This window comes from Rugamonas aquatica, assembly GCF_009380215.1.
Lineage (GTDB): Bacteria > Pseudomonadota > Gammaproteobacteria > Burkholderiales > Burkholderiaceae_D > Rugamonas > Rugamonas aquatica_B.
Window position 1 is genome coordinate 336,822 of sequence record NZ_WHUG01000003.1, and the last position, 56,054, is coordinate 392,875.

Annotated in this window: 54 protein-coding genes and 1 tRNA gene (1 of these 55 only partly in view); 25 read left to right on the top strand and 30 right to left on the bottom strand. The window is 63.3% G+C overall.

The window, feature by feature from the left end; all coding sequences use genetic code 11:
- On the top strand, positions 1–356 hold the final stretch of the coding sequence (locus GEV02_RS09630) for a TraB/GumN family protein (protein WP_235922724.1). It extends 532 nt beyond the left edge of the window; only the last 356 of its 888 coding nucleotides appear in the window; the start codon falls outside the window, past its left edge; it ends in the stop codon at positions 354–356.
- Positions 357–381: 25 nt separating this feature from the next.
- Here the strand turns inward: GEV02_RS09630 and GEV02_RS09635 are convergent.
- Together GEV02_RS09635 and argB are read right to left on the bottom strand one after the other, a co-directional pair.
- Positions 382–456, bottom strand: a tRNA-Thr gene (locus GEV02_RS09635).
- Between the two features lie 54 nt (positions 457–510).
- On the bottom strand, positions 511–1,404 hold the full coding sequence (gene argB / locus GEV02_RS09640; protein ID WP_085946284.1) for an acetylglutamate kinase: 894 nt from the start codon (positions 1,402–1,404) through the stop codon (positions 511–513).
- A gap of 143 nt (positions 1,405–1,547) precedes the next feature.
- On the opposite strand from argB, the gene GEV02_RS09645 reads away from it, so the two are divergent.
- The 5 genes from GEV02_RS09645 to GEV02_RS09665 are packed head-to-tail and all read left to right on the top strand — an operon-like array spanning position 1,548 to position 6,840.
- Positions 1,548–2,123 carry a sigma-70 family RNA polymerase sigma factor gene (locus GEV02_RS09645; RefSeq protein WP_070268155.1) on the top strand — a complete coding sequence of 192 codons (576 nt, stop codon included), beginning with the start codon at positions 1,548–1,550 and terminating at the stop codon, positions 2,121–2,123.
- Between the two features lie 36 nt (positions 2,124–2,159).
- On the top strand, positions 2,160–2,411 hold the full coding sequence (locus tag GEV02_RS09650) for a zf-HC2 domain-containing protein (protein WP_008443492.1): 252 nt from the start codon (positions 2,160–2,162) through the stop codon (positions 2,409–2,411).
- A 5-nt stretch (positions 2,412–2,416) separates the two neighbouring features.
- Positions 2,417–2,623, top strand: coding sequence for a cysteine-rich CWC family protein (locus GEV02_RS09655; protein ID WP_070359514.1), 207 nt, complete (start codon positions 2,417–2,419; stop codon positions 2,621–2,623).
- A 16-nt stretch (positions 2,624–2,639) separates the two neighbouring features.
- Positions 2,640–5,693, top strand: coding sequence for a hybrid sensor histidine kinase/response regulator (locus GEV02_RS09660; protein WP_152837792.1), 3,054 nt, complete (start codon positions 2,640–2,642; stop codon positions 5,691–5,693).
- A gap of 13 nt (positions 5,694–5,706) precedes the next feature.
- A complete protein-coding gene (locus tag GEV02_RS09665) occupies positions 5,707–6,840 on the top strand; it encodes a response regulator (RefSeq protein ID WP_152837793.1) in 1,134 nt (377 codons plus the stop codon).
- An 8-nt stretch (positions 6,841–6,848) separates the two neighbouring features.
- Here GEV02_RS09665 and GEV02_RS09670 read toward each other — a convergent pair whose 3' ends face one another.
- Both GEV02_RS09670 and GEV02_RS09675 read right to left on the bottom strand, forming a co-directional pair.
- Positions 6,849–8,048, bottom strand: coding sequence for an extracellular catalytic domain type 1 short-chain-length polyhydroxyalkanoate depolymerase (locus tag GEV02_RS09670; protein WP_152838065.1), 1,200 nt, complete (start codon positions 8,046–8,048; stop codon positions 6,849–6,851).
- Positions 8,049–8,081: 33 nt separating this feature from the next.
- A complete protein-coding gene (locus GEV02_RS09675; RefSeq protein ID WP_152837794.1) occupies positions 8,082–8,495 on the bottom strand; it encodes a CopG family transcriptional regulator in 414 nt (137 codons plus the stop codon).
- A gap of 86 nt (positions 8,496–8,581) precedes the next feature.
- Here GEV02_RS09675 and GEV02_RS09680 point away from each other — a divergent pair, with 86 nt between their 5' ends.
- From GEV02_RS09680 to GEV02_RS09690, 3 genes are all read left to right on the top strand, one after another.
- The gene (locus GEV02_RS09680; protein WP_152837795.1) at positions 8,582–8,812 is read left to right on the top strand and encodes a DUF1289 domain-containing protein; all 231 of its coding nucleotides are present in this window, start codon (positions 8,582–8,584) and stop codon (positions 8,810–8,812) included.
- Complete coding sequence (locus GEV02_RS09685) at positions 8,809–9,717, top strand: MBL fold metallo-hydrolase (protein ID WP_152837796.1); 909 nt, start codon at positions 8,809–8,811, stop codon at positions 9,715–9,717. Before GEV02_RS09680 ends, GEV02_RS09685 begins: the two co-directional genes overlap by 4 nt.
- Before the next feature lie 98 nt (positions 9,718–9,815).
- Positions 9,816–10,769, top strand: coding sequence for an NAD(P)H-dependent flavin oxidoreductase (locus GEV02_RS09690; RefSeq protein ID WP_152837797.1), 954 nt, complete (start codon positions 9,816–9,818; stop codon positions 10,767–10,769).
- On the opposite strand, the gene GEV02_RS09695 is transcribed toward GEV02_RS09690, so the two are convergent.
- From GEV02_RS09695 to GEV02_RS09745, 11 genes are all read right to left on the bottom strand, one after another.
- Complete coding sequence (locus GEV02_RS09695) at positions 10,770–12,239, bottom strand: amidohydrolase family protein (RefSeq protein ID WP_152837798.1); 1,470 nt, start codon at positions 12,237–12,239, stop codon at positions 10,770–10,772.
- 79 nt (positions 12,240–12,318) lie between these two features.
- On the bottom strand, positions 12,319–13,419 hold the full coding sequence (locus GEV02_RS09700) for a helix-turn-helix transcriptional regulator (protein WP_328595770.1): 1,101 nt from the start codon (positions 13,417–13,419) through the stop codon (positions 12,319–12,321).
- A gap of 21 nt (positions 13,420–13,440) precedes the next feature.
- Positions 13,441–14,010: a hypoxanthine-guanine phosphoribosyltransferase gene (locus tag GEV02_RS09705; RefSeq protein ID WP_152837799.1), complete on the bottom strand. Its 570-nt coding sequence runs from the start codon at positions 14,008–14,010 to the stop codon at positions 13,441–13,443.
- A 100-nt stretch (positions 14,011–14,110) separates the two neighbouring features.
- A complete protein-coding gene (locus GEV02_RS09710) occupies positions 14,111–15,367 on the bottom strand; it encodes a phenylacetate--CoA ligase family protein (RefSeq protein ID WP_152807632.1) in 1,257 nt (418 codons plus the stop codon).
- Between the two features lie 6 nt (positions 15,368–15,373).
- The gene (locus tag GEV02_RS09715) at positions 15,374–15,721 is read right to left on the bottom strand and encodes an MmcQ/YjbR family DNA-binding protein (protein WP_152837800.1); all 348 of its coding nucleotides are present in this window, start codon (positions 15,719–15,721) and stop codon (positions 15,374–15,376) included.
- Between the two features lie 20 nt (positions 15,722–15,741).
- Positions 15,742–16,581: an ABC transporter ATP-binding protein gene (locus GEV02_RS09720; protein ID WP_152837801.1), complete on the bottom strand. Its 840-nt coding sequence runs from the start codon at positions 16,579–16,581 to the stop codon at positions 15,742–15,744.
- Complete coding sequence (locus tag GEV02_RS09725; RefSeq protein ID WP_152837802.1) at positions 16,578–17,888, bottom strand: ABC transporter substrate-binding protein; 1,311 nt, start codon at positions 17,886–17,888, stop codon at positions 16,578–16,580. Before GEV02_RS09725 ends, GEV02_RS09720 begins: the two co-directional genes overlap by 4 nt.
- Positions 17,889–17,920: 32 nt before the next feature.
- Positions 17,921–18,979, bottom strand: a complete 1,059-nt coding sequence (locus tag GEV02_RS09730) for a branched-chain amino acid ABC transporter permease (protein WP_152837803.1) — start codon at positions 18,977–18,979, stop codon at positions 17,921–17,923.
- 19 nt (positions 18,980–18,998) lie between these two features.
- The gene (locus tag GEV02_RS09735) at positions 18,999–19,895 is read right to left on the bottom strand and encodes a branched-chain amino acid ABC transporter permease (RefSeq protein WP_328595783.1); all 897 of its coding nucleotides are present in this window, start codon (positions 19,893–19,895) and stop codon (positions 18,999–19,001) included.
- Between the two features lie 2 nt (positions 19,896–19,897).
- Positions 19,898–20,731, bottom strand: coding sequence for an ABC transporter ATP-binding protein (locus GEV02_RS09740; RefSeq protein WP_051077218.1), 834 nt, complete (start codon positions 20,729–20,731; stop codon positions 19,898–19,900).
- A gap of 14 nt (positions 20,732–20,745) precedes the next feature.
- Positions 20,746–22,692, bottom strand: a complete 1,947-nt coding sequence (locus GEV02_RS09745) for an AMP-binding protein (protein WP_152837805.1) — start codon at positions 22,690–22,692, stop codon at positions 20,746–20,748.
- Positions 22,693–22,831: 139 nt separating this feature from the next.
- Here GEV02_RS09745 and GEV02_RS09750 point away from each other — a divergent pair, with 139 nt between their 5' ends.
- Positions 22,832–23,521 (top strand): Crp/Fnr family transcriptional regulator, encoded by a 690-nt coding sequence (locus GEV02_RS09750; RefSeq protein ID WP_152837806.1) that lies wholly within the window; start codon positions 22,832–22,834, stop codon positions 23,519–23,521.
- A 169-nt stretch (positions 23,522–23,690) separates the two neighbouring features.
- On the opposite strand, the gene GEV02_RS09755 is transcribed toward GEV02_RS09750, so the two are convergent.
- On the bottom strand, positions 23,691–23,951 hold the full coding sequence (locus GEV02_RS09755) for a HigA family addiction module antitoxin (RefSeq protein WP_152837807.1): 261 nt from the start codon (positions 23,949–23,951) through the stop codon (positions 23,691–23,693).
- Positions 23,951–24,229, bottom strand: a complete 279-nt coding sequence (locus tag GEV02_RS09760) for a type II toxin-antitoxin system RelE/ParE family toxin (RefSeq protein WP_152838067.1) — start codon at positions 24,227–24,229, stop codon at positions 23,951–23,953. Before GEV02_RS09760 ends, GEV02_RS09755 begins: the two co-directional genes overlap by 1 nt.
- 168 nt (positions 24,230–24,397) lie before the next feature.
- On the opposite strand from GEV02_RS09760, the gene GEV02_RS09765 reads away from it, so the two are divergent.
- The 6 genes from GEV02_RS09765 (at position 24,398) to GEV02_RS09790 (ending at position 29,288) form a co-directional block, all read left to right on the top strand.
- The gene (locus GEV02_RS09765) at positions 24,398–26,215 is read left to right on the top strand and encodes an aminopeptidase P family protein (RefSeq protein ID WP_152837808.1); all 1,818 of its coding nucleotides are present in this window, start codon (positions 24,398–24,400) and stop codon (positions 26,213–26,215) included.
- On the top strand, positions 26,212–26,469 hold the full coding sequence (locus tag GEV02_RS09770) for a hypothetical protein (RefSeq protein WP_152837809.1): 258 nt from the start codon (positions 26,212–26,214) through the stop codon (positions 26,467–26,469). Before GEV02_RS09765 ends, GEV02_RS09770 begins: the two co-directional genes overlap by 4 nt.
- A 52-nt stretch (positions 26,470–26,521) precedes the next feature.
- Positions 26,522–27,268 carry an MgtC/SapB family protein gene (locus GEV02_RS09775; RefSeq protein ID WP_152837810.1) on the top strand — a complete coding sequence of 249 codons (747 nt, stop codon included), beginning with the start codon at positions 26,522–26,524 and terminating at the stop codon, positions 27,266–27,268.
- 2 nt (positions 27,269–27,270) lie between these two features.
- A complete protein-coding gene (locus GEV02_RS09780) occupies positions 27,271–27,855 on the top strand; it encodes a DUF924 family protein (RefSeq protein ID WP_152837811.1) in 585 nt (194 codons plus the stop codon).
- Positions 27,855–28,679 (top strand): Rossmann-like and DUF2520 domain-containing protein, encoded by an 825-nt coding sequence (locus GEV02_RS09785; RefSeq protein WP_152837812.1) that lies wholly within the window; start codon positions 27,855–27,857, stop codon positions 28,677–28,679. The genes GEV02_RS09780 and GEV02_RS09785 overlap by 1 nt, the downstream gene beginning before the upstream one ends.
- A 342-nt stretch (positions 28,680–29,021) precedes the next feature.
- Positions 29,022–29,288, top strand: a complete 267-nt coding sequence (locus GEV02_RS09790; protein WP_235922725.1) for a hypothetical protein — start codon at positions 29,022–29,024, stop codon at positions 29,286–29,288.
- Positions 29,289–29,294: 6 nt separating this feature from the next.
- Here GEV02_RS09790 and GEV02_RS09795 read toward each other — a convergent pair whose 3' ends face one another.
- On the bottom strand, positions 29,295–29,885 hold the full coding sequence (locus GEV02_RS09795) for a molybdopterin-dependent oxidoreductase (protein WP_152837813.1): 591 nt from the start codon (positions 29,883–29,885) through the stop codon (positions 29,295–29,297).
- 43 nt (positions 29,886–29,928) lie between these two features.
- Between GEV02_RS09795 and GEV02_RS09800 the strand changes: the two genes are divergently transcribed.
- Entirely contained in the window at positions 29,929–30,534 is a 606-nt protein-coding gene (locus GEV02_RS09800) for an alpha-ketoglutarate-dependent dioxygenase AlkB family protein (protein ID WP_152837814.1), read from the top strand.
- 184 nt (positions 30,535–30,718) lie between these two features.
- Positions 30,719–31,315 (top strand): outer membrane beta-barrel protein, encoded by a 597-nt coding sequence (locus GEV02_RS09805; RefSeq protein ID WP_152837815.1) that lies wholly within the window; start codon positions 30,719–30,721, stop codon positions 31,313–31,315.
- 50 nt (positions 31,316–31,365) lie between these two features.
- On the opposite strand, the gene ettA is transcribed toward GEV02_RS09805, so the two are convergent.
- Together ettA and rarD are read right to left on the bottom strand one after the other, a co-directional pair.
- Entirely contained in the window at positions 31,366–33,033 is a 1,668-nt protein-coding gene (gene ettA / locus GEV02_RS09810) for an energy-dependent translational throttle protein EttA (protein ID WP_152837816.1), read from the bottom strand.
- An 82-nt stretch (positions 33,034–33,115) separates the two neighbouring features.
- The gene (gene rarD, locus GEV02_RS09815; RefSeq protein ID WP_152837817.1) at positions 33,116–33,991 is read right to left on the bottom strand and encodes an EamA family transporter RarD; all 876 of its coding nucleotides are present in this window, start codon (positions 33,989–33,991) and stop codon (positions 33,116–33,118) included.
- 203 nt (positions 33,992–34,194) lie between these two features.
- Between rarD and GEV02_RS09820 the strand changes: the two genes are divergently transcribed.
- Together GEV02_RS09820 and GEV02_RS09825 are read left to right on the top strand one after the other, a co-directional pair.
- A complete protein-coding gene (locus GEV02_RS09820) occupies positions 34,195–36,075 on the top strand; it encodes a potassium transporter Kup (protein ID WP_152837818.1) in 1,881 nt (626 codons plus the stop codon).
- 128 nt (positions 36,076–36,203) lie between these two features.
- Positions 36,204–37,067 (top strand): FKBP-type peptidyl-prolyl cis-trans isomerase, encoded by an 864-nt coding sequence (locus GEV02_RS09825; protein WP_152837819.1) that lies wholly within the window; start codon positions 36,204–36,206, stop codon positions 37,065–37,067.
- 58 nt (positions 37,068–37,125) lie between these two features.
- Here the strand turns inward: GEV02_RS09825 and GEV02_RS09830 are convergent, their stop codons facing one another.
- From GEV02_RS09830 to GEV02_RS09845, 4 genes are read right to left on the bottom strand one after another with little or no spacing between them, the layout of a single operon-like run.
- Entirely contained in the window at positions 37,126–39,564 is a 2,439-nt protein-coding gene (locus GEV02_RS09830; protein ID WP_152837820.1) for an ABC transporter permease, read from the bottom strand.
- Positions 39,565–39,577: 13 nt separating this feature from the next.
- Positions 39,578–41,968 (bottom strand): ABC transporter permease, encoded by a 2,391-nt coding sequence (locus tag GEV02_RS09835; RefSeq protein ID WP_152837821.1) that lies wholly within the window; start codon positions 41,966–41,968, stop codon positions 39,578–39,580.
- Positions 41,969–41,986: 18 nt separating this feature from the next.
- Complete coding sequence (locus tag GEV02_RS09840; RefSeq protein ID WP_008443565.1) at positions 41,987–42,667, bottom strand: ABC transporter ATP-binding protein; 681 nt, start codon at positions 42,665–42,667, stop codon at positions 41,987–41,989.
- Positions 42,668–42,698: 31 nt separating this feature from the next.
- The gene (locus GEV02_RS09845; protein WP_235922726.1) at positions 42,699–44,003 is read right to left on the bottom strand and encodes an efflux RND transporter periplasmic adaptor subunit; all 1,305 of its coding nucleotides are present in this window, start codon (positions 44,001–44,003) and stop codon (positions 42,699–42,701) included.
- A 180-nt stretch (positions 44,004–44,183) separates the two neighbouring features.
- On the opposite strand from GEV02_RS09845, the gene GEV02_RS09850 reads away from it, so the two are divergent.
- Together GEV02_RS09850 and GEV02_RS09855 are read left to right on the top strand one after the other, a co-directional pair.
- Positions 44,184–45,536, top strand: coding sequence for a sigma-54-dependent transcriptional regulator (locus tag GEV02_RS09850; protein WP_152837822.1), 1,353 nt, complete (start codon positions 44,184–44,186; stop codon positions 45,534–45,536).
- Positions 45,526–46,758, top strand: a complete 1,233-nt coding sequence (locus GEV02_RS09855; RefSeq protein ID WP_152837823.1) for a sensor histidine kinase — start codon at positions 45,526–45,528, stop codon at positions 46,756–46,758. Before GEV02_RS09850 ends, GEV02_RS09855 begins: the two co-directional genes overlap by 11 nt.
- Positions 46,759–46,768: 10 nt before the next feature.
- On the opposite strand, the gene GEV02_RS09860 is transcribed toward GEV02_RS09855, so the two are convergent.
- Together GEV02_RS09860 and GEV02_RS09865 are read right to left on the bottom strand one after the other, a co-directional pair.
- Positions 46,769–47,221, bottom strand: coding sequence for a GNAT family N-acetyltransferase (locus tag GEV02_RS09860; RefSeq protein ID WP_008443570.1), 453 nt, complete (start codon positions 47,219–47,221; stop codon positions 46,769–46,771).
- 93 nt (positions 47,222–47,314) lie between these two features.
- The gene (locus tag GEV02_RS09865) at positions 47,315–47,740 is read right to left on the bottom strand and encodes an organic hydroperoxide resistance protein (RefSeq protein ID WP_008443571.1); all 426 of its coding nucleotides are present in this window, start codon (positions 47,738–47,740) and stop codon (positions 47,315–47,317) included.
- Positions 47,741–48,101: 361 nt separating this feature from the next.
- On the opposite strand from GEV02_RS09865, the gene GEV02_RS09870 reads away from it, so the two are divergent.
- Positions 48,102–49,793 (top strand): hypothetical protein, encoded by a 1,692-nt coding sequence (locus GEV02_RS09870; protein ID WP_152837824.1) that lies wholly within the window; start codon positions 48,102–48,104, stop codon positions 49,791–49,793.
- A complete protein-coding gene (locus GEV02_RS09875) occupies positions 49,790–51,103 on the top strand; it encodes a trypsin-like serine protease (protein ID WP_152837825.1) in 1,314 nt (437 codons plus the stop codon). Before GEV02_RS09870 ends, GEV02_RS09875 begins: the two co-directional genes overlap by 4 nt.
- A gap of 17 nt (positions 51,104–51,120) precedes the next feature.
- Here the strand turns inward: GEV02_RS09875 and GEV02_RS09880 are convergent, their stop codons facing one another.
- The 3 genes from GEV02_RS09880 to GEV02_RS09890 are packed head-to-tail and all read right to left on the bottom strand — an operon-like array spanning position 51,121 to position 53,899.
- Positions 51,121–51,951, bottom strand: a complete 831-nt coding sequence (locus GEV02_RS09880) for an arginase family protein (protein ID WP_152837826.1) — start codon at positions 51,949–51,951, stop codon at positions 51,121–51,123.
- Complete coding sequence (locus GEV02_RS09885) at positions 51,948–53,210, bottom strand: sulfotransferase (protein WP_152837827.1); 1,263 nt, start codon at positions 53,208–53,210, stop codon at positions 51,948–51,950. The genes GEV02_RS09880 and GEV02_RS09885 overlap by 4 nt, the downstream gene beginning before the upstream one ends.
- Positions 53,207–53,899 carry a methyltransferase gene (locus GEV02_RS09890; RefSeq protein ID WP_152837828.1) on the bottom strand — a complete coding sequence of 231 codons (693 nt, stop codon included), beginning with the start codon at positions 53,897–53,899 and terminating at the stop codon, positions 53,207–53,209. Before GEV02_RS09890 ends, GEV02_RS09885 begins: the two co-directional genes overlap by 4 nt.
- Before the next feature lie 104 nt (positions 53,900–54,003).
- Between GEV02_RS09890 and tolB the strand changes: the two genes are divergently transcribed.
- Positions 54,004–55,278: a Tol-Pal system beta propeller repeat protein TolB gene (gene tolB / locus GEV02_RS09895; protein ID WP_152837829.1), complete on the top strand. Its 1,275-nt coding sequence runs from the start codon at positions 54,004–54,006 to the stop codon at positions 55,276–55,278.
- Here tolB and GEV02_RS09900 read toward each other — a convergent pair.
- Positions 55,241–56,038, bottom strand: coding sequence for a hypothetical protein (locus GEV02_RS09900; protein WP_152837830.1), 798 nt, complete (start codon positions 56,036–56,038; stop codon positions 55,241–55,243). The genes tolB and GEV02_RS09900 overlap by 38 nt on opposite strands.
- Positions 56,039–56,054 lie beyond the last annotated feature (16 nt).

The window sequence follows — 56,054 nt, forward strand, 5'->3', positions numbered from 1 at the left end:
TCGACCAGATGAGCGCCGCCGAGCAGCTGCAGTTCCTGCAGGAGGCCATCGCCGGCATCGAGGACAAGGAGCAGGCCAACCAGGCACGCGAGATCGCCGACGCCTGGCGCAAGGCCGATGTGATTGCGCTGGACGCGCTGGCGCTCAAGGCGGAGATGGACGACAGCTTCTCCGGCCGCTTCGTGCAGAAGGTGCTGCTGGACGGCCGCAATCCGGCGCTGGCCGACGGCATGGTCAAGCTGATGGCGCGCGAGAACAACTGCGTGGCGGCGATCGGCATACTGCATCTGGTCGGTAAGGGAAGCGTGCCCGAACTGCTGCGCAAACGCGGCATGACGGTAGAGCGGATGTACTAAGCGGGGGAGGGTGCTACAGGAAGAATGGTGCCCTTTACGTGGATTGAACACGTGGCCTCTCCCTTACCAAGGGAGTGCTCTACCACTGAGCTAAAAGGGCGTACTGGTATGGCGATGCACTGGAAAATGCGGCTAAACGTGCATCGCCGTTTTTTCAGTGAGACCGGATCATAGTGCCAAAAGCCTGTTCGGTCAACACCTCGAGCAATAAACTGTGTTCAATTCGCCCGTCGATGATGTGTACCGTGTTGACGCCGGACTTGGCGGCATCCAGGGCTGATGAAATTTTAGGCAGCATGCCGCCCGAAATCGTCCCGTCGGCGAACATCTCGTCGATCTCGCGGGCCGACAGGTCGGTCACCAGGTTGCCCTGCTTGTCCTGCACGCCGGCGATGTTGGTCATCATGATCAGCTTTTCAGCCTTCAGGATCTCGGCGATCTTGCCGGCGACGACGTCGGCGTTGATGTTGTAAGCCTGACCATCCTGGCCGAAGCCGATCGGCGAAATGATAGGAATGAAGGCGTCGTCCTGCAGCGCCTTGACCACGGCCGGGTTGATCGCGTCGATCTCGCCGACGAAGCCGATGTCGAGGAACTGGCCCGGGTTGTCCTTGTCCGGCATGGACATTTTCTTGGCGCGTATCAGGCCGCCGTCCTTGCCGGTCAGGCCCACTGCCTGGCCGCCGTAGTGGTTGATCAGCATGACGATGTCCTGCTGGACTTCGCCGCCCAGCACCCACTCCACCACTTCCATGGTTTCTTCGTCGGTGATACGCATGCCCTGCACGAAGGTGCCTTGCTTGCCGATTTTTTTCAGCGCGTTGTCGATCTGTGGACCGCCGCCGTGCACCACGACCGGGTTCATGCCCACCAGTTTGAGCAAAATGACATCGCGGGCGAAGCCGTGTTTCAGGCGCTCGTCGGTCATCGCGTTGCCGCCGTATTTGATGACAATGGTCTTGCCATGGAAATTACGGATATAGGGCAGGGCCTCGGCCAGAATCTGCGCCTTGATCTGCGGCGCCACCGCGGTCAAGTCGTCATTCATGCCTAAGTTAAGGTTAGTCAGTTGGGTCATGGCGAGTCCGGTTTAGAAAATTTGTGCAATTTTACAGCCTGATGCTGCAATCAACTACGCATTATAGGGCTATCCGGTTGTATTTTCCCGGATCATCCGATACGCTGCCCGCTATGACCGCCACCGATACCCTTCACCGCCAGCTAGAAGTCATGCGTCCCCTGCTTGTCCGATTTGCACAGTTGCAAATACGGAATCAGGCCCTGGCCGAGGATGCGGTGCAGGACGCGCTGATCGCGGTGCTGGAAAAACCGGAGCGCTTCAACGGCCAGTCGTCCTTGCGCACCTATGTGACGGGGATTTTGAAGTTCAAGATCATCGACTGCCTGCGCGCCAGCTCGCGCGAGCGCCAGATCGACACCGCCGAGGACCAGTCCGAGGACGACGCCATCGACTCGCTGTTCAAGGCCGACGGCCACACCCGCGAGCAGCCGATGGCCTGGGGCGATCCGGATGCGACGCTGGAGCAGAAGGATTTCTTCAAGGTGCTGGAGATTTGCCTGGAAAAGCTGCCCGCCAAAACCGCCCGCATTTTCATGATGCGCGAATGGCTGGAACTGGAAACCGACGAAATTTGTAAGGAACTGGCGATTACAACGTCTAATGCCTGGGTGCTCCTGTATCGGGCTCGCATGCGTTTGCGCGAATGCCTGGACTTGAACTGGTTTGGCAACCGCCAGGCCACGTGACTGCGCCACTTATTGCCTCACTTACTGTCAGCGACTATGGAACCACATAAAACCGGCTTGAAGCCCACCTGCCGCGAAGTGCACCGGCTGGTGTCGGAGGGGATGGACCGCGACTTGTCCTTCATCGAGCGCACCCGCATGCGGCTGCACCTGATGGTGTGCGACGCCTGTACCCGCTTCAACGGCCAGATGTCGCTGCTGCGCACGGCCATGCGCCGCTTCCCGTTCGACGCGCCGGACGCCGGCCCGGCGCCGCTCGACGACGACCACGAACACCGCCGCCCGTAAGCGCCATGAGCACCTGCTCGCGCTGCGGCGCAACCTTCAGCTGCGCCATGGTGGATGCCGATCCGGCGGCGCCGGCGCAGCCCTGCTGGTGCACGTATTTGCCGGCGTCGCTGCCGGTGCCGTCCGCGCCGGGCGCCAGCTGCTGGTGCCCGGACTGTCTGAAACAGCATATCCTGGACCAACGCGCCGACCATCCCAAACCGGCCGGCTAGCCTGAAGGAAGTACGCATGCGCCGTTTTAGCGACATGGGTATCCGCGCGCGCATCAGCAGCGGCTACATCATCCTGATCCTGCTGCTGGTCGGCGTGATCCTGGTCGGCGTGAGCCGCATCTACGCCATCCGCGCCGAGAGCGACCATATCCTGCACCAGGACTGGGCCGCCAGCGCCGCCATCAACACCATCGACACGCAATCGCGCGAGGCGGCCACCCGCATCGTCACGCTGATCATCCAGAAGGACCAGCAGCACCGCGTGGACAGCTACAGCCGCATCGACCGCATCAAGCTCGATATCGACGCCCAGCTGGAGCAGCTGGACAAGCTGGACGCCACGCCGGAAGCGCGGGCTCAGATCGAGCAGGTCAAGCGCGCACGCGCCGCCTACTACGACAGCTTCATCGCCGTGGCGGACATGGTGGAGGCCGACGACCGCGACGCCGCCGAAGCGAAAATGAACGCGATGGCGCTGCCCGCGCTGGACCACCTGCTGGAACAGATCAAGATCCTGGACAAGCTGCAGGAAAGCCAGGTGATGGCCAGTTCCGCGCGCGCACGCGACGACATCAATTTTTCGCTGATGCTGATTTCGCTGATGGGCGGGGCGGCGGTGCTGGTGGGGATAGGTTTCGGCCTGTCGGCGCGCTCGATCACGCGGCCGCTGGAAGAGGCGATCGCCATCGCCAAGCGGGTCGGGCAGGGCGACCTGAGTTCCGTCATCGAAGTGAAGTCGCAGGATGAAACGGGCGAGCTGCTGCACGCGCTCAAGCTGATGACGGCCGGCCTGGCCGCCGAGCAGCAGCTGCGCCGCGCGGTCACGGTGGCGGAGGACGCGACCAAGATGAAGTCCGACTTCCTGGCCAATATGTCGCACGAGATCCGCACGCCGATGAACGGCATCATCGGCATGACCCACCTGGCGCTGCAAACCGAACTCTCGCCCAAGCAGCGCAACTATCTGGAGAAGGTGGAGTCGGCGGCGCGCAACCTGCTGGGCATCATCAACGACATCCTGGATTTCTCGAAGATCGAGGCCGGCAAGCTGGCCTTCGAGCAGGTCGACTTCTACGTCGAGGACGTGATGGCGAATATCGCCGACCTGTCCGTGATGCGGGCGCAGGACAAGGGCCTGGAGCTGCTGTTCGATATCGCGCCGGACGTGCCGCAGGTGCTGGTCGGCGATCCGCTGCGCTTCGGCCAGGTGATGATTAACCTGACCAACAACGCCATCAAGTTCACGCAGCAGGGCGAGATCGTGGTGACGATACGCGTGCTGGAGCATCTGCCCGACGAGCGCGTGCGCCTGCGGATCGACGTGCGCGACACCGGGCCGGGACTGACGCCCGAGCAGCAGGCGCGCCTGTTCCAGGCCTTCACGCAGGCCGACACGTCGACCACGCGCCACCACGGCGGCACGGGCCTGGGCCTGACCATCAGCAAGCGCCTGGTCGAACTGATGGACGGCGAGATCGGACTGGAAAGCCAGCCGGGCGTGGGCAGCACCTTCCATTTCAGCGCGGTGTTCGGCATCGGCGCCGTCGAGGAACCGCTGCCGCTGCCGGACATCTCCGGCCTGCGCGTGCTGGTGGTGGACGATAACGCCAGCGCCCGCGAAATCTTCATGGGCATGCTGTCGTCGATGCAGTTTGCCGCCGCCAGCGCGGACGGCGGCGGGCGCGCCGTCGACATGGTGGCGCAGGCGCGCAGCGAAGGCCGGCCTTTCAACATCGTGCTGCTGGACTGGCAGATGCCGGGCATGAACGGGCTGGAGACGCTACAGGCGATTCGCGCCCAGGCGGAGGCCGACGGCGTCGATGCGCCGGCCTTCATCATGGTCACGGCCTACAACCGCGACGTGCTGATGGACGAAGCGCGCGGCATCGCCATCGACGCCATGCTGAACAAGCCGGTCAGCGCGTCGACGCTGCTCGATTCGGTGTCCACCGTGTTCGGCAAAGACCTGCACAGCTGCCGTCGCACGCGCCGCCGCGCCGACTACATGGCGGCTGAGGAAGCGGTGCGCGGCGCCTACGTGCTGCTGGTCGAGGACAACGAAGTCAATCAGGAAGTGGCGCAGCAGATTCTCAGCGATGCCGGCATCCGCGTCGACATCGCCGCCAACGGCGCCATGGCGCTGGCCAAGCTGGCGGTGGCCGATTACGATGGCGTGCTGATGGACTGCCAGATGCCGGTGATGGACGGCTACGACGCCACCCGCAAGCTGCGCGAGGATGCGCGCCACGCCAACCTGCCGGTGATCGCCATGACGGCCAACGCCATGGTCGGCGACAAGGAAAAGTGCCTGGAAGCCGGCATGAACGATTTCATCGCCAAGCCTATCGACGTGGCGCAGCTGTTCACGACGCTGGCGCGCTGGATCAAGGTGAAGAATCCGGTGACGGCGGAAGCTGCGGCCGAAGCTCCGGCGGCGTCTGGCGCGACCGCCGACGAGGCGCTGCCCGTCATCGCCGGCCTGCGCATGGAAACCGCGCTGCAGCGTGTGGGTGGCAATGTTAAGCTGATGCGCAAGCTGCTGTCGCGCTTTGTCGAAACCCAGATCGACGCCATGCACCGCATCGCCGCCGCCATCGAAAGCAACGACCTGGCCGGGGCGACGCGCGAGGCGCATACTGTCAAGGGATTGGCGGGCAATATCGGCGCCGTCGGCATGGCCGATGCTGCGGGCAAGGTCGAGCAGATGCTGGCGATGGGCACGACCAAGGGACGCGATGAAGCCATCTTCGACATGGCGGGCGAGTTGAGCGACCTGGTGGCGCGTATCGCGATGGCGATGGACGACAAGCCGGCCACCGCCGATGCACCCGTGACCGCGCAGCCGGCCGACCTGGCCGAATTGACGGCGGTGGTGCAGGAGATGGCGCACTTGCTGGCGCAGGACGACGGCGCCGCCGTCAAGCTGCTGGACCGCCTGTGCGCGGCGCTGACGGCCGCAGGGCAGGGCGAGCACGCGCGCCAGCTGCGCCGCATGCTGGGGCAATATGATTTCGAAGGGGCGCTGGATGAACTGAAGGCCGCCGCCGATGCACTGAACATCGCTTTGTGAAGAGAGTATGCCGATGAATGCAAAACCTACGATCCTGGTGGTCGACGACATCCCGGACAACATCGATCTGCTGTGCGCCGTGCTGGAAGACGACTATCGTACCAAGATCGCCGTCAACGGCGAGCGCGCGCTGAAGATCGCCAACGGCGAATCGAAGCCGGACCTGATCCTGCTCGACGTGATGATGCCGGGGATGAGCGGCTACGAGGTGTGCAAGGCGCTCAAGTCCAATCCCGATACGCGCGACATTCCCGTCATCTTCGTCACCGCCATGAGCGAGACGGTGGACGAACAGCTCGGCCTGGGGCTGGGCGCGGCGGACTACATCACCAAGCCGATCTCCGCGCCCATCGTCCTGGCGCGCATCAAGACGCAGCTGTCGATGAAGCGGGTGCACGACTTCCTGCGCGACCAGAACAACTTCCTCGAAACGGAAATCGAAAAGCGCACGCGGGAAATCGTCGCGCTGCAGGACGTGACGATTCACACCATGGCCTCGCTGGCCGAAACGCGCGACAGCGAAACCGGCAACCATATCCGCCGCACCGCGCACTACGTGAAAACGCTGGCGGAAAAGCTGCGCACCAATCCGCGCTTCAGCGATTTTTTGACCGATAAAAACATCGAACTGCTGTTCAAGTCCGCGCCGCTGCACGACATCGGCAAGGTCGGCATCCCCGACCGCATCCTGCTCAAGCCGGGCCGCTTCGAGGGCAACGAGTTCGAGATCATGAAGACCCACACCACGCTGGGCCGCGACGCGATCCGCCAGGCCGAGCGCGAGCTGGGGCTGGAGGTGGACTTCCTCAAGTTCGCCAAGGAGATCGCCTACGGCCACCAGGAAAAATGGGACGGCAGCGGCTATCCCGAAGGCCTGAGCGGCGACAACATCCCGATCTCCGCGCGGCTGATGGCGGTGGCCGACGTGTACGACGCGCTGATCAGCCGCCGCGTCTACAAGGACGGCATGTCGCACGAGGCGGCGGTGGCCATCATCGCCGAAGGCCGCGGCCAGCACTTCGATCCCGACATGGTCGACGCCTTCATGGAGCTGCAGCAGGACTTCATCGACATCGCCAAGCGCTATGCCGACTCAGACCACGACATGACGCAGCACCGCGAGAAGATCGAGCGCTTCAGCGGTTAATTTAGCGGCTAGCTGACCGTGCGGAAGAAACGCAGCATCTCGCGGCTGGCGTCCGGGCCTTTGGCGTCGGTGTAGGTGCCGCTGTTGCTGCCGCCGGACCAGGCGTGGCCGGCGCCGTGCACCACCCAGTGTTCGCCGAGCGGCTTGCCGTCGGCCTTGGTGTGCGTGGTCTGCGTGTAGCGGTGCCCGTTCGGCACGCTGCCCGACTGCACCGACGGCTTGCCCTGCCGGTCGCGCAGGCGCTGCTCGATGACCTGCTCGCCGTTGCGCGGATTGACGGTGGTGTCGCTGTCGCCGTGGAAGACGATGATGGGCTGCGAACCATCGCCGGCCTTGCGAGGCGACATGACGCCGCGCTTCATCGCCGTCAGCGCCGACGGCAAATCCTGCGCCGAGGCGAACGGCAAGCCCGAATGCACGCCTACCGCCGCAAACAGTTCCGGGTACAGCGTGCCGACGATGACCGCCATCGCACCGCCGGCGGACAGCCCGGCCACGTACACCTGGCGTTCGTTGACCGGGTATTCGTCGATGACCTGCTGCGCGATGCCGGCGATGATGGACGGCTCGCCCTGGCCATGCTGCTGGTCGATGGCGTTGAACCAGTTCCAGCATTTGTGCTGGTTGGCGTTGGGCGTCTGCTCCGGATAGACCACGAAGCATTCGTTTTCTTCGGCCAGCTGGTTCATTTGCGTGCCGTTGGCGAAATCGTCCGGGTTCTGGGTGCAGCCGTGCAGCATCACCAGCAGCGGCATCGCCTGGCCGTGATAGCTGGCCGGGATGTACAGCTTGTAGTTGCGGGTGCCGGCGTGGTTGGTGTAGCTGCCCTTGATGAATTTCGCACCGTCCGGCAGCGCCACTTCCGGCACCGGATGCATGAAGGTGCCGACGTCGATGGCGCGATCCAGATTGGCTTGCAGGTCGACCTTGATGCCCATGCGGTTCAACATGTCCTGCGCGAACTCGGTCGGGTGCGTGGCCGGATTCGGCGTGGCGCCGTTGTGCGGCGCGGCTGTCGGTTCGGGCGCGGCCTTGGCTTCCGGCGCGGGCCGCGATGGCGCGGCATGGCCCGGCGGCGGATTGATGTCGCGCATGGCCGGTTGCGCCGGCGCGGCCGCTTTGGCGGCATGTCCGCGCAAGCTGTCCATGGCCTGCTGGATGGCGGCCGACGCGCTTCTGTTCATGAGTCGTTGCGCTGCTTCGCGCATGTGTGAAAAAAGCGGTAGTTTCATGATGCTCCCTTAACGGATGCGGTTTGCCAGCGCGGTTTTCAGCACAGCGCTGGCGTGCAGCGATCCTAATACGAAGATGGATTCGATCGTCGCCAGCGCCAGTTCGACAGAAACGTCGCTGGCGATGCTGGCCAACCCCAGTACCTGAATTTGCAGCCGCTGCCCTGCCGCCTGGATGGCTTCCAGGTCGGCGCGGGAATAATGCTGCATGCCGAGCACCAGGCTTTTGCGCGCCACCGTTTGTTTCACCACGTCGGCGTGCCCGTTCAACTGATTGCGGATCGCCGTGCGTATCAAATCGGTGCGATTGGAGTAAAACCCCTCCTGCACCAGCAGATCGATCTGCCCCAGGTCGATGGGGCCGAGGTTGATCGTGATCTTTTCCGATTCAGCGGTCTTCAGTTTTAATTCTTGCTTTGCCATAAGTCTCCATCCGGATACCATCTACATGGATGGTAGTATAGACCTGAAATCCACCAAGTCAAGCGTGTTCGCGGCATAATGGCGGCATGAGTGAAACCGCTAACTTAATCCCGCCCGGCGCGCCGGAACTGGCCACGCCCGTGCCGTCGCCGTGCGTCAGCCTGTGCAAAATGGACGACGACCGCCTCTATTGCCTGGGCTGCATGCGCACCATCCCGGAGATCATCGCCTGGTCCAAGGCGGACGACGACTACAAGCGTGGCGTGTGGGCGGAAATCCGCCGCCGTGAACAACTCATCGACTTCGACGACGAATGAACGCGCTGCCGGAGGCTATCCAGGTTTTCGAACGGGGCTGGCTGTCGTCCAACAACGTCATGCTGATGGGGCGTCACGATACGGCCATCATCGACACCGGCTACCTGACCCACGCGCCGCAAACGCTGTCGCTGGTGCGCCATGCGCTGCACGGGCGGCATCTCGACCAGATCATCAACACCCACCTGCACTCCGACCACTGCGGCGGCAACGCCATCCTGCAGGCGCACTTCGGCTGCCGCACGTCGATTCCGGTCGCCGAGGCGGACAAAGTGCGGCACTGGGACGTGGAGGCGCTCAGCTTCAAGGCCACCGGCCAGCGCTGCGACCGTTTCACCTTCGACGCCACCATCGCCCCCGGCGACGTGCTGACGCTGGCGGACATGGAGTGGCAGGCGCTGGCCGCGCCGGGCCACGATCCGCACTCGCTGATCTTTTACTGTCCGCAGGAGCGGCTGCTGATTTCGGCGGACGCGCTGTGGGAAAACGGCTTCGGCATCATCTTCCCGGAGCTGGACGGACAGTCCGGCTTTGCCGAGGAGCGCGCCACGCTGGACCTGATCGCCGGGCTGGATGTGCGGCTGGTGATCCCCGGCCACGGCAAGCCGTTCGACGACGTGGCCGGCGCGCTGGCGCGGGCCCGTTCGCGGCTGGAGTACCTGGAAGCCGATCCGCTGCGCAATGCGCAGAACGCGCTGAAGGTGCTGCTGAAGTTCCTGCTGCTGGAACGCCAGCGCATACCGCTGGCGGACCTGCCGCAGCTGCTGCTGTCGATGGAGGTGTTCGCCAAGGCCAACGCCAATTTCCTGAAGCAGACGCCGGAGCAGGTCGCTACCTGGGCGGCCGGGCAACTGGTACGCGCCGGAGCGGCTCGTGTCGAGGGTGAGTACTTACTTAACGAGTAGCCGGCAAGCAAATATAGAGGAACTCGCCTACTTTCGGCACGGTCGTACTATTTTCGATCTATAATCGATTTTCCTTAATCTCCCACAGCGAGTTCGCCATGGCCCTGCCTGCAGCGTTGCAAAACCTCTCTCTTCCAGTCATCGCATCCCCGATGTTCATCGCCAGCGGCCCGGCCCTGGTTGCGGCGCAGTGCAAGGCCGGCATCGTCGGCTCCTTCCCGGCGCTGAACGCGCGTCCGGCGGAACTGCTGGATGTGTGGCTGACCGACCTGCAGAAGGAACTGGCCGAGTTCCAGGCCGCCAATCCGGACAAGCGCGTCGGCCCGATCGCCGTCAACCAGATCGTGCACCAGTCGAACGACCGCCTGGCGCATGACGTGGAAGTCTGCGTCAAGCACCAGATCCCCATCATCATCTCCTCGCTGCGCGCGCCGCCGAAAGAGATGCTGGACGCGATCCACAGCTACGGCGGCATCGTGCTGCACGACGTGGTCTCGATCCGCCACGCCGAGAAGGCGCTGGAGGCGGGCGTCGATGGCCTGATCCTGGTGGCCAGCGGCGCCGGCGGCCATGCCGGCACCCTGTCGCCGTTCGCGCTGGTCGGCGAGATCCGCAAATTCTTCAAGGGCCCGATCGCGCTGTCCGGCTCCATCGCGACCGGCGATGCGATCCTGGCGGCACAGGCGATGGGCGCGGACTTCGCGTACATCGGCTCGCGCTGGCTGGCGACGCAGGAATCGAACGTCAGCGATGACTACCGCAATGCGATCGTGGAATCGACGGCGGCGGACATCGTGTACTCGAACCTGTTCACCGGCGTGCATGGCAACTACCTGAAAAAATCCATCGTCGCCGCGGGCCTGGACCCGGAAGCACTGCCGCAGGCCGACAAGAGCTCGATGAACTTCGGCTCCAGCAGCGCCAAGGCCTGGCGCGACATCTGGGGCGCCGGCCAGGGCGTGGGCCTGATGGACGACGTGCCGACCACCGCCGAGATGGTCGCCCGCCTGAAGCAGGAATACGACGCCGCCCGCGCACGTCTGGCGCTGTAATTACTGTTTGACCGACAGGCTGCCGCGCGCAGCCTGTTTGCCGCGTACCCATACCGTGTCGATGCTGTCGTAGGCGCGGATATCGGCCAGCGGCGACATCTTCATCAGCACCAGATTCGCCAGCTTGCCCGCCTCGATGGTGCCGACCTGCGCATCGATCTTGAAGGTGCGGGCGTTGTTGATGGTGGCCGCCTTGAACAGCTGCGCCAGCGATAGGCCGGCCTGGTGCAGGTCCTGCATCTCCAGATAGCCGTTCAGGCCGGGGATGTTGCCGTAGGTCGGCGACGACGGCGTGTCGGTGCCGAACACGAAGTTGGCGTCCCTGGCGGCCAGGTAGGCCACCACCTGCCGCTGGCGGCGCAGCGGCGCTTCCATCCCCTTCAATACCGCCGCATCGGTTTCATCTTCCGCGATCTCCTGCTTGAACCATTGGCCTTCCGGCGTCTTGAGCCAGGCCAGCATCGAAGGCGGCAGCAGCTTGGGCAGGGCCGGGTGGTTCAGATAGGCCGGCTCGAAGTAGGCGTTCAGGCCATGCAGCACCTGCATCGTCGCCTGGTAGCCGATTTTGCGCTCGGCGATCTTGTCCAGCAGTTGCTTGATCGCCGGCGGCAGTTCTTTTTCCTTGTCCATCTCGCCCCAGTGCCACATGCCGTGCGCCAGCACGTCGGCGCCGCCATCGACGGCGAAGGTCTGCGCCTCGAACGAATTGCCGTGGGTGACCAGCACCAGGCCGTCCTTGCTGGCGGCTGTGCGTACTTCCGCATACACGGCAGGGCTCATCACCGGCAGGTTGTGCATGGTGCCGAAGCCGTGCTCGAAGTGCGTCTTGACGCAGATGGCGTGGTCGGCCTTGACCCGCGCCACGCCCTTGGCCGGCGTGTAATCCTCCGGCTTGAAGCGGGCGGGGATCTTGTCGGCCTGCGCCGGGTCGTAGATGAAGTTGGAGAACATGTCGAAGCGCGTCTCCGGCGGCGCGTACGACGAGGGATAGCCGTTGGCGAACACCAGCGGCGCGCCGCAGTCGTAGACGTCCGGGTGCAGCGGCGCGGCCTTGACGCGGTCGATGAATTCGCGGCTGCCGGCGGCCAGGTCGATCACTGTCGTGTAGCCGTAGTAGAGGAAGGAACGCGGCATCTGCGCGAAGTATTCGGCGGCCATGGTCTGCTTCTGGTCGGCCTGCTCGAAGCTCATGCCGGGCACGGAGAACAGGTGGACGTGTGAGTCGATCAGGCCGGGCGTGAGGAACTGGCCTTTGCCGTCGACGCGGCGGGCGCCGGCCGGCGCCTTGCCACCGGCGCCGCGCACGACGCGGACGATGCGCTCGTCCTCGATCAGCACACTGCCGGCTTCGATGCGGTCCAGCTTTTCGGGCGAGACCAGCTTGACGTTGGTGATCCAGGTTTGCGTGCCGGCCCAGGCTTGGGCGCACAGGATTAGGGAAAGGCTGACCAGAATGCGGGTAGTTTTCATGCAAGGCTCCGTGTTGTGAGGAGCCCAGTTTGCAGCCGCAGGCCGGGTTTTGCGTCTCAAATGATGATCTGGCACCCCGCTAGACGGGTGTTCCGGCCCGGTCGCGGAACTCGCCCGGCGTCATGCCGGTGTGTTTTTTAAATACGCGGTTCATCGCGCTTTTACTGTTAAATCCAGCCAACAGCGCCAGGTCCAGGATACTGGAACCGGCTTGGGCGGGGTCGTGCAGGGCCTGTTTCAGGGCTTCGACGCGGTGCCGGTTCAGGTAATCGGCGAAATTGCCGCCGCAGTGCTCGTTTATCAGCTGGGATAGTTCGTGCGGCGTCATTGCCACCTGCGCGGCCAGGTCTTCCAGCTTCAATTCGCCGTTGCGGTAGGGCTGGTCCTGCGCCATGCAGGCGTTCAGGCGCGCCAGAAACGCCTCGCGGTCGCGGTCGGACAGCTGGCTGCCTGCGTAGCGCGGCTTGGGGGGAGGCGGTGGCGGCAGCGTGCGTGGACGATAACCCAGCGGCAGCCGCATCGCCGTGAAGGCGGTCGCGAACACGAACAGCATCAGCGAGATGCCGTCCATCGCATCGGCGGACAGCGGCTGTTCCACATCCAGCACCGCCATCGCCAGCGCGACGATGCTCAACACGGCGCTGACCAGCCACATGCCCATCAGGCGCCGCAGGTCGCGCACCAGCTCGGAATCGGCCGGCACCCGTCCCACCAGCAGGTAGGTGGCGCGGATGTAGGCCAGCAGGATAGCCAGCTTGGCCAGCCCCGCCACGGTCATGTACCACGGCCAGCCGTCCCAGCGGCTTAGCCATGCCAGCTTCTGCTCGGCCGATTGCAGGTAGAACGGCGTCATCGCCAGCGTGGCGATGGTGAACGGCGCGAAGTGCAGCAGCGCGCGACGCCCCAGCTTTTGATCGGACAGCATCGCGTGCAGGTAGAGGTACTGCAGCGGCCCCACGGCCAGCCCCAGCGTGACGATGGCCAGCGCGCTGTGCGGATACTGCCGGTAGAGGTGATTGAGGCCCAGCCAGTTATGGCCGATGATGGCCGCGAACACCAGCAGCAGCGCGGACAGCAGCCGGTTGGCGGTCCGCATCTCCGGCTGGCGGACGCTGAGCAGCGTCAGCGTCATCAGGAAGGCCTGGCCTATCGCCAGCAGGAACAACCACGAAAGTATCACTGCGGCCTGCGGCGGTAAGGCTTAGTTCTCGGTCTGGATGGCCCACAGGCCCGGCAGGTTGCGCCAGTAGCCGTAAGCGTCCATGCCGAAGCCGACGACGAAGCGGTTCGGAATGGTGATGCCGACGATGTCCGCCTTGCACGGCTTGGCCTTGCCGATCGCCTTGTCGGCGAAGACGGCCAGCACCACTTCGGCCGCGCCCATGTCCAGCAGGCGCTGTTTGACGTGGGCCAGCGTTTCGCCTTCGTCCAGAATATCGTCCAGCACGATGACCACGCGGCCGGCCACGTTCGAACGCGGCACCACTTTCCACACCACTTGACCGCCCTGGTCGTCGTCGCCGTAGCGGCTGACGTGGATGTAGTCGAATTCGAGCGGGAAGGTCAGCTGCGGCAGCAGGTTGCCGGTGAAGACCACCGCGCCACCCATCACGCCCAGCACCAGCGGGAAGGTCTCGCTGTCCGGCCGGTCGAAACGGGTGTTGAGGGTGTCGGCCATCGCGGTCACTGCGTTGTCGACGTCTTGTTTGCTGAACAGCTCTTCTGCGTTTTCCAGCAGGGCACGGGCGCGGTTGTGGTGGAAGTCTTGCATGGTCTTCTTCGGCTTCTAAAAACAGGTGGTAAGTTCGCTATTATCCGCCATATCCCGGCACATAGCATGCCGTTGGTTTTCCACCACAGCCGTCCGTAGCTTATTTGTAGTCGCGCACGTCGTCGATCACCTTGCCGTCATTGGGCAGGCTGCCGATGGCGGCAAACCGTACCTCGCCCCGCAATTTGGTCAGGTCGCGTATCGATTCGGTGATGGCGGCGGCGCTGGCGGCGGCGTTCGGGTCGGCCACTTCGCAGTGCAGCGTCATCACGTCCTGCGCCATGTGGCCCGAGACCACCAGCCGCGCCTTGACGATTTCCGGGTGGCGGCGGGCGACGTCGTGCACCTGCGACGGATGGACGAACATCGCGCGCACCTTGGTGGTCTGGTCGGCCCGGCCCATCCAGCCCTTGATGCGGGTGTTGGTGCGGCCGCACGGCGATGGCGCCACGCCGGTCAGCACCGCCGACAGGTCGCCGGTGGCGAAGCGTATCAGCGGATAGTCTGGATTGAAGAGGGTGATGACCACTTCGCCGATCTCGCCGTCGGGCACGGGATCGCCGGTGCCTGGGCGGACGATTTCCAGTATCAGGTCTTCGTCGAGCACCATGCCGGGATCGCGCACGCCGCCGGTCTGGGTTTCGTAGGCGATGCTGCCGACATCGGCCGATGCATAGCATTGCAGCACATGCGGCACGCCGTGTTCGACGAACCAGCTGCGCAGCGATTCCGGCAGCGCCTCGGCGGACATCAACGCCTGCTTGATGCTGCTGACATCCGCGCCCAGTTCCTGCGCCTTCTCGACGATGATCTTCAGGAAGGACGGCGTGCCGATGTAGGTATCGGGCCGCAGGTGGCTGATGGCCTGCACCTGCATCTCGGTCTGGCCGGCGCCGGCCGGTATCACGGCGCAGCCTATGCGCGCGGCGCCGCCTTCGACCATGAAGGCGGCCGGCGTGAAGTGGTAGGAGAAGCAGTTCTGCAGCAGGCCGCCGGCGCGCACGCCGGCCGCGTACATGGGCCGGGCGAAGCGCCACCAGTCCTGGCCGCGTCCCTCGGGATCGAAGATGGGGCCGGGCGACATGAACACGCGCGACAGCTGGCCCACCGGCGTGGTATTGAGTCCGCCGAACGGCGCCTGCTTCTGCTGCAGCGCGTGCAGGTCGGACTTGCGCGTCACCGGCAGCGTCGCCAGCGCGGCGCGGCTGTCGATGCCGGCGGCGTTGATGTCATGCAGGATGCGCGACCAGCCGGCGGCGGCCTTGGCGCGCGCCACCAGCTGCGGCAGGCGTGCCATCAGTTCGCGTTCGCGTTGTTCCGGCGCGCGCGTTTCGAGACTGTCGTAGGTATCGGCCATGGTTGTTTATCCTTGAATTTCGCGTTGCAGCTTTTTGGTCAGCTTGCCGAACACCAGTTCGTAAGAGCGCGTCAGCAGTTCCTTTGCCTCGATGTCGCTGAGGGTTTTCAAATCCTCGACGTGCACCCACTTCACGCGGGCCAGGTAGGGCGCGGGGATGATGCCGGGGCGGTCGGTCAGTTCAAGGAAGCGGTCGTCGTCCACCTTGAAGCTGATGCCCTTGGCCTTGTCATCGAGCGCCGTGACGGCGAACATCTTGGCGCCGACGGAGAACACGAGGTCCGCGCCCCACTTGGTATCCTCGGTCGCGCCGGGAAAGGTGCGGCACAAGGCCTTGGCCTGCTTGATATTCATGCGCTGTGATCCTCTGTTCCTCAAGCCAGCCAGCGTTTGCGGCGGCGGTAAAATTTCATGTCGCGGAAGCTCTTGCGGCCGGCGCCGGAAACGCCGAGGTAGAACTCCTTGACGTCTTCATTGCTGGCCAGCTCGGAGGCCGCGCCTTCCATCACCACGCGGCCGTTCTCCAGGATGTAGCCGAAGTCCGCGTAGCGCAGCGCGATGCTGGTGTTCTGCTCGGCCAGCAGGAAGGAGACGTTCTCCTTGCTGTTCAAGTCCTTCACGATGCCGAAGATCTCGTCGACGATCTGCGGCGCGATGCCCATCGATGGTTCGTCCAGCAGGATCATCGACGGCTTGGCCATCAGCGCGCGGCCGATTGCGCACATCTGCTGCTCGCCGCCGGAGGTGTAGCCGGCCTGGCTGCTGCGGCGTTCGCGCAGGCGCGGGAAGTAGTGGTAGACCTTCTCCAGCGATTCCTTCAGCTCCGCCCGCGATGCGCTGCGGGTGTAGGCGCCGGTCAGCAGGTTTTCTTCGATGGTCAGGTGGCCGAAGCAGTGGCGGCCCTCCATCACCTGCGACAGGCCGCGCCGCACCAGCTCATTGGGCGTGAGCTGGTCGATGCGTTCGCCCTTGAACTGGACTTCGCCCTTGGTGACGTCGCCCCGTTCGCCGCGCAGCAGCGTGGAGATGGTCTTCAGCGTGGTGGACTTGCCGGCGCCGTTGGCGCCCAGCAGGGCCACGATCTTCCCCTGCGGGACTTGCAGGGACACGCCCTTGAGCACCAGGATCACGTGGTCGTAAATGACTTCCACGTTGTTCACGGACAGGTAGGGCGCCGCCGCCGGAGCGGCTGCTGTGCTGGCGGCTGTCGTCATTTTGCGCAGGCAGGGGTGATTTTTTTCTCGGCCGCGTAGGCTGCGGAGCTTTCTTCCAGCAGCTTGCGGGTCAGGGCTTTGTCGCCGACGATCCAGTTCGGCGTGACGGCGTTCCACTTCTTGCCATCCCATTGCTGGACCTTGACGGCGCCCGAGCCTTCATGGTCGTCGCAGCTGGTCTTCACAGGCGGCAGCATGCCGAAGGCGCCGATGGCTTTCTGGCGGGCTTCGTCGACGTTCAGGTGCTCCAGGCCCCAGCGCATTTGTTCGCCGTTGACCGGTTTGCCCTTGCCGAATTTTTCCTGCGCCGTGCGCATCGCCTCCACCCACAGGATGGCCGCGCTGACGCCGCGCATGTGGTACACGGAACCGATGCGGGTGCGGTCGGCCAGGTTGCCCTTGCCGGCGTCGTAGAGTTTTTTGTGGATCTCGTCCATCACCGGGTAGTTGCCCGGCGTGTTGAAGGTCATCGCGCTGTAGCCTTTGGCGGCGTCGCCTGCCGGCACGGTGTCTTCTTCGGAGCCGGCCCACCACACGCCCAGGATCTTCTCGCGCGGGATGCCGTTGCGCTGCGCGGTCTTGATGGCGACCGCGTTCATCGAGCCCCAGCCCCACAGGATCACGTGGTCGGGATTGGCCTGGCGGATCTGTAGCCATTGCGATTGCTGCTCGGTGCCCGGCGGCGTGACGGGGATTTTGATCAGGTCGAAGCCATGCTGTTTGGACAAGGCATCCAGCACCGGCAAGGGTTCCTTGCCGAAGGCCGAGTCGTGGTACAGGTAGGCGATTTTCTTGCCTTTCAGCTTGTCCATGCCGCCGTTTTTGTCGCCGAGGTATTTGATCATCGCGGCGGCCTGGTTCCAGTAGCTGGTAATCAGCGGGAACACGTAGGGGAAGACCTTGCCGTTGGCGGCGTCCGAGCGGCCGTAGCCTATCATCGTCATCGGGATCTTATCGGTCGGCAGGCGATCGAGCACGCCGTAGGCCACGCCGGTGGACAGCGGTTCGACCAGCGTGGCGCCGCCGTTCTTGGTCTTCAGGCGCTCGTAGCATTCGACGCCGCGCGAAGGGTTGTATTCGGTTTCGCATTCTTCCCAGGAGATCTTCACGCCGTTGACACCACCCGACAGGTTGACCAGGTTGAAGTAGTCGATGATGCCGCCGTAGAAGCCGGAACCGCCCGCCGCATAAGGGCCTACGCGATATGAGGGCAGGGCGACGTATTGATCGGTGACGGCGGGCTGTGCCCAGGCCGCGCCGGCTGCGGTCAGTGTGAGTCCGAGTACGACAGATGCGATGCGCTTCATAGTCTTCTTCTCCAAGTTATTGTTGTATGCGTTCAGTGCGGGAATGGCCACAGACGCAGTTTCTCTTTACCGATTTGCCACAAACGCGCCAGACCGTGCGGTTCCACGATCAGGAAAAATATGATCAGGGCGCCGAACACCATCAGCTCCAGGTTGGACGCCACGCTGGTCGGCAGCGACAGGCTGTGCGCGAAAATGTTCAGGAACACCGGCAGCAGCACGATGAAGGCCGCGCCGAGGAAGGAGCCCAGCACCGAACCGACGCCGCCGATAATCACCATGAACAGGATGCGGAACGACAGGTCGAGGTTGTAGGCTTCCGGCTCCACGGTGCCGAGGTAGGCGTATGCATACAGCGCGCCGGCCACGCCGCAGTAGAAGGAGCTGACCGCGAAGGCCAGCAGCTTGGTGCGCATCAGGCGGAAGCCGATCACTTCGGCCGCCACGTCCATGTCGCGCACCGCCATCCACGAGCGGCCGACGTTGGAGCGGATCATGTTCTTGGCCAGCAGCGCCATCACCGCCACCACGCCCAGCACCAGCAGGTATTTGCGGTCCGGCGTGTCGAACTGGTAGCCGAGGATGACGATCTTCTGTGCGGTGATCACGCCGGAGCTGCTGTAGTTGGTCAGGTAGGGGATCTTGGTCAGACACCACACCACGAAGAACTGCGTGGCCAGCGTGGACGCGGCCAGGTAGAAGCCGCGTATGCGCAGCGACGGCAGGCCGAAGGCGATGCCGACCAGCGCCGCGCTCAAGCCGCCCAGCACGAAGGCCAGCAGCACCGGCAATCCGGGCAGGCGCGCCAGGAAGTTGTACGCAGCGAAGGCGCCCACCGCCATGAAGGCGGCGGTGCCCAGTGACAGCTGGCCTGCGTAGCCGGTGAGGATGTTCAGTCCCAGCGCGGCCAGCGAGAAAATCAGGAAGGGGATCAGGATCGCCGACAAGGTGTACGGCGATGCGAACAGCGGCACCACCACGATCGCCACCATCAGCAGCGCGAACAGCGCGATGCGGTCCTGTAGGATGGGGAAGATCTGGCTGTCGGCCTGATAGCTGGTTTTAAATTGTCCTGCTTCGCGGTAGAGCATCGTTTTTACCTTTACTCTCTCAGATTCTGCGGATGATTTTTTCGCCGAACAGGCCTTCCGGCCGCACCAGCAGGAACATCAGCGCCAGCACGTACGGGAACCAGCCTTCGATGCCGCCGCCGACCAGCGGGCCGATATACACCTCGGCCAGTTTTTCAGAGGCGCCGATAATCAGACCGCCGACAATCGCGCCAGGCATCGAGGTGAAGCCGCCCAGGATCAGCACCGGCAGCGCCTTCAGCGCCACGAAGGTCAGCGCGAACTGCACGCCATTGCGGGCGCCCCACAGCAGGCCCGCCACCAGCGCGACCAGGCCAGCCACCGCCCACAGCACCGCCCAGATGCGCTGCAGCGGAATGCCGACGGCCAGCGCGGCCTGGTGATCGTCCGCTACCGCGCGCAGTGCGCGGCCTACCTTGGTCCTGGAGAACAGCAGGGCCAGCGCGGTCACCAGCAGGCCGCAGACGGCGGCCGCCATGATGTCGAACTGCGAGACCAGGATGTTAAATTTGTTCATCAGGTATTCGGATGGCACGTCCTCGATGGGCAGCTCCAGCTTGTGCACCTGCGAGCCCCACATCAGCTGCGCCAGCCCCTCGATGAAGAAGGCCAGGCCGATGGTGGCCATGAACAGTGTGATCTCCGGCTGGTTCACCAATGGCCGCAGCACCACGCGCTCGATGGCGATGCCGAGCAGGATCATGACCACGATGGTCAGCGGGATCGCCACCCACAGCGGCACGCCGAATTTGTCGACGATGCCCACGCAGGTCAGCGCGGCGAAGAACACCATCGCACCCTGGGCGAAGTTGAAGACGCCGGAGGCCTTGTAGATCAGCACAAAGCCGATCGCCACCAGCGCGTACATCACGCCGGACAGCAGGCCGCCGATCAGCACTTCAAAGAAAAAATTCACGTTCATTCGCAGGCCTTTCCGAGGTAGGCGTTGATCACGTCCTGGTTGCAGCGGATGTCGTCGGGCGTGCCGTCGCCGATCTTCTTGCCGTAGTCGAGCACCACCACGCGGTCGGAGATGTCCATCACCACGCCCATGTCATGCTCGATCAGCACGATGGTGGTGCCGAATTGATCGTTCACGTCGAGGATGAAGCGGCACATGTCCTGCTTTTCTTCGACGTTCATGCCGGCCATCGGTTCGTCGAGCAGCAGGATCTCAGGTTCGGCCGCCAGGGCGCGGCCCAGTTCCACGCGCTTCTGCAGGCCGTAGGGCAGGCGGCCCACCGGCGTCTTGCGGATCGCCTGGATTTCCAGGAAGTCGATGATCTCCTCCGCCTTGACGCGGTGGGCGATTTCCTCGCGCCGCGCCGGGCCCCAGTACAGGGCCTGCATCAGGAAGTTCGATTTCATCTTCAGGTTACGGCCGGTCATGATGTTGTCGAGGACCGTCATGCCCTTGAACAGCGCGATATTCTGGAAAGTGCGGGCGATGCCGGATTTGGCGGCGGCGTGGCAGTCCATATTCTTGCGGTGCTCGCCGCGGTAGATGATCTCCCCCAGCTGCGGGCGGTACACGCCGTTGATTACGTTTAGCATCGAGCTTTTGCCGGCGCCATTGGGGCCGATGATGGCGCGGATCTCATGCTGCTTGACGTCGAAGGAGATGTCGGTCAGCGCCTTCACGCCGCCGAACGACAGCGAGATGTTCTTCAGGTCGAGGATCACCGGGCCGATCTTGCGGCGGTCGGGGTCTGCGTCGGCACCGAAATGGGTGTCTGGTTCGTTCATTTGCATGGTGGCTTCCTCCGTCATGCCGCTGCCTGGATGGCAGGGAAGGTCTTGCAAGGCTCGATCTTCAGGTCAGCCGCCACCAGCCCGCTGCGGCCATCCTCGAACTTGACCTGCGTTTCGATGTACTGCGACTGCTTGCCGCTGTAGAGCGCTGCGATCAGCACCGCATACTTCTCGGCGATGAACTTGCGGCGCACCTTGCGGGTGCGGGTCAGCTCATCGTCGTCGGGGTCGAGCTCCTTGTGCAGCACCAGGTAGCGGTGGATCTGCGTGTCGCCCATCATCGGCTCGGCCGCCAGGTCGGCGTTGACCTGCTCGATGCAGTCGCGCACCAGGCCATACACCTGCGGATGCGCGGCCAGGTCGGTGTAGCCGGAGTAGGCGATGCTGCGGCGCTCGGCCCAGTTGCCCACGGCTTCCATGTCGATATTGATGAAGGCACAGACCTCGTCGCGCTGGTCGCCGAACACCACCGCCTCTTTGATGAAGGGGAAGAACTTGAGTTTGTTCTCCACGTAGTTGGGCGCGAAGATGGCGCCGCCGTTCATCTTGCCGACGTCCGCCGCGCGGTCGATGATCTTCAGGTGGCCTTCGTGGTCGAACAGGCCGGCGTCGCCGGTGTGGAAGTAGCCTTCGGCGTCGATCGCTTCGCTGGTGGCGTCGGGACGCTTGTAATAACAGTCCATCAATGTTGGCGACCTGACCAGCACTTCGCCGTTGTCGGCCAGCTTGACCTCGACGCCGGGCGCCGGCAGGCCGACGCTGTCGAACTTGATCTGGCCGTCGGGTTGCAGACAGATATAGGCGCAGGTTTCGGTGGAGCCGTAGAACTGCTTCAGGTTGACGCCGATGGAGCGGTAGAAGCGGAACAGGTCCGGGCCGATCGCGGCGCCGGCCGTGTAGGCGACCCGCACGCGCGACATGCCCAGCACGTTTTTCAGCGGCCCGTAGACCAGCACGCGGCCGACGGCATAGGCCAGGCGGTCGGTCAGCGGCACCGGCTTGCCGTCCAGGATGGCGGCACCGCAGCGGCGGGCCACCGCCATGAAGTGGTGGAACATGTGGCGCTTGATGGCGCCGGCGTCTTCCATCCGTATCATCACGGTGGTCAGCATGTTTTCAAACACGCGCGGCGGGGCGAAGTAATAAGTAGGGCCGATTTCGCGCATATCGGTCATGACGGTGTCGCCGGATTCGGGACAGTTGACGGTGAAGCCGGCCGTCATCGCCTGGGCGAAGGAGAACAGGCAGTCGCCCACCCAGGCCATCGGCAGGTAGGACAGGATGTCTTCCTCGTCGGTGAGATTCTCGAAACCGACGCCGCCGGTGCCGGCCGCGATCAGCGCGTTATGGGTCTGGCACACGCCTTTCGGCTTGCCGGTGGTGCCGGAGGTGTACAGGATGATGGCGTTGTCGCTGCCCTGGCCGGCCTTGACGGCGTTGTCGAACATGCCGGGATTGGCCTGGTCCCAGGCGCGGCCCAGCTCCTGCAGGCGGGCGAAGGACAGCAGGCCTTTCTGGCGGTAGTGGCGCATGCCGCGTTCGTCGTCGTAGGCGATGTGTTCGATATGCGGATATAAACTTTGCAGTTCCATTAACTTGTCGACCTGCTCCTGGTCTTCGACGATGGCGTAGCGGATTTCGGCGTTTTCCAGCACGTAAGCCATGTCGGCGGCCGGGGCGTCCTGGTACAGCGGCACCGGCACGCCGCCCAGGCATTGCGCGGCCAGCATGGACCAGTAGAGGCGGGGGCGGTTGTCGCCGATGATGGCCAGGTTCATGCCGCGCTGGAAACCGATGGCGGCCAGGCCGCAGGCCAGCGCGCGTACTTCGTCGTTGACCTGGGACCAGGTCCAGCTTTGCCAGATGCCCAGGTATTTTTCGCGGAATGCGGGTTTCCCTGGACGGAGCCGGCCATGGGCCAGCAACCAGCGCGGGAATGTCTCGTTCTGTGTATGCACCAGTGTCTCCTGTTGCTGTTTGCTCGTACTTGTTAAACTTCTGATACGGCAGCCTTTTTATGTGATGATATTAGCCTGCCGCTGGAAGTCAGGTTGTCTTTTCAGCGACATTTGAACGACTTTTCCATGGTGCGTTGCAATAATGCCTAATCAACATCAAATTAGCCTCAAAGAAGCATTGCGCACGGCGATCTGGGCTCAGGGTCTGACGCCGGAACAAATGGCGCGCGTGGAGGCAGAAACCTTTGAAACCTTTGTCGCCAAGGGGGGTTATGTTTGCCGCAAAGGCGAGATGGTGGAGAATTGGCTGGGTATTCTGGACGGCATGGTCAAGATGACGAATTTCTCGGCGGCCGGTAAAAGCGTGTCATTTACCGGCGTGCCAACCGGCGGCTGGTTTGGCGAGGGTTCGCTTTTAAAGAAGGAAATACTTAAATACGATGCGATGGCATTGCGCGATACGCGTATCGCCCGTATGCCTATTTCTACTTTCCATTGGTTGCTGGAAACGAGTTTGCCTTTTACGCGGTTTTTGCTGATGCAATTGAATGAGCGTTTGGGGCAGTTTATCGGCATGGTGGAAAATGACCGCTTATTAAATCCGGATACTCGCGTTGCGCGTTGTCTGGTGTCCATGTTTAATTCCCATCTTTATCCGGGATTGGAGAAACTGGTGCAGATATCGCAGGAGGAATTAGGCCTGCTGTCCGGCGCTTCGCGCCAGCGCGCCAATCAGGCATTACAGCTGCTGGAGAAACAGGGCTTATTAAGTCTTGATTACGGCGGCATCCGCATACTCGACCTCGAAGGCCTGCGCCGCTACGAGGCCTGAGCACCACTCCCATACGTCGCCAATTTCCGATCAGGGCGGTTTTTGCCTTCAAATCATGCTAATTTTTAGCGCGTTTGCGCCAAATTTCAGCATTTGACGGTCGAACCGAATGAATCGCTGGAGCGTGCTGGGCTTGTCAGGTACGGGGGTTATATTGCTGAGCGCATCGCTACGCGGCATTACGCTGCTTTTCTACCCAGCGATCATAAATTTCTTGCATGGCGAGCCAACTTTCTGGCGAACTTCCCAAACCGGATGCCAAACGTTGCGCCATGGTGGCAGTAACTTTTCCGCGACCACTTAATATCCGATTTAATGTTGACGGCGCGATGCCTAATTTTTCGGCACAGCGGCGACCGCTGATTTTCTGTGGACGTAAATACACTTCCAAGATAAATTCACCGGGGTGAAGAGGGTTATGCATATCCATCAGTGATAATCCTCATAATCGATTGCGTAGGCATTGCCGTTGATAAATTCAAACGTCATTCGCCAGTTACCACTAACGGAAACCGACCAGCGCGGCGGCAGCATTCCTTTTAACGCATGGAGATGAAAGCCGGGTTTATCCATATCGGCAATATCTTGCGCAGCCTGCAATGCCGTCAACAGCACCTGTAATCGTCTCGCTTGCCAAGGCTGTATGCCAGCGTGATTCCCTGTTTCAAAGAAACGACGTAGACCTTTGTGCTGGAACGAGGCGATCATGGTCACTATAGCTTTCGGCTTATTGCGGAACAAGCTGAGCGATTACAGCACATGTATCACCGCCGGTATGACGGCAGATCAAAGTTCGAAACGTATGCCTCGGGCAATCGCGGTATCATAGCGACAAGCTATGCCGCACCGGCGGCGCACCGGACTTCGACTTATTCCATGCCTAATTCAGATACCTCCCACGTTGTCGAGCGCCTTGCGCTGCTGCGCGCGGCGATGCGTCAGCAGCAGATCGACGCGTTGATCGTGCCGTCCGCCGATCCCCATTTGTCCGAATATCTGCCGCCGCGATGGCAGGGCCGTGAATGGCTGTCGGGTTTTACCGGCTCGGTCGGCACATTTATCATCACGCCCGAATTCGCCGGCATCTGGACCGACGCCCGTTATTGGACCCAGGCCGACCAGCAACTGGCCAATACCGGCATCCAGTTAATGAAGCTGACCTCCGGCGCCAGCGTTCAATATGTCGACTGGCTGGCCGCCCATTTGAAATCCGGCCAGACGGCGGCCGTCGACGGCGCCGTGCTCGGCCTGTCCATCGCCCGTCTGCTAGAGCAGGCGCTCCAAGCCAAGGATGTTGCGCTGCGCACAGATATTGACCTGCTCGACCAGGTCTGGACCGACCGCCCAGCGCTCCCGGCCGCCCCGGTTTACGAGCACCTGCCGCCATACGCCTCCAAAACCCGCATCGGCAAACTGGCCGATTTGCGCATTGCAATGAAGCAACTTGGAGCGCAGCGTCACCTGATTTCGACGCTGGACGACATCGCCTACCTGTTCAACCTGCGCGGCGCCGACGTCAATTACAACCCGATCTTCCTGTCGCACGCGCTGATCGCGCCGACCCGCGCCACGCTGTTCGTCGCCGACGGCAAGATCCCGTCCGTGCTGCGCGCCGCGCTGGCCGAGGAGGGCGTGGACGTCGCGCCCTACGAATCGGTCGCCGCCGCCCTGGCCGCGCTGCCCGCCGACAGCACGCTGCTGATCGACCCGCGCCGCCTCACCTATGGCACCCGCCAGTGGGTGCCGGCCAAGGTCAAGGTGATCGAGGCGATCAACCCGACCACTTTCGCCAAATCGAAGAAAAGCGAGGCCGACGCCGAACACGTGCGCGCCACGATGGAGCAGGACGGCGCCGCCCTGTGCGAATTCTTCACCTGGCTGGACCAGACCCTGGCCGACCCGCAGCGCGCCCCGCTGACCGAAGTGGCCATCGACCACCACATCACGGCGGCGCGCGCGCGCCGTCCCGGTTTCGTCAGCCCGAGCTTCTCGACCATCGCCGGCTTCCGCGCCAACGGCGCGATCATGCATTACCGCGCCACCGAAGCCCAGCACTCCATCATCGAGGGCGACGGCCTGCTGTTGATCGATTCCGGCGGCCAGTACGTGGGCGGCACCACCGACATCACCCGCGTGGTGGGCGTCGGCGCCATCACGGCCGACCACAAACGCGACTTCACGCTGGTGCTCAAGGGAGTGATCGCCCTGTCCCGCGCGCGCTTCCCGCGCGGCACCAAATCGCCTATGCTCGACGCCATCGCCCGCGCGCCGCTGTGGGCCGAGGGCCTGGACTTCGGCCACGGCACTGGCCACGGCGTCGGCTACTTCCTTAACGTGCACGAAGGCCCGCAGTCGATATCGCAATCGGCGATGCCGGAGCCGCACACCGCCATGGAGCCAGGCATGATTACATCGATAGAACCGGGGCTGTATCGCCCGGGACAATGGGGTATCCGGATTGAAAACCTGGTGCTGAACCGCCCTGCGGGCCAGACCGAATTCGGCGAGTTCCTCGATTTCGAAACGCTGACCCTGTGCCCGATCGACACCCGCTGCATCGACGCCGCGCTGTTGCGCGACGACGAGAAACGTTGGCTGAACGACTATCACGCCACGGTGCGCAAGCGCCTGCGGCCGCTGGTGTCGGGCGATGCGCTGGCCTGGCTGGAAACCCGTACCGAGGAGCTGTCATGAGCGGCCGCGCCACCCGGGCCACGTCCGCCGTCGACCGCCTCAAGGTCCGCAGCGGCAATGCCAAATATTCGATGTCGCGCACCGGCAGCGGTCATTTCTTCCTGACCGAGGGCGCGGGCCAGCCGCCGCTGTGCGCGCCGCTGGAGCTGGACGACTTCGTCGCCTTCGTCAACGGTATTTCGCCCGGACCGCCCAAGCGCGTCAGCAAGCTCGATATCGCGTTTGAAAAACAGCTTATAAAAAAAGCGCCCTGAGCGCCGCCGCGTTGCCCGTCACACGGCACGCCACCACTGAGAGAGACCGAGCATGCCATCGATAGAATTCCTGTTTGCCTACTGGTCTGCCCACGAAGTCGCCACCAATGGCGTGATTTTGCTGAACCTGGTGGGGGCGCTGCTGCTCGGACTGATGGTCGGCTACGAGCGTTCGTATCACGGCCGCGCCGCCGGCATGCGTACCTACGGGCTGGTGTGCATGGCCTCCGCCGCGCTGACGGTGATCGGCGGCTATCCCGGCGACTGGTTCGGCGGCCACGCCGGCCACACCCTCCTGACCTCCGACCCGACCCGCATCGTGCAGGGCATCGTCACCGGCATCGGCTTCCTCGGCGCCGGCGTCATCATGCGCGAGGGTTTCAACATCAGCGGCTTGACCACGGCGGCTTCGATCTGGGCTTCGTCGGTGATCGGCGTGATGGTCGGCATCGGCTTCTATCTGGGCGCGATGGGGCTGGCCGTGCTGTGCGCCGGCGCGATGATCCTGCTGACCAAGGTCGAGGCCTGGCTGCCCTCGCGGCATGCGATCGCGATCACCATGCGCTTCAAGGCGGGCTACCTGCCGCAGGAGCCGGTGCTGCGCGCGATGGCGCTGCAGCGCGGCTACGAGATCGCCGGTGGTTCGATGATGATAGGCAGCGACGGCGGCATGCAGGAATGGCGCTTCGTCGCCATCGCGCTGAGCAAGCGTAGCGGCGCGCCGATGTCGGTGCTGTCGGCGGAGCTGGCCCAGTTCGACGGCATCCACAGCTTCCAGCTTTCCCACGCACGTAACTGATCATGACGATGAACGCACAAGCCAGGGCCGTATTCGATTTCTGGTTCCAGCCCGCCGATGTGATGCGCGGCGAGTGGTTCCAGAAGAACGAGGCATTCGACCGCGAGATCGCGAACCGCTTCGGCGCGCTGATAGAACAGGCGCTGGCCGGCGGCCTGCGCGAATGGGACGGGGAAGGCCCGCAGTCGGCGCTGGCGCGCATCCTGATACTGGATCAATTCTGCCGCAACGTCCATCGCGGCACGCCGCTGGCCTTTGCCGGCGACCCGCAGGCCTTGCAGGCGGCGCAGCACATGGTCGTCGCGGGACTGGACCAGGCGCTGACGCCCTTGCAGCGCGCCTTTGCCTACCTGCCTTTCGAGCACGCGGAGGACATGGCGATGCAGGATCAGTCCGTGGCCCTGTACACGCGCATGCATGATGCGGTACCCGCCACCGACGGCCTCGCCGGCATGCTCGATTACGCCCATCGCCATCGCGAGGTGGTACGCCGCTTCGGCCGCTTCCCGCACCGTAACGTCATCCTCGGCCGCGCATCGACGCCGGAAGAACGGGCGTATCTGCAGCAGCCGGGGTCCGGTTTCTAATGGCGACGCTGAACCTGATCGGCGCCGGCCATGTCGGCCGCGTGCTGGGCCGCCTGCTGGCGGCGCAAGCGGGCTTCCAGGTGCAGCAGGTGCTGACGCGCTCCGCCGCCTCGGCGCGGGCGGCCGTGGACTTCATCGGCAGCGGCGCGGCCGTGGAGTGCTACGATCAATTGCAGCCGGCCGCCGTGCACCTGCTGGCCGTCGGCGACGACCAGATTCAATCGGCTTGCGCCGCGCTGGCGCGGGCCGTGCCGTTGCAGGGCAGCGTGGTGTTCCATTGCAGCGGCGCGCTGGCCTCGGACCAGTTGCAGGCGGCGCGCGACGCCGGCGCGCTGGTGGCCAGCGCCCATCCGATCCGCAGCTTTGCCGATCCGGCGGCGGTGGCTGCCCAATTTACAGGCACCTTCTGCGGCATCGAAGGCGACGCCGCCGCGCTGGCCGTGCTGACCCCGGCCCTGCAGGCCATCGGCGCGCAGCCGGTGCCTATCGACGCATCGGCCAAGACCGTGTATCACGCCGCCGCCGTCTTCGCCAGCAACTACCTGGTGACGGTGCTGGACGCCGCGCTGCGCGCCTACCAGGCCGCCGGCATCCCGGAGCCGGTGGCGCGGCAGATGGCGCAGCCGCTGGCCACCGAGTCGATGGCGAACGTGTTCCGCCTCGGCGCCGCCGCCGCGCTGACCGGCCCGATCGCGCGCGGCGACATGGCGACTGTGGATCGTCAACAACGGGCGGTCAGCCAATGGGATGCCGCCACCGGCGAGTTGTATCGGGCGCTGGTGGCCCCGACCATTGAACTTGCGGCGCGAAAACCTCGGAAATAGCACGCAGTGACGATTACGGCTCTTATCTCCTTGCAAATTACTACTTAACAACTATATTTTAAGTAGGTGTATGCTTTGTCCAGAACGTCCGCACCTGTCGACGTTGCAGTTTTATTGGTACGAATTCACAAATAAGTTTCAGGATTAGTCGACAAACTTCGGAATTAGCAATAAGCTTGTTTCTTAGAATGTTTTCTTGAAGAATCAAACACGAAGCCGGCGCACCAATAGGATAGGGGTAAGAACATGTTATTTCTGAAGAGTACGACCGTCACGAAAGCGCCAGGGATTTACGACGTAGATATTGCCGCTAAACCACCAGGCAAGACCTTTGGTGTATTCATGGCCACCGATCCGGACAATCCACCGGCCGAAGTGCTGGCGGCGCTGGCTGCGATGGGGTTCAAGAACACCTACAGCGGTGGCTACACCCACAAGGACCGCGGCAAGGTGCTGGACCTGCACTTCCAGAAGGACGGCACCGACCTGTTCCAGGGCTGGAAAGCGGAAGAGATGGAAGCCAATATGGCCGCCATCACCGCGCTGTTCGGCGGCATCGGCATCACCATCACGCCACGCGTAATGACTTTAGCCGAAGCCTACGCTTAAGTTTTTTTAAGCCTGCACTTCGATGTGATACAACGCCCACGGGCAGGAACCGAACCGCTCCGCGAGCGGTTTGACTGCCATCTCGTGGACCTTGTCGGCATCGTAGATCGCCCATAGCGGTCCCAAGCCGCCCAGCGCCATCGCCGCGCCATCCAGATGGGTGGCGACGATGTAGCGCTGCGCGCGCGCCTGCGCCACCGTTATCGTGGCCGCATAACCATCCACCGCACGCAACACCAGCTTGCCGCTATCGCCCGGCGATGCGCCGGCAGCCTTCATCACGTCCAGCAGCAGCGGGCCGCGCAGCGTGTGCACCTTGTTGTCGTATTCCAGCGTCGGCGCGATGGTGATGGCAGGCAGCGCGGCCAGCGCCGCGAAGTCGAAGGCGTGCGCCTTGTCGAAGCCGAGCTTTTGCTTGAACATCATCTGGTCGCGCACCGGATCGAAGCGGCCGCGGTTGACCTTGCCGATGGCGCCGGTGACGGTCAGCAGCGCCGGGCCGGCGGTTTTCGACGCGGCCGCTTGCGCGGTGGCGGGCAGGGCGGCGGCGGCCATGCCGGCCAACGCGGCGCGGCCGAGGAACTGGCGTTTTTTCATGTGGAATACTCCGGGCTGACGTAGTGCCGGTATCATACCGCGCATGGATCTATTTGCCGACGACAGCGCCTTGATGCCCATCCCGATCGAGGATGGCGAACTGTGGTTCCAGCAGCGGCTGGCGCTGGACCTGACGCCGGCCGAAGCCATGCAGCGCCTGCTCGACGAAACCGACTGGCGCGAGGAGCAGATCCAGGTCTGGGGCAAGCTGCACATGCAGCCGCGCCTGAGCGCCTGGCATGGCGACGCCCGCTACCGCTATTCCGGCAAGCTGTTCCATCCGCTGCCGTTCACGCCTTTGCAGCTGCACATCAAACAGGCGGTGGAGCAGGCCACCGGCCGCCAGTTCAACAGCCTGCTGCTGAACTACTACCGCGACGAGCGCGACCGCATGGGCTTCCACGCCGACAACGAGCCGACGCTGGGGCCGAATCCGGCCATCGCCTCGGTCAGCTTCGGCGCGCCGCGCACCTTCATCCTCAAGCACCGCACGCTGCCCAAGACCGTCAAGCTGGCGCTGGGCGACGGCTGCCTGCTGCTGATGGCAGGCAGCTTGCAGCATCACTGGCTGCATGGCATCAACAAGGAACGCGGGCCGCGCGGGCCGCGCATCAACCTCACTTTCCGCCATATTCTGCGCGAACCTTAAGCCTCTCTTAAGTTTGGCCCAAGCTGATTTAAGCCAGCCATTATTCGGCTTACATCCTGTCACACTTCTTACTAAATCGGTGCGGACAGGTGTTGGCACGAGTGCTATCTTGACTCCATCGCACTTCAGAGAACTGCGATCCCAAGCAAGTCCAACACTCATTTTTGCTGAAAGATCCAAGACCATGAAAAAAATTCTGTTCGCATTAGTCGCTACCGCCGCCGCACTGGCCGGCACCACCGCTTACGCAGCCGATCTCGGCGATGACGCAGGCTCGGCCTACGTAGGCGCCGGCGTGCTGGGCAGCCGCTACAAGTTCGATGTGCCTAACGCCACCAGTTCTTCCGGCAACAGCGGCACCAAGGCCGGCGGCAAGATCTACGCTGGCTACAACATCGACAAGACCTGGGCGGTTGAAGGCGGCTACACCAACTTCGGCAAGCAAGACTACAACTACACCGTGAACGGCGCCGCCGGCAGCGTGCAGTCCGACGCTCATTCGTTCTACGTTGCGGGCAAGGGCACCTGGCCTGTGAACGAGCAGATCGCCGTGTTCGGCAAGCTGGGCGTGGCGCGCAACCACAACTCGGTCAGCACCACCGGCATCGCTGCCGTCAGCGGCGACGCCAACAAGAGCGCGCTGTACGCTTCGGTCGGCGCCGAGTACGCGATTTCCAAACAGGTGAAAGTCTCGCTGGAGTATGAAAACTACGGCAAGAACAACATCGACATGGGCCGCAAAAACGGCGCGATCACTGCCGGCATCCGCTACAACTTCTAATCCCGGTTAGCAGCAATAAAAAAAGGCCACCTCGCGGTGGCCTTTTGCTTTTACACGGTCAGTGGCTTGTAGCGGATGCGCTTCGGCTTCGCGCCTTCTTCGCCCAGACGTTTCTTCTTGTCGGCTTCGTATTCCTGGTAGTTACCGTCGAAGAAGGTGACTTGCGAATTGCCTTCGAAGGCCAGGATGTGGGTGGCGATACGGTCCAGGAACCAGCGATCGTGGGAAATCACCATCACGGAACCGGCGAACTCCAGCAGCGCGTCTTCCAGCGAGCGCAGGGTTTCCACGTCCAGATCGTTCGACGGTTCATCGAGCAGCAACACGTTGCCGCCCTTGAGCAGCGTCTTGGCCAAGTGCAGACGGCCGCGCTCACCGCCGGACAGGTTGCCGACGATCTTCTGTTGGTCCGAACCCTTGAAGTTGAAGCGGCCCAGGTAGGCGCGCGACGGCATGTCGAAACGGCCGACGCTGAGCATGTCGGCGCCGCCGGACACGTCTTCGAACACGCTCTTGCTGTCGCTCAGCGTATCGCGGCTCTGGTCCACCAGCGAGATGCGGGCGGTCTGGCCGATCGCCACTTCGCCGCTGTCCGGCTTGTCGAGGCCGGCGATCATCTTGAACAGCGTCGATTTACCGGCGCCGTTCGGGCCGATGATGCCGACGATGGCGCCCGGCGGAATGGTGAACGACACATTGTCGATCAGCAGGCGATCGCCAAACGCTTTCGACACGTTCTTGAACTCGATCACTTCATTGCCCAGACGCTCGGCCACAGGAATGAAGATCTCCTGGGTCTCGTTGCGCTTCTGGTATTCGTACTCGCTCAGCTCATTGAAGCGGGCCAGGCGGGCCTTGGACTTGGCCTGGCGCGCTTTCGGATTCTGGCGCGACCATTCCAATTCCTTGGCCAGTGCTTTCTGGCGGGCGGACTCGGTCGATTCTTCCTGCTTCAGGCGGTTGGCCTTCTGGTCCAGCCACGACGAGTAGTTGCCCTTCCATGGGATGCCATGGCCGCGGTCCAGTTCCAGGATCCACTCGGCGGCGTTGTCGAGGAAGTAGCGATCGTGGGTGATGCCGACCACGGTGCCCGGGAAGCGCAGCAGGAATTGTTCGAGCCATTCGACGGACTCGGCGTCCAGGTGGTTGGTCGGTTCGTCGAGCAGCAGCATGTCCGGCTTGGACAGCAGCAGCTTGCACAGCGCCACGCGGCGCTTCTCACCACCGGACAGCACGCCGATCTTGGCGTCCCAAGGCGGCAGGCGCAGCGCGTCGGCGGCCATTTCCAGTTGCAGGTTCAGGTTGCCGCCGTCGGAAGTCGAGATGATCGCTTCCAGACGCGCCTGCTCGGTGGCCAGCGCGTCGAAGTCAGCGTCTTCCTCGGCATAGGCGGCGTACACGGCTTCCAGCTTGGCTTGCGCTTCGAACACTTCGCCCAGGCCGGATTCGACTTCCTGGCGCACGGTTTTTTCGGGATCGAGTTGCGGTTCCTGCGGCAGGTAGCCGATGTTCAGGCCCGGCATCGGCACGGCTTCGCCCTGGATGTCGGTGTCGATGCCTGCCATAATTTTCAGCAAGGTCGACTTACCGGAGCCGTTCAGGCCCAGCACGCCGATTTTTGCGCCCGGGAAGAAGGACAGCGAAATATCTTTCAGAATCTGGCGCTTGGGCGGGACGATTTTGCCCACGCGGTTCATGGTATAGACGTAATTTGCCATTGAGAATCTCAGTCAGAATTTTTGAATTGCGTAGAAATGCAAGGAAGGACGACAGGATACGATAAATCCAGCCGCCCGCCCACTATTTAGCGCGTTTGCTCATCCACAGGCCCTCGGCCACGTACAGCGCCAGCGCGGCCCAGATGATGACGAAGCCGATCAGCCGCGCCTGCGGGAAGGTTTCATGGAACACCCACACGCCCAGCAGCGCCTGCATGGTAGGCGACAGGTATTGCAGCAGGCCCAGCACCGACATCGGAATCTTGCGCGCGCCGGCCGCGAACATCACCAGCGGAATCGCGGTGATCGGCCCGGCCGCCGCCAGCAGCCAGCGGGTGCCGTCGGACGGCGTGTTGAGGAAGGTGTTCTGGCCATGCATGGTCAGCCACAGCACATAGGCCAGCGCCAGCGGGAACAGCAGCATGGTTTCCAGCGACAAGCCTTCCAGCGCCGCCAGCGCCGCGGTCTTGCGCAGCAGGCCGTAGCCGCCGAAGGTGATGCCCAAAATTAAGGCAATCCACGGCAGCTGGCCGGCCGACCAGGTCAGCCACAGCACGCCGCTGGCCGCCACGCCGATCGCCAGCCACTGGCCGCGCCGCAGTTTTTCCTTCAGCACCAGCAGCCCGAGCAGCACGTTAATCAGCGGATTGATGAAGTAGCCCAGGCTGGCATCGATGACGTGGCCGTTGTTGACCGACCAGATGTAGACGAACCAGTTGGCCGTCAACAGCAGCGAACTGGCGACAAAACTGCCCAACACGCGCGGATTGCGCAGCACTTGCGGCAGCCACTTCCATTGCTGTCGGACCGTCAGCACCAGGCCCAGGAACAGCAGCGACCACAGCATGCGGTGCGCCAGGATTTCCAGCGCCGGCACCTCGCCGATGGCGTGGAAGTACAGCGGGAACAGGCCCCAGCAAAAGAACGCGAATGTGGCGTAAAAAATACCTGTGTTCATGAGGGCGGACGGCGGGGACGAGGGCGAGGTCTGCCATTATCGCTGAAATGGCGCACCGCCGCTGCGGACCTCGCACTTGAGCCCGCACCGGCGTACACTGGCGTTATTGAAATATTGGAACGCCCTTCCATGCGAAAATCTCCTTGCCTTTTGCAAATACTTATCCTATTGTGCAATGCACCAAAACAACAACAGGTGCAATCTTGACCGAGCAACATAAGAAAAGCAGCCTCGTCGCTCTGACGCTGGCTGCGGTAGGCATCGTCTACGGCGATATTGGTACCAGTCCCCTCTACACCCTCAAAACCATCTTCGATCCCGAGCACGGCCTGGCGCTGAGCGAGTTCAACCTGCTGGGCATCATTTCCCTGATTTTCTGGGGCCTGACGATGATCGTCTCGCTCAAATACGTCACGCTGGTGCTGCGCGCCGACAACCGCGGCGAGGGCGGCATCATGGCGCTGATGGCGCTGGTGCTCAATTCCGTCAGCAAGGCCGCGCCGCGCTGGCACTACCCGCTGATGCTGCTGGGCGTATTCGGCGCCACCATGTTCTACGGCGACAGCGTCATCACGCCCGCCATCTCGGTGCTGAGCGCGATGGAAGGCCTGGAAGTGGCCGCGCCCGGCCTGGAACAGTACATCGTGCCGCTGACCATCATCGTGCTGGTCACGTTGTACGCGGTGCAGCGCCACGGCACGGCCGGCATCGGCCGCCTGTTCGGGCCGGTGATGGTGATCTGGTTCGCCGCGCTGGCCGTCATGGGCCTGATCAACATCATCGAAGCGCCGCAGATCCTGTGGGCGCTCAATCCGTGGAACGCCTTCCGCTTCATGATCCAGAACCGCATGATCGCCTTCGTCGCGCTGGGCGCCGTGGTGCTGGCCTTCACCGGCGCCGAGGCGCTGTACGCCGACATGGGCCACTTCGGCAAGAAGCCGATCCGCGCCGCCTGGTTCCTGGTGGTGTTCCCCGCGCTGGCGCTGAACTACCTGGGCCAGGGCGCGCTGCTGCTGGTGCATCCGGAAGCGATCTCCAATCCCTTCTTCCAGCAGCTGGGCGCGTGGAGCGTCTACCCGCTGGTGGTGCTGTCGACCATGGCGACGGTGATCGCTTCGCAGGCGACGATTTCCGGCACCTTCTCGATGACCAAGCAGGCCATCGCACTGGGGCTGCTGCCGCGCATGCGCGTGGTGCACACGTCCGAGCGTGAAATCGGCCAGATCTACATCCCGGCCGTCAACTGGCTGCAGCTGGCGGTGGTGCTGCTGGCCGTGGTGGGCTTCGGTTCGTCGGACAAGCTGGCCGGCGCCTACGGCATCGCGGTGACGGCGACCATGCTGGCCACCACCTTCCTGACCTTCTTCGTCACCCGCTACCGCTGGAACATGCCGCTGGCCCTGTGCCTGGCCGCCACCGGCTTCTTCATCATCATGGACATCATGCTGTTCTCGGCCAGCACGCTCAAGCTGTTCCACGGCGGCTGGTTCCCGCTGCTGCTCGGCGCGGTGCTGTTCACCATCATGCTGACCTGGAAGCGCGGCCGCGAGCTGGTGTTCCAGAATTTGCAGAAGCACGCGATTCCGCTGGAAGACTTCCTGTCCTCGCTGTTCGTGGCGCCGCCGACGCGCGTGTACGGCACCGCCATCTTCCTGCGCGGCGAGAGCGATGGCGTGCCGCACGCGCTGCTGCACAACCTGTCGCACAACAAGGTGCTGCATGAACGCGTGGTGTTCTTCACGGTGCATGTAGTGGAAGAGCCCTACGTTCCCGAGGCCGAGCAGGTCAAGGTCACGGACCTGGGCCACCAGTGCTACCAGCTGAATGTCTACTACGGCTTCAAGGACGAACCGGACATCCCGCGCGCGCTGGCGCTGTGCGACTGCCTCGGCCTGCCGTTCGAGATGATGGAGACCTCCTTCTTCATCGCCCGCCAGACGGTGATCTCGACCCCGGGCGCCGGTATGGCGACCTGGCGCGAGCATCTGTTCGTGACGATGTCGCGCAATGCGCGCGGCGCCGCCGATTACTATCAGATTCCCACCAATCGCGTGATCGAATTGGGTACGCAGGTGGAAATTTAAACACACTGGCGGTCTTAAAAGATGTAAGTGAACGTAGTGCTCGGAGCGGAAGCGGCGAGGTCTGCTAAACTTCTGCTCCGAATGCGTGCGCGCCAGCGCCCCAATACGAACACTCATCAAAGGTAATCATGAAATCGATGTTCCAATTTATTGCTGCCGTTGTCTGCGCAGCGGCCCTGACGGCCTGCGGCGGCGGTTCGAAAGCCCCGACGACGGAAGTGAAACCGCAACCGGCATTCCTGGTGACCGAAACCCAGGCCGGCACCGGCACCCAGGCAGCGGCGGGCGATCTGGTGGTGATCAATTTCGTCGGCTACCTGTACGACTCGTCCAAGCCCGGTTCCAAGGGCGACAAGGTGGAAAGCTCGGTCGATACCGGCAAGCCCGCTGCGCCGTTCGTGGTCGGCGTGGGCACCGTGATAACGGGATGGGACCAGACCATCGTCGGCATGAAGGTCGGCGCCAAGCGTACCGCCATCCTGCCATCCAACCTGGCGTATGGCACCAATGCGCGCCCGGCGCCGACCACGAATCCTTTCGGTTACAAGGATATTCCGGCTGATTCGGCGTTGGTCTACGATATTGAACTGGTCAATGTCATCAAGGCGAGCCCGCCGCCGGTTTCCGTGCCTCCGCCTACCACGCTGCAAATCACGGACACCTTGATCGGCACTGGCGCGACAGTAGCTGCCGGCCAGACGATTACCGTGAACTACACGCTGTACCTGTACGATGGCACCCGCGCGGATGTCCACGGCACGAAGGTCCAAACGACGATCGGCGATGTGCCTGCCGTTTTGCCATTGGTCGAGGCCACCGCGACCGCTGACGGCGTGATCGCCGGCTGGGTCCAAGGCATTCCAGGCATGAAGGTTGGCGGTAAGCGCACCCTGATCGTTCCGCCTGACCTGGGTTACAAAGCAGTGGTAAAAAATGGCATCCCCGCCAACTCGACGCTGGTCTTTGATATCGAACTGCTAGGCATCAAGTAAAAACGGTTTACGCATAAAAAAAGCAGCCTTCGGCTGCTTTTTTTTCGTCCTCGCTTTGCTATGCCTGGTCGCGCAGCACCTGCGCGGGTGCGATACGCATCGCCGTCAGCGTGTGGCGCAAGGTGGCTACCGCCACCACCAGCAGCGCAAACGCCAGCGCCGTCGCCGGCGCCCAACCGCTCAACGGTGTGCGCGCCGTGTAACCGGCCAGGTAACGCTCGATGGCAATCCAGGCCAAGGGCAGCCCCACCGCTCCGGCCACCGCCGTCAACAGCACGAACTCGCGGCTGACCAGTGCCGCAATCGCGCCGTTGCCGGCGCCGTGCAGCTTGCGCAGCACGATCTCGCGTGAACGCCGCTGCACGCTGTGCGCCGCCAGCACGTACATGCCGAAAGCCGCCAGCGCGAACACCACCGCCGTGGCGCAGGCCAGCAGCCTGGCCATACGTACGTCGTCGGCATAGGCTTGCGCGTAGTAGCCGCCGGCGCCGCGTATCGTCGGTTCGCTGCCCGGGAAGTAGCGGCTCCATGCCGCAGCGATGTCCTGCTCCAGCGCGGCCCGGCTGCGCATGCCATCAGCACGCATGCGTACGGTCAGCAGCTCATTGTCGCGCGCGATCTGGTACATGGTCGGCCGCACCGGATCGCGCAGCGTTTCCCAGCGCAGGTCCGGCGCCACGCCGGCGATGCGGAACTGCGTGCCGTCGATGCGCTGGCCCACCGCCTGCTGCGCGGACGGCCAACCCAGTGCCTGCACCGCCGCCTGGTTGAGCACCACGTTCTGCTCGCCATCGCCGTTACTGTTCGCCGTCTCGATGCGCGGATCGAACAGGCGCCCCGCCTGCGGCTTCAGTCCGTAGACGTTGAAGAAATCCGCGCCGACAAAATACACGCTCAACGACGCGCTGGTACCGTCCACGCGCTTGACCGAGTCGCTGCCGTGGGTGCCGGTGCCGTCGTCGCGGCCGGGCACGTCGCGGCTGTCCGCCACGCCGGCCACGCCGGGCAGTTGCGCGATGGCGTCGCGCAGCGAACGGGCGGCCGGGCTGTCGCGCAGATTGTCCTTCATCTCCACCACCAGCAGTGGAGCGGGATCGAAGCCTGGCGGCGCCGCTGCGGCAAACTGCGTCTGCCACAGGATCGCCAGCGCCACGCTGCCCATGCTCATCGCTACGCCGAACTGCACTGCCGTCAAACTGCGGCGCAGCCATGCACCGCCTGCGGTCTCGCCGCTGCGCTGGGCCAGCGTGCCGCCCATGTCGACCCCACGCGCCAGCCAGCCCGGATAAACGCCGGCCGCAGCGCCAACGACGGCGCCGGACAGCAGGCAAAGGCCGATCGCCATCGGCGTGAACATGCCGTCGAGGCGACGCTCCAGCAGGTCGGAAGCCAGCGGCAGCAGCAGCCACGCCAGCAGCACGCCCAGCGCGGCGGCGGCCACCGACAGCAGCATGGCCTCGGCCATGAACTGCGTCAGCAACTGATGGGTGCTGGCGCCGAGCACCCGGCGCACGGCGATCTCGCGCTGGCGGCGCACGCTGCGCACCGTCGCCAGGTTGATGTAGTTGACCACCGCCAGGAACAGGATCAGCAAGCCGGTGGCGCCGAGCGCCAGCACCACGCGCAGGTCGCCGCGCGGGCCGGTGCCCATGGTGTTGGCGACGCTGCGGTCGAAGTAGGCGTCGGCCAGCGGACCCAGGCCGATATCGACCATCTTGCGCTGGCCCAGCGCCGCCTTCATTTCCGGCGTCGCCAGGTTGGCCCAAGGCGCGCGGTCGATCGCATCCTGCAGCACCCGCTGCAAGGCCTGCGGGCTGACGCCGGGAGCGGTCTTGATGTAGATGCGGCCGCCGATGCCCATCCAGTTGGCCAGCGCATCCTCGCGCTCCTTCTGCGGCCACAGCGCGCTGCCCACGCCGACCAGCGCGTTGAATTGCAGCGTGCTGTTGGCCGGGCGGTCCGCCAGCACTGCGCGCACTTGCAGCGCCTGGCGGTTGATTTCGATGGTGCGTCCCAGCGGCTCGGCGTCGCCGAACAGGCGCCGCGCCGTCTGCCGCGTCACTGCCAGGCCGTCGGGTTGGGACAGCGCCGCATGCAGGTCGCCGGCCAGCGCTTGCAGGCCGCTGATGGACTGGAATGCCGGATCGACCGCCGTCACCTCCAGTTCCTGCAGGCGCCCTTGCAGTTGCAGCGTGGTCTGGCGCGGCCACCAGGCGCTGGCTTCCAGCGCCACTCCGCTGCGCAGCGCCACTTCACGCAGCGCGAACGGGGTGTACTCCATCCATTGCGGCTGCGGGATGAAGTTCAGGCGGTGCTTGATGATGAACACGCGCTCGCGCTGCGGCACGTCGCTGTCGTAGCTGAAGGAATAGGCCACAAAGCCGAGCAGCAGGAAGCAGACCGCGAAGCCGGTCGCCAGTCCAATTATCTCCACGATGGCGTGGAAGGGCTGGCGCAGCAGCAGGCGCCAGCCGATGCGGAAGTCGCTGGGTTTCATGCGTGTCTCCTGATTAGTCGCGCAGCGCCAACGCGGGCGACATGCGCAAGGCCGTTGCCGTGTGGCGGGTCGTGGCCAGCAGCGCCACCAGCATCGCCATGAACAGCGCCGCCACCAGCGTCCAGACGCCGATGGGCGCGTGCTCGGTGTAGTTGGCCAGGTAGCGCTGGATCGCCACCGCCGCCAGCGGCAGGCCGATCAGCGCACCAGCGCCCACCAGCGCCGAGAACTCCCTGCCCATCATCAGCGCGATGTCGACGCGGCCGGCGCCGTGCAGCTTGCGCATCACGATCTCGCGCTGGCTGCGCTGCACGCTGTAGGCCGACAGCACGTAGATGCCGAACGCCGCCAGCGCGATGGCGATCACGCTGGTGGCGGCCAGTATCCGTATCAGGCGCGTTTCGGTGTCGTAGCGTTCTTCGAGTACGCCTTGTTGCGTTTTGATTTCCATGATGGCGTTGGGGAAGTGGCGGCGCCACAGCGGTTCGATTTCGGTGTAGGCCGTTTCCAGGCTGTCGCGGGTGCGTACCATCAGCACGCCGCCGGGGCGGACGAAATAGACGACCGCTTTCGGCGGCTGGTGCAAGCCCTGGAAGCGCACATCCGGCGCGACGCCGATGATCTCCATGCCCCCCGGGACCACCTGCCCGACCGCGTCCTGCGGCGACGCAAAGCCCAGCGCCAGCGCGGAAGCGGTGTTGACGACGACGCGCGGGGCCTTGTCGTAGCCGACATCCTGCGCCGCGTTGTACAGGCGTCCGTACAATGGCTGCAGGCGGCTCACTTCAAACCAGTTGGCGCTGACGTTCTTGCCTTCCAGCGGGATCTCGCGGCCATCCCTGGTGGTCACGGTGTTAACCAGCTTCATGCCGTCGCGGCCTACGGCCTCCGAGATGGTCGACACGCCTTCCACGCGTGGCAACCTGCCCAGTTGTTCGATGAAGGCCACGGCCTCCGGCTTGCCCTCGGTATCGGAAGGCAGATTCAATACCAGCAGATGCGCCGGATCGAAGCCGGGCGATGCGTGCATGGCGAACCAGGTTTGCCAGCCGACCGCCAGCGCCGTCGCCGACAAGGCCATCGCGCTGGAGAACTGCAGCACGGTCAGCACGCGCCGCACCCACAGGCCGGCGACGGTTTCGCTGTTGCCGCGTCCCGCCAGCGCGGGCCCGGGCAAGGCGTGCTGCGCCAGCCACGCGGGATAGGCGCCGGCGCACACGCCGATGAACAGCCCGAACGCCAGCGCGGCCAGGCAGCGTCCTGGCGTGAACATGCCGGCCAGCGGACGGTTCACCAGCTCGGCGAAGGTTGGCAGCAGCAGCCATGCCAGCACCAGGCCGGCGGCGGCGGCCAGCACCGACGTCAGCGAAGCCTCGCTGAGGAACTGCCGCACCAGCCGTGCCGCGCTGGCGCCGAGCAGCTTGCGGACGCCGATTTCGCGCTGGCGGCGCAAGGTGCGCACCGTGGCCAGGTTGATGTAGTTGATCGCCGCCAGCAGCAGGATCAGCAAACCCGCCGCCGCGAGGCCGAAGACACTGCTGCGTTTTCCGTACTGTTCGCCGGCGCGGCTGTTCGCCAGGCCTTCGTCGAAGTAGATATCGCGCAGTGGCAGCAGGCTGATATCGGCGACGTTGCGGCCGTTCAGGCCTTTGCCCATCGGGCCTGTCTTGACGCGCTGGTTGAAAGGCGATTTTTCGCTGGCCTCTTGCAGTAATGCCGTCAATGCCGATTTCGATGCGCCGGGTTTGAGCTTCATGTAAACGGTGGCGCGCCCCCAGTTGCTGATCGCAGTCTCGCGCTCCGGCCAAGCGCTGCTGGCGGTGCCGATCAGCGCCTCGTATTGCTGGCTGCTGTTTGCCGCAGGGTTGGGCAGCAAGGCCCTTACCTGCAACACGGTGCCGTCGATCCTGACGGTCTGGCCGACAGCAGGCGCATCGCCGAACAGCTTTTGTGCACCGGCGCGCGTCAGCGCCAGGCCGTCCGGCTGGGCCAATGCCGCAGCCAGGTCGCCCTGCAATTCGGCGATGCCGAACATGGTCGCGAAACCAGGATCGACCACCTGCAGGTCCAACGCGCGCAGCTCATTGCCCGCGCGTAGCGGCAAATCGACGGACGAGGTGACGCTGGCTTCCGACACCATGCCGCTGGCAAGCGCCACGTCGCGCAAGGGCACGAAGGCCCGTGTCTGCCAGTCCGGACGCGGGAAGACGTTGATGCGCTGCTTGATGACGACCACGCGGTCGTTGTCGGGAATGGTGCTGTTGAAGTTGATGCAGAAAGCGACAAAGCCGAACAGCAGGAAGCAGGCGGCAAAGCCGATGGCGAGACCGCCGATCACCACGGCGGAGTAGGCCGGCTGCTGCAACAGCAGCCGCCAGCCTATGCGAAAGTCGCGCAGGTTCATGTGAGTGATCCTGACGCTTTAAGCGGCTTGCAGTACGTCGACCATGATGCGGCCGTCGAGCAGATTCAGCGTGCGCGAAGCTTGCGCGGCGTGGTCCGGCGAGTGCGTGACCATGACCACGGTGGTGCCTTCGGCGTTAATCTCGCGCAGCAGGCGCATGACTTCATCGCCGTGTGCGGTGTCCAGGTTACCGGTCGGTTCATCGGCCAGCAGGACGGCGGGGCCGGCCACCAGTGCGCGCGCGATCGCCACGCGCTGCTGCTGGCCGCCCGACAGCTGCGAAGGGCGGTGCGAGGCGCGGTGGCCCACGCCCAGTTTGTTGAGCATCGCGGTGACGCGCTCGCGCCGTTCGCGCGCCGGCGTGCCGTTGTATTCCAGCGCCAGTTCGACGTTCTCGAACACGGTCAGTTCTTCGATCAGGTTGAAGCTCTGGAAGATGAAGCCGATGCGGCCGCGCCGCAGCTGGTTCAGTTTCGATTCGCTCCAGCCGGCAACGTTCTGGCCTTCGAACCAGTACTCGCCGTGGTTCGGCACATCCAGCAAGCCCAGTATGCCCAGCATGGTCGACTTGCCGCAGCCGGATGGTCCGGTGATGGCGACGTATTCGCCCGCTTCGATTTCCAGGTCGATGCGGTCCAGGGCCGTGGTCTGGATTTCTCCTGCCTGGTGGATTTTGCTGATGCCGACGAGTTTGAGCATGGGGTGTGCCTTTAATGATAGTTGTGAGAATTTACTGCGTAATTTGCAGTCGTGGTGAATTTCCGTAGGCCGCATAGCTGGACAACAGCACCTTGTCGCCTGCGGCCAGTCCTTCCAGCACTTCCAGCTGGCTGTTGTTGCGGCGGCCGATGCGCACCGCGCGGCGCTGCGCCGTGCGGCCGCCGGCGTCGAGCACATAGACCCAGGCGCCGCCGCTGTCGTTGATGAAGGCGCCGTTCGGCAGCAGCAGCGCCTTGGCCGGTTCGCCCAGCGTGATGCGCGCGTCCAGGCTCTGGCCGGGGTTGAGCACCGGCGGCTGGCCGCCGGTGAACACCAGTTCGACCGTGAAGCGGCCGTCCTTGATCTGCGGGTAGATGGTGCGGATGTCGATCGCGTAACTGCGCTCCTGCTGCTTGACGTTGCCGTGGCGGCCCACCGCCATGCGGTTCAGGTAGTACTCGTCGACGCTGGCGGACAGCTTGAAGCGCGCCGGATCGTCGATGCGGCCGATGTTCTTGCCGGTGCTGATCGACTCGCCCACTTGCAGGCGGAAGTTGGTCAGCCGGCCTTCGACCGGCGCCCGCACGGCCAGCGCGTCGACCGTGGCCGAAACCAGCTTCAGGCCGGAGTTCAAGCCATCGATCGCCGATTCCAGCTGCTGCGCGGCGCTGCGGCGCACGCTTTCCTCGGTGCCGGTGGCGCGTTCTTCCTGCTCCAGCAGGCGGCGCTGCTGCTGCAGCTTGTCCGCCGATTCCTCCAGCGCGACGGCGGAGATGTAGCCCTGCGCCGCCAGCTTGACGTTGCGTTCGTGCTGCTTGCGTACCTGCTCCAGCGCGTACTGGAGATCTTCGCGCCGCCGCTGGTGGTCGCTGGCGCTGGCCTCCTGCGCCACGCGCAGGTTGGACAGGTTGAAAATGCTGACCGCGTGTTCCGATTGCCGCGCCAGCAGTTCCAGGTTGCGCTGCGGGTTGGAGATGCGGAACAGCAGCTGTCCTTTTTTCACCAGCGTGCCGTCGAGGACGAAGACTTCTTCGACGCGGCCCGATTCGACCGAGTCGAGTATCACGGAATTGAGCGGCTCCGCATTGGCGCGCACGACGATCTCGTCGACGAAGATGCCGGGCGTGGCCTGGCCGATGCGCAGTTCCGCGCCGTCCACTTGCAGGCCTCGCGGCATCCATGACCACAGTGCATAGCCGGCTGCCGCCACGGCCAGCGCGGCTGCCACGCCGATGGCGATGGCCTTGCCGCGCTTGCGGGGCACCACGACATCCATCGACGCGCCGCTGGATGGCAGGGGTGAAGGAGAGGGGCCGAAATTTTTTTTGATGTGCATGTCAGCCATACAGCAAAGCCCGTGCCATGCCCGTATCGGCCGGTTTGACGGGCGATGTGGCCCGCATCGCCCGTCCGGTGTCCGCTTATGAACAGTGGCCGATGTTCGGAACTGAACACTTGCGGCGGACGGTGGCGGAGGGCCGGTCCCAAGCCGGTTGGCGGCTGCTAGAATGCCTGCATGTCCGCCTATGTACTGATACTCGATGATGATGCCGATGTCGCCACTGCCGCCCAGTTGCTGCTGCGGCGGCGCTATGGCAAGGTCGCCACGCTGTGCGACCCGGCCGGCCTGCCGGCCCTGCTGGCGCAGGGCGTGCCCGACGTGGTGCTGCTGGACCTGAACTTCACGCCCGGCTTCATCGACGGCGCCGAAGGCCTGGCGCTGCTCGACCTGCTGCGCGCGCAGCCGCAGCCGCCGGCGGTGATCGCCATGACCGCCTACGCCGATGTGCCGCTGGCGGTGGAAGCGCTCAAGCGCGGCGCGGGAGACTTCATCACCAAACCCTGGGACAACGCGCGGCTGGTGGCCGCCATCGACCAGGCGCTGGCGCGCCGCGCCGCGCTGCGCGGGCCGACGGCGGCGGCGCCGGACCTGATGGGCGAGTCGGCGGCGATGCGCGAGCTGAAGGCCTTGATCGCCGGCGTGGCGCCGACCGAAGCGAATGTGATGGTGCTGGGCGAGAATGGCGTCGGCAAGGAGCTGGTGGCGCGCGCCATCCACGCGCTGTCGCGCCGCGCGGCCGGCACGCTACTGGCGGTGGACATGGGGGCGCTGCCGGAATCGACTTTTGAGAGCGAGTTGTTCGGCCATCGCAAAGGCTCGTTCACCGACGCCAAGGCCGACAGGGCGGGGCGCTTCCAGGCCGCGCGCGGCGGTTCGCTGTTCCTCGACGAAATCGGCAACATGCCGCTGGCCGCGCAGGCCAAGCTGTTGACGGCGCTGGAACGGCGCGAGGTGACGCCGATCGGCGCCGACAAGCCGGAAGCCATCGATGTACGCATCATTAGCGCCACCAATCTGGAAGAGACGCGCTTGTTCGATCCCGCCGTGTTCCGTCCGGATTTGCTGTTCCGCCTGAACACCATCGTGATCCGCGTGCCGCCGCTGCGCGAACGGCGCGAGGATATTCCTCTGTTGCTGTCGCATTACCTGACGCAGTATGCCTTGCAGTACGAGCGGCCGGCGCGCAATGTGAGCCCGGCGGCGATGGATGGCCTGCTGCGTTACGAATGGCCGGGCAATGTGCGCGCGCTGCGTCATGCCTGCGAACGGGCCGTGATCCTGGGGCAGGGCGCCGACTATGCGCTCAGCGATTTCGGTCTGCCCGGCAGCGGCGCTGTCGATGGCGATGACGCCGCCCCGATCCCGGCACGCGCAGCCGCTGCCAGCGACATGACGCTCGATGCGCTGGAGCGCGAAGCCATCGCGTCGGCGCTGTCTCAATTCAACGGTAACATCAGCCACGCCGCCAAGACGCTGGGCATCAGCCGCGCGGCGCTGTACCGCAAGCTGGGCAAGCATGGCATCTGAACGCGCCCTCAAGCTGGGTGCCGCCGCCAGTGTCGGCGCCCTGATGGCGCTGACCGGCGTGGCCGACGTGATGTCCGCCGCGCCCGAAGCGCGCCGCATCGTCCTGTGCTGCCTGGCCGCGCTGGTCCCCTCCACCGTGCTGTGGCAATGCCTGCGCGCCCTGGCGCCCCGCGCTCCGCGCATGGAGCAGCAGACCGGCACTCCGTCCGCGAGCCGCGAACTGTCCGACGCCTTGCTCGCACTGGAGGCGCGCCTTGAACACGCACCGATTGCCTTGTTCAGCATCGGGAATTCAGCCGGTCCCGGTGCGGTGGCGCCGCTGAACGCCAGCGCGCGCCGCCTGCTGGCGCCCGGCCGCGCCAGCGCGCCGCAGGATCTGCACCAGCTGCTGGCCGCGCAAACCGCCGGCCAGCGGCAGCTGATCAGCTTCGACACGGAACGCGGTGTCGAGCGCGCACTGGTTGCCGTCGCCGCGCTGACCATGCAGGGCGTGGCCCAGCGCCTGGCGGCGCTGATGCCGGTGGAGAGCGAGCTGGAAGCCGAAGCCCTGAACGCCTGGCGCGAACTGGTGCAGGTGCTGACCCACGAGATCATGAACTCCCTGACCCCGGTGGCCTCGCTGTCGCGCACCGCCTGCGGCCTGCTCGACGAAGCGGGGGAAGGCCTGCCGGCCGACATCCACGCCGATCTTGGCACCGCGCTGGACGCGATTTCGCGCCGCGCCGCCAGCCTGGTGGATTTTGTCGGCAGCTACCGCAGCCTGTCGACCGTGGCGCAGGCGCAGCCGCAGCGCGTGCTGCTGGAGGAATTGTTCGATCGCCTGTCCATGCTGCTCGCGCCGCAGTGGCAGGCGCTGGGCGGGCGCGTGGTGTTTTCGGTGGAGCCGGCGTCGCTGGCGGTGATGATCGATCCGGGGCAGCTGGAGCAGGCGCTCATCAACCTGCTGAAGAACGCGGCCGAAGCCATCACCGGCAAGGCGCCGGAGGCGCAGGTGTGCGCGCGTCTGAGCCGGGGCGGCCGCCTGCGCATCGAAGTGTCGGACAACGGCCCCGGCGTGCCGGAGGCGCTGGCCGCGCACATCTTCACGCCGTTCTTCTCGACCAAGAAGCAGGGCCGGGGCATAGGCCTGGCGATGGTGCGGCACCTGGTGCACGCCAACGGCGGCACGGTGCGCTACGCGCGCTCGGTCAGCGCCGGCGCGCGCTTCATGCTGACGTTTTAACGCACGGGCCTCATCGCACCATATCGATGTGCATGATGCCGTCTTCGTCGTAAGGCTCGGTCACGGTCTTGAAGCCGAAGCTGGCGTAGAATTTTTCCAGGTGGGCTTGCGCGCCGATGCGGAAGGCGTGGCCCGGATGCAGCGCCTCGGCCAGCGGAATCGCCTTGGCCAGCAGCTCGCGGCCGATGCCGCTGCCGCGCGCGGCCTGCGTGGTCAGCACGCGGCCGAGCGACATCTCATCGAACTTCACGCCCGGCGGCACGCAGCGCAGATAGGCCGCCAGCGTGCGCTTGCCGTCGATCTCGCGCCACGCCATCAGGTGATGGCACTGCGGATCGGCGCCGTCGATGTCGGGGTAGAGGCAGGTCTGCTCCAGGATGAACACCTGCTGGCGCTGCAGCAGTACTTCGTACCAGTCCTGGCGGGGGATGTCTTCAAATGCCAGCCATTGCCACTCAATCATTGCGTGTCCCGATGCGGTTCAAAACACTGATTGTATGTGAAAAAAGGCCGGCGCCTTGGAGGGCGCCGGCCTTTCGGCGGGAGGCTGTATCGCTTAGACGATGGTCAGGGTCACGTCGATGTTGCCGCGGGTGGCGTTCGAGTATGGGCACACGATGTGGGCGGCGGCGACCAGTTTCTCGGCTTCTGCGCGGTCCAGGCCTGGCAGCGAGATTTTCAGTTCGACTTCGATGCCGAAACCGGTAGGGATAGGACCGATGCCGACAGTGCCTTCGACCGACACGTCAGCCGGTACGGCGATCTTGTCGCGGCCGCCGACGAATTTCATCGCGCCCAGGAAGCAGGCCGAGTAGCCGGCAGCGAACAGCTGCTCAGGGTTGGTGCCGACGGCGCCGGCGCCGCCCAGTTCTTTCGGGGTGGTCAGTTTGGCATCCAGCACGCCGTCGGAGGAGACAGCACGGCCTTCACGGCCACCGGTTGCTTTAGCGTTTGCGCGGTACAGAACTTGTTGGATCGACATGATATTTCCTTTTCAGTGAGTGAGAATACTTAGTTGACTATTAAATCGCTAGCTACTTCGTACTACTATCCGGCGCTGTTTGCCGCGCCCATGACCACACTATAGATCGTGTGCTATTGAATAGCAAGCGATTTTTAAAGATATTTTTTGAACGGGATGCGCGGCGCTTACATTCCCACCAGATCGCTCACAGAAGAAGTAACAGGAAAATTCCGGATAGCGATTTAGCGTAGGAATAGTCCTACAAACCCTCCAGTGTGATCCTTTTTGAACACAAATATCTATCAAATTATCACATCAATATAGTTAGCAACATAGCAAAATATATCTGAAAAGAATCCAAATTTTCTCGTAACATTGTTTGGATGATTTTAAAAACACAATTATTTGCTTCAATCATTTCCCCAAACTTAAGGATCAAACCATGTCTAAGTTTTGGATCTTTCTTTCTGTATCCCTACTCGCCGGTTGTCACACCTCCTTGTCTGTCTCCCGGCTTACTCCCGAGGCAGATTCCATCCCTAGTGGTGCTATCTACCAACTCCCTGCTACCCAATTGGACATTACCGCAACCTTCAGAATTGCTCAGTGCGGCGTAGCGTACAAAGGTTTGCCTGATGAAGATTGGCGGTTTGAAAGCGAACTGGTGAGTGCGAAAATTACCTCATCGTCTGTCGGGGATCCTCAAGAACGATACGTGATCGACTATAGCAAGCTTAATTCGCCCATGAAGATCACTACCGCCAATTTAGCGTGGTATCCGTCAGGCATGATTAAGACTGTGAATGCCGACATCGACGACAGGACTGCTGAAGTCACGGCCAATCTGGCATCTGCAGTAATAAACGTCGCGAAGGCGGTCTACGCACCGCTAGGTATCGCAGCAACCGGGCCCACAGGTGATCCCCTGTCAGAGTGTCCTGCCCCTCTGAGTAAGAACATAAAGGACCTGGCCGGTCTACGTGATTCGATCATCGATGCCACAAAAAAAGACGCCGTCCTCAAGCCAAAATTGGAGGCTTTGGCCGCCGCAAAACAAGCGCTGGAAGCGGCGCAAGCCGCTCTCAAGGAGAGCCCGACGGATAAGAAGCTTCAGGCCAACGTTACAAGTGCAAAGGAAAAATTCGACAAATTGGACAAGGTGTACGGCAAAGCCAAATTAACTGCTCCCGCACTGGTCGAGCAGCAAACTGCGCTGACCAAACGCCTCACCAGCACTGTGAATTTGCAATGGATTCCACGGCGAGGAGAAGAGTCCGGACAACTATGCCAAAAGGTCACTGCCCCGCTTGCTGTCTTCATTAATTCATATATCGACGATTCCTTAACCACTGCGGAGGTGGAAGCGCTCCGTAAGGCGAAGACAAAGGTCGAATCCTCCAGCATGTGGGTTTGCCTGACTAACGTCGATGGGGCAGATTTCCAGGCGCCGAAAAAGTCTTCCTCAACTGACGCTGGTGCTGCGCCAACTATACAGAGCGCAACTGGACTCATCTATCGATGGCCAGCGTCTGCTCGTATAGCTGCCTATGGCATTACCAAAGACGGCAACATCAACAAAGGCATCAGGCATGCTGTCGACGGCGATGTTTCCATATTGTTTGCCCAGTTGGGTCCCAAAGGGCAATTAACCTTGGACAATGGCACTTTCGATAAAAACACCCTCAAAGTTGCTTTTGTGGAGAATGGCGCGCCTTCTACACTTGACTTCACTGCACAATCTGCGGCGGAAAGAGGCAGTGCAGCAGTCAAGGATCTGACCGCCCAATACGCTGTGCTCCGGGATCTCAAAGCGAAGGCTGAAAAAGCAAAAGCTGACGCCACCGATGCCGCCACTAAGGCAGCGAAGGCCGCGGAGATCGCTCAACTCGACTACCAAATTAGCCTGGTAAGCAAACAGCAAGCGCTGGATCTCGCTCGCCTCGGCGGTAAGGACAAAGTTCAGCAAGAGATCGATGCAGAGAGCAAGACTGCCGAATTGCTGGAAAAGAAAATCGAAACGGAAAAGCAGCGGCAGGCTTTGGAAAAATTGCTGAGTGAGCGTGCGCAATGAAAAAGCTGATCCTGCCGTTGATGCTGCTCGCATTCTCCACCGCAGCCGCAGAACCGATCTCAATGCCGCTCGTGACAGAACGCCTTCTAGCTAAAGATCGCGCTTACCTGTTAAATAAACCATTTCGGGCCGAAACGCGAGAGGTCCTGCAGACCATCGAAAACCGGGATGTGTTGACAGCTTTATCCGGCGATGTCCAGAAAGAGGCTGACCTTGCTCACAGCACCAGCCCCAGTCTCGATCATGTCATTGTCCCTCGCTTAGGGCTTTACAATCTTGCGCGCAGTGGGATTCCAGATGCCAATCTCGCGCAGGTCGTTCCAGGGATTAGCAAGGAAGCGCTGATAGACATCGCCACCAACCGCCGAAAACTGGACGAGCGCCAGATAAAAGCGCTGGCAACGGCGTTCGCATCAGTCTTTAAGCGTGATGGCAGCTCAATCCCGTATCTATACAACCCCAAGAAAATGGCGCCAGACGATTGTCCTAAGAACTCCGGCGACGGAAGCTATGATGCAACTGCAAAGCGGATCAACAGCACGGTTTGTAAGCAGCGCTTCAACGTCGTGGGAGCCCTCACTAAATTGAATGGCACCCACGAAGAAATTTTTTGCTCAGGTACCTTAGTCAATGAACAGTGGTTTCTTACCGCAGCGCATTGCCTAATTGGCTTTTCAAGCGACAGTAGCGCATTGGGCGTGTACGTTCCCTACTTTGGTGGCAAGGAAACCATCTACGGTTATGGCGGCACGCAAAGTGCAGGAATGCTGAGATTAAAAGCGCTGGATTTGATTTGGATACAGAAATCTCAGAGGATCGATCTCCCGAATACAGATGCCGACATGCTCGCCTTCATTACCGCGGGAAACGATATTGCTTTAATAAATGTGAGCGGCCTTGGTTTCAAACCCAATCTAACTGCTATAAAAATCTCCGACATCGGTAACGAACCATACACTATTGCCGGCTATGGTGTAACCAATGCCGCCCAACCTATGGGGGGCACCTTGCTTGAGGTTGGAACCCAGGCTCACAAGTTATCCGCCGGTGAGAAAGTCGTGTCTCTTGATTTGTCTCTCGACATATCAAAAAGGACCGCGCACATTTGTGGGCGAGATTCTGGCGGCCCACTCTTTGCCGGCGATCTTGATGGGAGGGAGAAGGGCCCGTATGGGATTGTCGCCATCTCTAGCGGCATAATGTCCAAGAGGGAAACGGATTTCTGCGTTGACGGCACCCAGGTGTTTACTCGCCTGGATCGTCCGCCAGTAAAGCAATGGCTTTGCGCGACCGCAGGCGCCGGGTGCTAACGAGAGCGAGTTCCCGACTATTTTTCGATGGACGACTCCAGCTCGCCCAGCAGCGCCAGGCAAGCCAGCGCGGCCTTGTTGTCGTGGTCTTTTTCCTCATGCCAGGCCGACACCGATACCGCGATGATGTCCGGCCCGCGCAGCGAGCGGAACAGCGCGGCGATGTCGTCGAAACTCGGTCCCGCCTTGACGTGGTATTTCAAGGCGGGGATGTCCGCTTCCGCGTCCATCACGTCGCTGTCGAAGTGCAGGTACAAACGCTCGCCCGGCTTCAGGTGCTCGCCGATCTGATCGATGGCGCAGCAGACGATGCCGGAGCTTCTCACCGCTTCCAGCTCGCCCGGATCGAGATCGCGCGCATCGGAAAGCACCACACGCTCTTCGGGGAAGGGCATGACGCCGATGGTCGCCAGCATCGCGCCTATCGCATCGCGGCCTTGCTTGCGGCGGTCGCCGCGCCCCACCAGTACCGCCAGCGGCATGCCTCCGAGATATTTGGTCTGCGTGGTTTCCCAGGTATGGAAATCGCCGTGGGCATCGAGCCATAAAATCCGGTCCGGCTCGCGTCCGCTTCGTTGCAGGCCGCCCAGCACGCCGAGCGTGGACATGCAGTCGCCGGCGATGCTGACCGGGACCTTGCCTGCAGCGGCGATCCGGCTGACCCGCTCCGCCAGCCCTGCGTAGATGCTGCCCATCCTGCGCAACTTCTCGTTGGGGTCATGCACCGTGACGTCCGCGAAATCGGGCACGTCCACGATATCCCAGTCATGGTCGGAGAGCCCGGCGGCGCGGCGCAGGCCGTCGCGACGTTGTCCGAGCAGGAAGGGCACCAGCAAGCGATTGTTCATGTCCATGTATCCGGATTCATCGAGTAGCCCAGCTGCGCCATCATCGCCTGCACGGACTGGCGCTGGCCCATGTCCAGCAAGGCCTGTTCGCGCTTGCGCCAGCGCAGCGCCTTGGGCGCGTCGGTAGCCATGGTGACCGGCAGTTGGCTGGGCAGCGACAGGCCGGACAAGCCAAGCATTTCGACGATGCGCTGGAACTGCGCCGCCGGCCGTTCCATGAAATCCTCGAACCTCAGGCGCAGCGCCGGCACGCGGCTGGCCAGGATCGCTTCATGGGATGCCAGCCATTGGTTCAGGCATACATCGCTCAGGTCAGCCTGGGTGAACTGGCGCCAGTTGGGCGGCAGGTCGAACTTCCACCAGCGCCGGCCGAAGGGCGTGGCGTCGGAGTAGCCGCGTATCTGCAACGCTGCGCCGGTCCGCACCATGTCGTGCGAGAAGAAACCCCGGGGCGACAGCCAGCCATCCATCAAGCCATTGACCGTCTGCGCATAGCCCCGGCTCAGGTGGATGTATTGGATCTCGGCTTGTGGAAACAGCTGCTCATAGATGCCGATGCGGTAGGCATCGCTCGGCGATTTGAATAGCAGGATCTTGTTGGCTGCATCGTCGGCGGTGAACTGGCGGCGATAGCTGCGGGGCAGCACGAAGGGCGGCTCTTCAAGCTTCAGTTGCTCGTCGTAGTAGCCGCTCGCGCCCAGCTGCAAATCACGTTGCGTCGATGATTGCTGCGCATCGTAAAAATTCATGCGCCACGGCTGATCGCGAAACACGGATGCGAGGATCGCACGTTGGAGCGCACTATCCGTCTGCTGCCTGCTGTCCCGGCAAAGAGCGTGCAGGACTTCGTCGAGCGCGTCGCCGAGGTTTCGCTGCTGTGCCGGATCGATGAAGAGCAGCGGGAACTGCAGCAGCAGGCGCCGTTGCCAGCGGACTTGTAATTGCTCCGCAGTCGGCAGCGTCGGACTGGGGACGTTGAGTTCGGCGAAGATGTTATCGGCCAATGCGTCCGGCTGTAGCAGCGTGTGGACGGCGTCGCTGTCGGAGTGCATGCCGAAACCGTTTTGCGTGAGTGCCAGGTAGGGTTCAATTTCCCCGTCGAGCGAGGCGATGTCGGGATGTTCCGCCAGCAGGTGCTTGATCAGGCTGGACCCCGCGCGTGAGCTGCTCAGGATAACGGCAACCCGCCGCACCAGATTGCGCCACGGCGCAGGGGGCACAGCGCGCAAGTTGGCGATGGTGTGCAGTACGTCGTTCATACGCGCGGAGCTTGACGCATTCTCTGGATCAGGAACCCGTAGAATTCTTTCGTCTCGTCCGCACTGACGCGTGCCAGCAGGCGCATGCCGAAGCCATTGTCCTTGGCCAGCTTGCGCACTTCTTTGACCGCGCCGAAATTGGAGTGCGCAAAGTAGATGCGCCCATCCGGTTTCAGATATTTGTCTGCCTGCTCGAAGAACTGGGTGTTGGTGCGGAAGTCCGTGTCCCATTGCGAACGCGCGACCACATCGGGCGCATCCTTGTTGCGGAAGGGGAGGTTCGCGGTGATGACGTCGAACTGCTCATTGCCGATGCCGTCGAACAGGCAGGAATATCGTACTTCCATCGTCTCGCCGAAGCCATGTGCGGCGGCGTTGTGCTGGGCGCTTTTCAGCGCTGCGGGATTGATGTCGACGGCTAGTACGCGGGCGGCGCCGGCGTAGCAGGCGAATACCGCGATGACGCCGGAGCCGGTGCCGACATCGAGCACGCTGCCGCCTGCCGGAACGCGCAGGCTGCGCACCAGCGGCTGGCTGTCCGTGTAAGGCCAGAACGTATTCGGGAAAACGAGGAATTCCTTGCCCAGATAGCGGAACGTCTTGCCATCCTCGGGTACTACCTTGAAAGCCTTCTGGCGGTTCTTTTGCCAGCGATCGATATGCACCTGCTTACCTGGGGAATTGTCCATTTCTATCACCTATCGGATGAAGGAAAAGCAATCGAGGAATGCAGCGACGATAGTACTACGATAGCTTGGAAGGAGATGCACAATTTGCGTATGATGATCAACTTATGAAAAAACTGACACACTACCTGTTCTACGCCGCCATGGCCGCGACCATGAGCAGCGCGCAAGCGCAAATGCGGGTTGAAATCAGCGGCGTTGGCAGCAATCAGATTCCTGTCGCAGTCGCCGGCTTCGCCGACGAGCTGCTGGCGCCGCAGCAGATCTCCGCCATCATCAGGGCCGACCTGGATCGCAGTGGCATGTTCAAGGTGATCGACGCCGGCACCATCGCCGACGTCAACAACATCGACTACGCGGGATGGAAGGCCAAGGGCGCCGATGCGCTGGTGGTGGGCACAGTGTCGACGCTGGCCGACGGCCGCTACGACGTGCGCTACAAATTGTTCGACACCGTCAAGGCCAGCCAGTTGTCACGCCAGGACCAGGCGGTGTCCGGCCAGGCGGCCCGCCTGGCGGCGCACAAGATCGCCGATGATGTGTTCTTCAAGCTGACCGGCGTGCGCGGCGCGTTCGCCACCCGCATCGCCTACGTCAAGCAGGAGGGCGGCAGTTATCAGCTGGTGGTGGCCGATGTCGACGGCGAAGGCGAGCAGACGGCCCGGCGCGGCAGCGATCCGATTATTTCGCCGGCCTGGTCGCCCGATGGCGGCAAGCTTGCCTACGTATCGTTCGAGCAGAAAAGACCGGTGGTGTATGTGCAGAACCTGGCGACGCAGACGCGCGTCGTCATCGCCAACGAAAAGGGCAGCAACTCGTCGCCGGCGTGGTCGCCGGATGGCAGCCGCCTGGCCGTGTCGCTGTCGAAGGATGGCCATACCCAGATCTACATCGTCAATGCCGACGGCAGCGGCTTGCGCCGCGTGTCCGACGGCACCGGCGCGGCCATCGACACCGAAGCGCAGTTCTCGGCCGACGGCCAGAGCCTCTACTTCGTGAGCGACCGCAGCGGCGGCCCGCAGGTCTACCGCATGAACGTGGACGGCACGGAGGCCAAGCGCATCACGTTCGCCGGTAGCTACAACATCAGCCCGCGCATCTCGCCCGACGGCGCGACGCTGGCCTATATCTCTCTGCGCGACGGCAACTACCAGCTGTACGTGATGGACCTGGCCACCGGCCAGGAACAGCGCCTGTCCGACAGCACCGACGATCTGTCGCCAAGCTTTGCGCCGAACGGCAAGTACATCATCTACGCCACCGAGGCGGCCGGCCGCAAATCGCTGGCGGTGGTGTCGGTGGACGGCCGCGTCAAGCAGCGTTTGAGCGCGCAGGACGGCAACGTCAGGCAGCCAGCTTGGGGGCCTTTCCCGCCGCAATAGACATCAGGCGCTTCACGCCCAGCGATACCAGCAGCGCGCAGCAGAAGGCGGAAGCGAAGGCCTGCGGGATCGGCCCCTGGCGCAGCGTGACCGCTATCGTCAGGCAGAACACGGCGAACGCGTAATAGCCGTACACCATGCCGCGCAGCAGGGCCACGGCGAAGGCGCGCCCCGAGCGCGCGTGCGAGAATCCCACCAGCACCGTGCTCATGATCGGGAACATGGCGAAGAATCCGCTCAGGCGCGGCCCGATGCGTGATGCGGCAAACGTCACGGTCAGCACCAGCAGGGCGCCGGCGATCATGCGCCACGGGACATCGCTGGCGCCTGTGCCGGCGGCGCTGGCCTGTGCCGGCAGCGCCGCCTTGGGGAACAGCCGGGGCGACAGCAGCAATGCGCCGATGACGAGTCCAAAGCACAGCGGCAGTTGCGGATGGAGTGCGTTCAATCCCGCCACCGCCAGGCCGTACGCCGCCATCGCCCACAGCATCGACCCGGCGATGCCGCAGCGGCCGGAAGCCCACGCATAGGCGATGCTGAAGACCAGGATGGCGACCACCGCCAGCAGCGTGCCTTCCGCGGCGGTGGCGGCAAATGCCGGCCCCTGTTCCAGTGTGATGGTCAGCAGAATCGGCCCGGAAATGACGGGGAAGGCGGATAGCCAGCCGGCCACGCCGGCACCCCATTTGCGTCCGGCCAGCGTCACCAAATAAATCAGGCAGGGAACCAGTAGTAACTTCAGCAGCAGGATGGAGGTCATGTTCTGTGTGCGCGTG

Bases quoted from the DNA above. Each gene is read 5' to 3' on its own strand.
- GEV02_RS09665 (WP_152837793.1), top strand. From the start codon at position 5,707: ATGAATGCAAAACCTACGATCCTGGTGGTCGACGACATCCCGGACAAC.
- GEV02_RS09835 (WP_152837821.1), bottom strand. From the start codon at position 41,968: ATGAACCTGCGCGACTTTCGCATAGGCTGGCGGCTGCTGTTGCAGCAG.
- GEV02_RS09830 (WP_152837820.1), bottom strand. From the start codon at position 39,564: ATGAAACCCAGCGACTTCCGCATCGGCTGGCGCCTGCTGCTGCGCCAG.
- ettA (WP_152837816.1), bottom strand. From the start codon at position 33,033: ATGGCAAATTACGTCTATACCATGAACCGCGTGGGCAAAATCGTCCCG.
- GEV02_RS09845 (WP_235922726.1), bottom strand. From the start codon at position 44,003: ATGCACATCAAAAAAAATTTCGGCCCCTCTCCTTCACCCCTGCCATCC.
- GEV02_RS09650 (WP_008443492.1), top strand. From the start codon at position 2,160: ATGGAACCACATAAAACCGGCTTGAAGCCCACCTGCCGCGAAGTGCAC.
- GEV02_RS09720 (WP_152837801.1), bottom strand. From the start codon at position 16,581: ATGACGACAGCCGCCAGCACAGCAGCCGCTCCGGCGGCGGCGCCCTAC.
- GEV02_RS09780 (WP_152837811.1), top strand. From the start codon at position 27,271: ATGACGATGAACGCACAAGCCAGGGCCGTATTCGATTTCTGGTTCCAG.
- GEV02_RS09860 (WP_008443570.1), bottom strand. From the start codon at position 47,221: ATGATTGAGTGGCAATGGCTGGCATTTGAAGACATCCCCCGCCAGGAC.
- GEV02_RS09725 (WP_152837802.1), bottom strand. From the start codon at position 17,888: ATGAAGCGCATCGCATCTGTCGTACTCGGACTCACACTGACCGCAGCC.
- GEV02_RS09840 (WP_008443565.1), bottom strand. From the start codon at position 42,667: ATGCTCAAACTCGTCGGCATCAGCAAAATCCACCAGGCAGGAGAAATC.
- GEV02_RS09670 (WP_152838065.1), bottom strand. From the start codon at position 8,048: ATGCGCGAAGCAGCGCAACGACTCATGAACAGAAGCGCGTCGGCCGCC.
- rarD (WP_152837817.1), bottom strand. From the start codon at position 33,991: ATGAACACAGGTATTTTTTACGCCACATTCGCGTTCTTTTGCTGGGGC.
- argB (WP_085946284.1), bottom strand. From the start codon at position 1,404: ATGAATGACGACTTGACCGCGGTGGCGCCGCAGATCAAGGCGCAGATT.
- GEV02_RS09785 (WP_152837812.1), top strand. From the start codon at position 27,855: ATGGCGACGCTGAACCTGATCGGCGCCGGCCATGTCGGCCGCGTGCTG.
- GEV02_RS09705 (WP_152837799.1), bottom strand. From the start codon at position 14,010: ATGCAAGACTTCCACCACAACCGCGCCCGTGCCCTGCTGGAAAACGCA.
- GEV02_RS09775 (WP_152837810.1), top strand. From the start codon at position 26,522: ATGCCATCGATAGAATTCCTGTTTGCCTACTGGTCTGCCCACGAAGTC.
- GEV02_RS09660 (WP_152837792.1), top strand. From the start codon at position 2,640: ATGCGCCGTTTTAGCGACATGGGTATCCGCGCGCGCATCAGCAGCGGC.
- GEV02_RS09760 (WP_152838067.1), bottom strand. From the start codon at position 24,229: ATGATCGCCTCGTTCCAGCACAAAGGTCTACGTCGTTTCTTTGAAACA.
- GEV02_RS09855 (WP_152837823.1), top strand. From the start codon at position 45,526: ATGGCATCTGAACGCGCCCTCAAGCTGGGTGCCGCCGCCAGTGTCGGC.
- GEV02_RS09730 (WP_152837803.1), bottom strand. From the start codon at position 18,979: ATGCTCTACCGCGAAGCAGGACAATTTAAAACCAGCTATCAGGCCGAC.
- GEV02_RS09880 (WP_152837826.1), bottom strand. From the start codon at position 51,951: ATGAACAATCGCTTGCTGGTGCCCTTCCTGCTCGGACAACGTCGCGAC.
- GEV02_RS09800 (WP_152837814.1), top strand. From the start codon at position 29,929: ATGGATCTATTTGCCGACGACAGCGCCTTGATGCCCATCCCGATCGAG.
- GEV02_RS09765 (WP_152837808.1), top strand. From the start codon at position 24,398: ATGCCTAATTCAGATACCTCCCACGTTGTCGAGCGCCTTGCGCTGCTG.
- GEV02_RS09890 (WP_152837828.1), bottom strand. From the start codon at position 53,899: ATGGACAATTCCCCAGGTAAGCAGGTGCATATCGATCGCTGGCAAAAG.
- GEV02_RS09875 (WP_152837825.1), top strand. From the start codon at position 49,790: ATGAAAAAGCTGATCCTGCCGTTGATGCTGCTCGCATTCTCCACCGCA.
- GEV02_RS09805 (WP_152837815.1), top strand. From the start codon at position 30,719: ATGAAAAAAATTCTGTTCGCATTAGTCGCTACCGCCGCCGCACTGGCC.
- GEV02_RS09645 (WP_070268155.1), top strand. From the start codon at position 1,548: ATGACCGCCACCGATACCCTTCACCGCCAGCTAGAAGTCATGCGTCCC.
- GEV02_RS09825 (WP_152837819.1), top strand. From the start codon at position 36,204: ATGAAATCGATGTTCCAATTTATTGCTGCCGTTGTCTGCGCAGCGGCC.
- GEV02_RS09740 (WP_051077218.1), bottom strand. From the start codon at position 20,731: ATGCAAATGAACGAACCAGACACCCATTTCGGTGCCGACGCAGACCCC.
- GEV02_RS09885 (WP_152837827.1), bottom strand. From the start codon at position 53,210: ATGAACGACGTACTGCACACCATCGCCAACTTGCGCGCTGTGCCCCCT.
- GEV02_RS09795 (WP_152837813.1), bottom strand. From the start codon at position 29,885: ATGAAAAAACGCCAGTTCCTCGGCCGCGCCGCGTTGGCCGGCATGGCC.
- GEV02_RS09850 (WP_152837822.1), top strand. From the start codon at position 44,184: ATGTCCGCCTATGTACTGATACTCGATGATGATGCCGATGTCGCCACT.
- GEV02_RS09790 (WP_235922725.1), top strand. From the start codon at position 29,022: ATGGCCACCGATCCGGACAATCCACCGGCCGAAGTGCTGGCGGCGCTG.
- GEV02_RS09865 (WP_008443571.1), bottom strand. From the start codon at position 47,740: ATGTCGATCCAACAAGTTCTGTACCGCGCAAACGCTAAAGCAACCGGT.
- GEV02_RS09750 (WP_152837806.1), top strand. From the start codon at position 22,832: ATGCCTAATCAACATCAAATTAGCCTCAAAGAAGCATTGCGCACGGCG.
- GEV02_RS09755 (WP_152837807.1), bottom strand. From the start codon at position 23,951: ATGGATATGCATAACCCTCTTCACCCCGGTGAATTTATCTTGGAAGTG.
- GEV02_RS09675 (WP_152837794.1), bottom strand. From the start codon at position 8,495: ATGGCAAAGCAAGAATTAAAACTGAAGACCGCTGAATCGGAAAAGATC.
- GEV02_RS09680 (WP_152837795.1), top strand. From the start codon at position 8,582: ATGAGTGAAACCGCTAACTTAATCCCGCCCGGCGCGCCGGAACTGGCC.
- GEV02_RS09770 (WP_152837809.1), top strand. From the start codon at position 26,212: ATGAGCGGCCGCGCCACCCGGGCCACGTCCGCCGTCGACCGCCTCAAG.
- GEV02_RS09695 (WP_152837798.1), bottom strand. From the start codon at position 12,239: ATGAAAACTACCCGCATTCTGGTCAGCCTTTCCCTAATCCTGTGCGCC.
- GEV02_RS09690 (WP_152837797.1), top strand. From the start codon at position 9,816: ATGGCCCTGCCTGCAGCGTTGCAAAACCTCTCTCTTCCAGTCATCGCA.
- GEV02_RS09900 (WP_152837830.1), bottom strand. From the start codon at position 56,038: ATGACCTCCATCCTGCTGCTGAAGTTACTACTGGTTCCCTGCCTGATT.
- GEV02_RS09715 (WP_152837800.1), bottom strand. From the start codon at position 15,721: ATGAATATCAAGCAGGCCAAGGCCTTGTGCCGCACCTTTCCCGGCGCG.
- GEV02_RS09710 (WP_152807632.1), bottom strand. From the start codon at position 15,367: ATGGCCGATACCTACGACAGTCTCGAAACGCGCGCGCCGGAACAACGC.
- GEV02_RS09655 (WP_070359514.1), top strand. From the start codon at position 2,417: ATGAGCACCTGCTCGCGCTGCGGCGCAACCTTCAGCTGCGCCATGGTG.
- tolB (WP_152837829.1), top strand. From the start codon at position 54,004: ATGAAAAAACTGACACACTACCTGTTCTACGCCGCCATGGCCGCGACC.
- GEV02_RS09685 (WP_152837796.1), top strand. From the start codon at position 8,809: ATGAACGCGCTGCCGGAGGCTATCCAGGTTTTCGAACGGGGCTGGCTG.